The organism is Streptomyces sp. NPDC002958 (genome assembly GCF_055563255.1).
Genome location: NZ_JBVHDS010000008.1, coordinates 159,723 through 217,393, shown reverse-complemented (window position 1 = coordinate 217,393; position 57,671 = coordinate 159,723). Strand labels below are relative to the sequence as shown.

Below are 57,671 nucleotides of genomic sequence, written 5' to 3'. Positions count from 1 at the left end.
GGGGGCGGTCAGCGACCGTTGAAGGCGTCCTTCAGACGGGAGAACAGCCCCTGCTGACCGGGCTGGAACTGGCCGGTGGGCCGCTCCTCACCGCGCATCTTCGCCAGGTCGCGCAGCAGTCGCTCCTGCTCCGGGTCCATCTTCGTCGGGGTCATCACCTCGACGTGCACAATCAGATCGCCGCGTCCGCCACCCCGCAGATGCGTGATGCCGCGTCCGTGCAGCGGGACCGACTGGCCTGACTGGGTACCCGGCCGGATGTCGACCTCCTCCGGGCCGTCGAGCGTCTCCAGCGGCACCTTGGTGCCGAGCGCGCCCGCCGTCATCGGGATGGTGACCGTGCAGTGCAGATCGTCGCCGCGGCGCTGGAACACCGAATGCGGCAGCTCATGGATCTCCACATACAGATCACCGGCCGGTCCACCACCGGGGCCGACCTCGCCCTCGCCCGCGAGCTGGATGCGGGTGCCGTTGTCGACACCGGCGGGGATCTTCACGGTGAGCGTGCGCCTCGACCGGATACGCCCGTCGCCGGCGCACTCCGGGCACGGGGTCGGCACGACCGTACCGAAGCCCTGGCACTGCGGGCAGGGCCGCGAGGTCATGACCTGGCCCAGGAAGGACCGGGTGACCTGCGAGACCTCGCCGCGGCCGCGGCACATGTCACAGGTCTGGGCGGAGGTGCCGGGTGCGGCGCCCTCGCCGCTACAGGTCGTACAGACGACGGCCGTGTCGACCTGGATGTCCTTGGTGGTGCCGAACGCGGCCTCGGCGAGATCGATCTCCAGACGAATCATCGCGTCCTGGCCGCGCCGCGTGCGCGAACGGGGTCCGCGCTGCGACGACGTACCGAAGAACGCGTCCATGATGTCGGAGAAGTTACCGAAGCCACCCTGTCCGAACCCGCCCGCACCACCGCCGCCGCCGGAGGCGGACAGCGGGTCGCCGCCGAGGTCGTAGACCTGCTTCTTCTGCGGGTCCGAAAGCACCTCGTAGGCGGCGTTGATCTCCTTGAACCGCTCCTGGGTCTTCGGATCGGGGTTCACATCCGGATGCAGCTCGCGAGCGAGCCGCCGGAATGCCTTCTTGATCTCGTCCTGAGATGCGTCGCGGCGCACGCCGAGTACGGCGTAGTAGTCCGTGGCCACTTACGACTCCGCCAGGATCTGTCCGACGTAACGTGCCACTGCGCGTACCGCTCCCATCGTTCCGGGGTAGTCCATGCGGGTCGGTCCGACCACGCCGAGTTTGGCGACTGCCTCGTCGCCCGAACCGTAGCCGACCGCGACGACGGACGTGGAGTTGAGCCCCTCGTGGGCGTTCTCGTGCCCGATACGTACGGTCATGCCCGAGTCCTTGGCCTCGCCGAGCAGCTTCAGCAGCACGACCTGCTCCTCCAACGCCTCCAGCACCGGCCGGATCATCACAGGGAAGTCGTGCCCGAAGCGGGTGAGGTTGGAGGTGCCGCCGATCATCAGCCGCTCCTCCGTCTCCTCGACGAGGGTTTCGAGCAGGGTGGAGAGCACGGTGGACACGGTTCCCCGGTCCTCGCTCTCGAAGGATTCCGGCAGATCCTGCACCAGCTGCGGGACGTCCGCGAAACGGCGTCCGACGACGCGGCTGTTGAGCCGGGCCCGCAGATCGGCGAGAGAGGTCTCACCGAACGGAGCGGGGCAGTCGATCATGCGCTGTTCGACCCGGCCGGTGTCCGTGATCAGCACGAGCATCAGCCGGGCGGCCGCCAGTGACAGCAACTCCACATGCCGCACCGTCGACCGGGTCAGCGAGGGGTACTGCACGATGGCGACCTGCCGGGTCAGCTGCGCGAGCAGCCGTACGGTGCGGCCCACGACATCGTCGAGGTCGACCGCGCCGTCGAGGAAATTGTGAATGGCACGACGTTCCGGCGACGAGAGGGGCTTGACGCCCGCGAGCTTGTCGACGAAAAGTCGATAGCCCTTGTCCGTCGGGATGCGTCCCGCGCTGGTGTGGGGCTGGGCGATGAAGCCCTCGTCCTCCAGCACCGCCATGTCGTTGCGGACGGTGGCCGGGGAGACCCCCAGCTTGTGCCGCTCTGTGAGCGCCTTGGAGCCCACGGGTTCCTCGGTGCCGACGTAGTCCTGGACGATGGCGCGCAGCACTTCGAGTCTGCGTTCGCTGAGCATCGCGCACACCTCCAGCTGTTTCCTCGGTGGTTCTCGGGCCGTTCCTGTTTCATTCCCAGGAATCCTCCTGGCACTCTGTCATCACGAGTGCCAGCAATCCTCCGGCCAGTGTACGGCGATCGAGTGGGGGCCTAGCAAGGGCGACCGGTCACGCTACCGCGAGACTGCGCAGGTCGTTGCCGATAGCGTCGCGGTATGGACGCCTCTTGGGAAGAGTTCGGCTGGGAGCGACTCGGTCACGGAGTGGGCCGACGGCGCCTCCCCGGATGGGATGCGACAGTCGCACTGGTGGTCGGAGCGCAGGGAGTGCTGCTCTACGACACCGGATCAACGCTCCGCGAAGGTGCAGAAATACGGGCCCAGGCACAGGCCCTGCTCGGCCGGAGGGTGACGCATATCGCACTCAGCCACCCCCACTTCGACCATGTGCTGGGCACCGCAGCGTTCTCCGGCGCCCAGGTGTACGGAGCGGTCGGCATGGCCGGGCTGCTGAAGCACGGGGCGAACGATCTGTACGCCTCCGCCGTGCGCCACGGAGTGTCCGAACACGATGCGGCGGAGGCCACCGATGCGCTGGTGGCGCCGCACCACGAGGTGTGCGGCGAGTGGACGCTCGATCTGGGCGGCGGCCGTCAGGTGCTCCTGGCGAATGTGGGCCCCGCCCACAGCGGCCACGATCTCGCGGCGCTCGTCCCCGGCTCCCCCACGGTGGTGCTCTGCGGCGACCTGGTCGAGGAATCGGGCGAACCACAGGCGGGCCCGGACGCGGTCCCGTCCCGCTGGCCGGCCGCGCTGGACCGGCTGCTGGCGCTGGGCGGCGAGGACGCGGTGTACGTACCGGGGCACGGGGCGATGGTGGATGCGGCGTTCGTCAGGAACCAGCGCGACCGACTGGCCGTCCTCCCCCATGGCCCTGAAGGCATGGGAGGTGCCCCCTCCGGAGTGTCCTGACCTGTTCGTGTCGTGACGTGTTGTCGTCCTATCGTCATCCGATGCGCAGCTACCAGCCGGACCTGACCCCGCCGTGGAAGAAGTCCGCCCCCGTTCCCGAGGTCCCCGCCGAACCCGACCTGGTCGTGGAGGAGGTCTCCACCGGATTCTGCGGTGCGGTGATCCGCTGCGAGAAGACGGCCCAGGGGCCGACGGTGACCTTGGAGGACCGCTTCGGCAAGCACCGGGTGTTCCCGATGGAGCCGCGCGGCTTCTTGCTGGAGGGCCGGGTGGTCACGCTCGTACGCCCGTCGGCGGCCGCTCCCGTACGCCCCGTGCGTACGGCCTCGGGTTCGGTCGCGGTCCCCGGGGCTCGCGCCCGGGTCGCGAGGGCGGGCCGGATCTATGTGGAGGGCCGGCACGACGCGGAGCTGGTCGAGCGGGTCTGGGGCGACGATCTGCGGATCGAGGGTGTGGTCGTCGAGTATCTGGAGGGCATCGACGACCTCCCGGCCATCGTGCGCGAATTCTCCCCCGGCCCGGACGCCAGGCTGGGCGTTTTGGTCGACCACCTGGTCCCGGGCTCCAAGGAGTCCCGGATCGCGGCCCAGGTCTCGGACGCGAACGTGCTGGTGGTCGGCCACCCCTACATCGACGTGTGGGAGACGGTGAAGCCGTCATCGGTGGGCATCGCCGACTGGCCGGTGGTGCCGCGCGGCCAGGACTGGAAGACGGGTGTGTGCCGCTCGCTGGGCTGGCCGGAGAACACGGGCGCGGCGTGGCAGCGAATCCTGTCCACCGTGCGCTCGTACCGGGACCTGGAGCCGGCGTTGCTGGGCTCCGTGGAACACCTGATCGACTTCGTGACGGCGCCGCCTCAGTAGCCCATCCTGCCGCGGACCTCCCGGCCTTCCGCCCCACCCGGCCCCTCCGGCGCTTGAGGAGCGGGGTCCGGTCGGGGGCGGAGCGCGGTCACCGGAAGGGGAGCACGGGAAGGTGGGCCCGGGAAGGGGCGGGCAGGGGAAGGGGCGGGCAGGGGAACGAGCCCGCCGCAGACGCCCCGCACCCCAGCCGGCCCCACACCGCCCCTCAGTCCACCAGGTCCCGCACCACCGCGTCCGCCAACAACCGCCCCCGCAGCGTGAGCACCGCCCGTCCCTCCCCGTACGGCGCGCGCTCCAGCAGCCCGTCCTTCACCGCCTGCCCCGCCGCGGCCAGCCCCGCCGGTGCCAGCAGCGACAACGGACAGCCGTCCGCGAGCCGCAGCTCCAGCAGGATCCGCTCGACCCGCCGGTCCTCCGCGGAGAGGATCTCGCGCCCGGCCCCCGGCGACCGTCCCTCGGCCAGAGCCTGCGCGTACGCCCCCGGATGCTTCACGTTCCACCAGCGCACCCCGCCGACATGGCTGTGCGCCCCCGGCCCGGCGCCCCACCAGTCGGCGCCGCGCCAGTACAGCTCGTTGTGCAGGCACCGGCCCTCGGGAGTACGGGCCCAGTTCGACACCTCGTACCAGGAGAAGCCCGCCGCCGCCATCGCCTCGTCCGCGATCAGATACCGGTCGGCATGGGCGTCGTCATCGGTCATCGGGATCTCGCCACGCCGGATCCGCCGGGCCAGCTGGGTGCCCTCCTCGACGATCAGCGCGTACGCCGACACATGGTCGGGCCCCGCCCCGATCGCCGCGTCCAGGGAGGCCCGCCAGTCGTCGTCGGACTCCCCGGGCGTGCCGTAGATCAGATCGAGGTTGACGTGCTCGAAGCCCGCTTCCCGCGCCTCACCGACACACGCCTCGGGCCGCCCCGGCGTATGCGTACGGTCCAGAATCCTCAGCACGTGCTGCCGCGCGCTCTGCATCCCGAACGAGATCCGGTTGAAGCCGCCCTCCCGAAGCTCGGCCAGATACGCCGGATCGACGGACTCCGGGTTGGCCTCGGTGGTGATCTCGGCATCGTCCGCGAGCCCGAACTCGTCGCGGATCGCCCCCAGCATCCGCACCAGGTCCGCGGCGGCCAGCAGGGTCGGTGTACCGCCGCCGACGAAGACCGTACGGACCGGACGGGGATCGTCGCCGAGGACCTTGCGGGCTTGGCGGACCTCGCCGATCAGATGGGCGGCGTAGTTGTCCCGGGAGGCCAGGGCGCCGCCGGAACCGCGCAGCTCGGTGGCGGTGTAGGTGTTGAAGTCGCAGTATCCGCAGCGGGTCGCGCAGTAGGGCACATGCAGGTAGAAGCCGAGCGGCCGGTCGGCGGCGCCTTCCAGGGCATGGCGGGGCAGCGCCCCGTCGTCGGGTACGGGTTCACCATCGGGCAGTACGGAAGGCATACCGTCCATTGTCACTCGCCGCCCGGAACGTCCGAGCCACGCACGTGATCACGGGAGGCCACGCGCCCCCGGCCGCACCGCCCCGCCCACCCCGCCGCGAACGCCTCCCGCGAACGCCTCCCATTCCCGGCCGCACCGCCCCACCCCCGCCGTCACCCCGCCTGCAGCACCAGCAGCGCCAGATCGTCGTCCGGCGGCCGCTCGGCGAATTCGTGCACGGCCCGCTTGATCCGGTCCGCGATCCCGTCCGCCGACATCCCGGCACAGCCCGCCAGTGCCAGGGCCAGACCGTCCCCGTCGTCGAACATCAGCGGCCCGGAGCGCCGCTCCGTCACACCGTCCGTAACACACAGCAGGCTGTCGCCGGGCGCCAGCTCGAAGCTCTGGCTCTCGTACGCGACGTCGTCCATGATCCCGAGCAGCATCTGCGGCTCGGCGGCCGGGCGCACCTCGCCGTCGGGCCGCAGCAGCAGCGGCAGCGGGTGGCCGGCGCTGGCGAGGGTGCAGCGCACGCCGCCGCCGGGCAGCGGTACGAGTTCCCCGTACAGCAGGGACAGAAAGCGGGACTGCCCGGTGTCCGCCGTTTGCTGGCCGCCCGCCGCGGCCACCATGAGCGCGGCTGCCTCGGCGGCCTCCATCGCGTCGTCGAGAAGCAGGCGGTTGAGCCGGTCCAGCACCTCACCCACGCCGAATCCCTCTCGGGCCAGCAGCCGCAGCCAGGGCCGGGCGAGGCCGGTGACGACGGCGGCTTCGGGGCCACTGCCCTGTACATCGCCGAGGACGAAGCACCAGCGGTCGCCGGGGCACGGGAAGATGTCGTAGAAGTCACCGCCTACGACCCCGTCGTCGCTGGGTTCGTACACCAGCGAGCTGGTGACGCCGGGTATGTCGGCGACCTTGCTGGGCAGCAGTGCGCGTTGCAGGATGCGGCTGATGGTGGCCTGCCGGGTGTAGGCGCGGGCGGCACCGACGGCGAGGCCGACACGGCGTACGAAGTCCTCGATCAGGGCGGTGACCTCGTCGGGGACGCGAGCTGTGCCCTCCCTGCCGAGGAGTACGGCGCCGAGTGTCCGGCCGCCCGATGTGATCCGGTAGGCGAGAGCGGACCCGGCCCGTACGTCGGATTCCCCGCCGTCCTCCTCGCCCCCGGGCCACGGCATGGAGACGGGCCCGGTGCCCACCCGCTCGGGCAGCCGGATCGGGTGGGCGTCCAGCACCGTACGCAGCTGCCCCGTCTCGGCCTCGTCCCGGTGCCAGACGCTGGCAAGCCGGGGGACGGCAACGGGGCCGCCGTTCTCGGGCTCCAGCCAGATCGCGCACCAGTCGGCAAGTCTGGGCACCAGTAACTGTGCGGCAAGCGCCGCCACGATGTCCTCGTCGAGCTGACCGGCGAGCAGGTCCGAGGCCTCGGCGAGGAACGAGAGCGCGCCGCGCCCGGCCCAGTCCGCGTTGTCGCGCAGGGCCCGCCGGGCGGTGGGGGCGAGCAGTTCGGCCGCGCGCAGCCCCTGCTGGAATCCGGGCTCGGCCGACGGTTCGGGGAACGGGTTCCAGTCGTCGACGGGGAGCCGGGCCCAGACGGTCTTGAGTCCGGTGCGGTAGGTGATGCCCCAGCGCTCGGCGAGGGTGCCGACGAGCTGGAGCCCGCGTCCGTACTCGGCGGGCTCGACGGAGCCGGTGGGGGCCTCGCTCTTCGCCGTGTCCGCCGCGCTGCCGATGTCCGATCGTTCGCTGCGCACGGCACGGGCCGGGTGGTGGTCGGAGACCTCCAGCACCAGGGCCGCGACCTCGTCCTCGGTGGCCTCCTCCAGCCGGCAGAGCAGCTCGACATGGGTCCCGGCGTGCACGACCGCGTTGGTGACCAGCTCGCTGACGACGACCGCCGCATCATCGGCCAGACGTTCGCTGAAGCCCACGGCCGCCGGCAGCCCGAGCCCGGTCCACTCGGTGAGCGCGGCCCGGACGAACCGGCGGGCGGCGGAGGGCGCGAGGAGGTTTCCGGGCAGGGACGTACGGGCGACCGGCCTCGCATCCGCATGGCCGACAGTGATACCGGGACGCTGAACGATGTCCCGCTGCAAGGGAATGGGCCCCACGGTGCAGCTCCTGACCTGTTCTCGCTCTTCTGTCTGTTCTCGTTCTGTTCTCTTGAGCGCCGCTGACGACACCGACACAGGCTGACGACACCGACAGAGTGACAGATGGACCCTGCCCATAAGCGATGAGTTGCCGAAGTGAGCAGAGAAAGTGAGCGGAGAACAACGGAAGCAGCCGCACCGTGCGACCGGTCCGGAAGGACCTGTATTACGCCTCTCGGGCTCCTTCGTACATGTCGTCGATGAGGCCCTTGTACTCGCGCTCGACGACCGGCCGCTTCAGCTTGAGACTGGGCGTCAGCTCGCCGTGCTCGATGTCGAGATCGCGGGGCAGCAGCCGGAACTTCTTGATGGTCTGCCAGCGCTGCAGCCCCTCGTTGAGCCGCTTCACATAGCCCTCGATGAGCTTGACTGCCTGCGGGGAGCCCACCACTTCGGCGTACGACTTCCCGCCCAGGCCGTTCTCGGCGGCCCAGCCGAGGATGGCCGGCTCGTCGAGCGCGATCAGGGCGGTGCAGAAATTACGGTCCGCGCCGTGCACCAGGATGTTGGAGACGAACGGGCAGATCGCCTTGAACTGCCCCTCGACCTCCGCCGGGGCGATGTACTTGCCGCTGGACGTCTTGATCAGGTCCTTCTTGCGGTCGGTGATCCGGAGATAGCCGTCCACGGACAGCTCGCCGATGTCGCCGGTGTGGAACCAGCCATCCGCTTCCAGCACCTCGGTGGTCTTCTCCGGCAGCCCCTGGTAGCCCTGCATCAGGCCGGGGCCGCGCAGCAGGATCTCGCCGTCGTCGGCGATCCGTACCTCGGTGCCGGGGAGCGGCTTGCCGACCGTGCCGGTGCGGTAGGCCTCGCCCGGGTTGACGAAGGAGGCGGCGCTGGTCTCGGTGAGGCCGTAACCCTCCAGGATGTGGATCCCGGCGCCCGCGAAGAAGTAGCCGATGTCGGGGGCGAGCGCCGCGGATCCGGAGATGCAGGCGCGCAGCCGGCCGCCGAAGGCCTCACGGATCTTGGCGAAGACGAGGGCGTCGGCGACCTTGTGCTTGGCACCGAGCCCGAAGGGTACGGAAGCCGTGCCGGTGCGCCGGAAGTTGTCCTGCGAGACCGTCGCGTACTCACGGGCGACCCCGGCCGCCCACTGGAAGATCTTGTACTTGGCCCCGCCACCGGCCCGCGCCTTGGCGGCGACACCGTTGTAGACCTTTTCGAAGATACGGGGAACGGCTGCCATGTACGTCGGCTGGACCACCGGCAGATTCTCGATGATCTTGTCGACCCGGCCGTCGATGGCGGTGACGTGGCCGACCTCGATCTGGCCGGAGGTGAGGACCTTGCCGAAGACGTGCGCGAGCGGCAGCCACAGGTACTGGACGTCGTCCTTGGTGATCAGACCGGTCGCCACGGTGGCCTTGGCCATGTACGACCAGTTGTCGTGCGGCAGGCGTACGCCCTTGGGGCGGCCGGTGGTGCCCGAGGTGTAGATCAGGGTGGCCAACTGGTCGGACGTGATGGCCGCGATCCGCTCCTTGACCGTGCCGGGGTTCTTCGCCAGGTGCTCGGCGCCGCGGGTCTCCAGATCGGCCAGGGTGAGCACCCAGCCGTCGGGGTCGCCCTCGACGGGCTCGGCGCCTTCGGGGTCGATGACGACGACATGGGCGAGTTTCGGCAGCTCGGCGCGGCGCTCGCGGGCCTTGGCCAGCTGGCCGGCGTCCTCGGCGATCAGCACCCGGCTCTCGGAGTCGGAGAGGATGAACGCCGACTCCTCGGCGTTGGTCGACGGGTAGATCGTGGTGGTGGCGGCGCCCGCGCACATCACACCGAGGTCGACAAGAATCCATTCCACCCGGGTACTGGCGGCAAGCGCGACCCGCTCCTCCGGCCGCACACCCAGACCGATGAGCCCTGCCGCGATGGCGTACACCCGCTCGGCGGCCTGTGCCCAGCTCAGCGACTTCCAATTATCGGGCCCCTCGCCGGTGGCCGCAGGGACCGGGTAGCGGTAGGCCTCCCCGTCCGGCGTGGCCGCCACGCGGTCGATGAAGAGGTTCGCCACGGAGGGCGGTCGGTTCTCGATCAAGGTCTGTGTGTCGCTCACGACATCCTCCGGGCCTGCGGCAGTGCTTCACGACCGGCTGCTGGATACTGCTTGTTCCTGTTGTTCCTGCGCGTGTCCTGCGTACGTCTGTGTGCTTGGTCCTGCGGTGCTTGTCCTGCGGTACTCGATCCCGCTTGTTTAACCGGCGAGTAACTACGAAGCCGTGATCAGGGTAGAGCGCCCGCGTCCGCCGCGTAAGGGGCAGTGGGCCGCCGCTTCATAACAAACGGGCCCTTGTGTCGCAGTGCACTGCGACACAAGGGCCCGTTGGGCTACCACCGGGTGGGGCCGGGCGGCGGCCGGGCCGGGGACCGCTTCTCGACCCTGCGACGGGAGCTGCTTCCCGGCCTTGCGGCGGAGCTACTTCTTGGCCTTGCTGTCCCCGCCCGACTCGTCCGTCGACAGCACGGCGATGAAGGCCTCCTGCGGAACCTCCACATTGCCGACCATCTTCATCCGCTTCTTGCCTTCCTTCTGCTTCTCCAGCAGCTTCCGCTTACGGGAGATGTCACCGCCATAGCACTTGGCGAGGACGTCCTTGCGGATGGCGCGGACGGTCTCACGGGCGATGACCCGGGAGCCGATGGCGGCCTGGATCGGCACCTCGAAGTTCTGCCGCGGGATCAGTTCGCGCAGCTTGGCGACGAGCCGCACGCCGTACGCGTACGCCTTGTCCTTGTGCGTGACTGCGGAGAACGCGTCGACCTTGTCGCCGTGCAGCAGGATGTCGACCTTGACGAGCTGGGCGGACTGCTCGCCGGTGGGCTCGTAGTCGAGGGAGGCGTAACCACGCGTCTTGGACTTCAGCTGGTCGAAGAAGTCGAAGACGATCTCGGCGAGCGGCAGGGTGTAGCGGATCTCGACCCGGTCCTCGGAGAGGTAATCCATGCCGAGCAAGGTGCCGCGCCGGTTCTGGCAGAGCTCCATGATCGCGCCGATGAACTCGCTGGGGGCCAGGACCGTGGCGCGCACGACGGGCTCGTGCACCTTGTCGATCTTGCCCTCGGGGAATTCGCTCGGGTTGGTGACGGTGTGCTCGGTGCCGTCCTCCATCTCTACGCGGTAGACCACGTTGGGCGCGGTGGCGATGAGTTCGAGACCGAACTCGCGCTCCAGCCGCTCACGGATCACATCGAGGTGGAGCAGGCCGAGGAAGCCGACGCGGAAGCCGAAGCCGAGCGCGGCGGAGGTCTCCGGCTCGTACACCAGGGCGGCGTCGTTGAGCTGAAGCTTGTCGAGCGCCTCGCGCAGGTCCGGGTAGTCCGAGCCGTCCAGCGGGTACAGGCCCGAGAACACCATCGGCTTGGGGTCCTTGTAGCCGCCCAGCGCCTCGGTCGCGCCCTTGCTCAGGGAGGTGATGGTGTCACCGACCTTGGACTGCCGGACGTCCTTCACGCCGGTGATGATGTAGCCCACCTCGCCCACACCGAGGCCGTCGGCCGGGGTCATCTCCGGGGAGGAGACCCCGATCTCCAGCAGCTCGTGGGTGGCGCCGGTGGACATCATCCTGATGCGCTCGCGCTTGTTGAGCTGACCGTCGACGACACGGACGTACGTGACGACGCCTCGGTACGAGTCGTAGACCGAGTCGAAGATCATCGCGCGGGCGGGGGCGTCGGCCTGGCCGATCGGGGCCGGGACGTCCTTGACCACCCGGTCGAGCAGCACGTCCACGCCGACACCGGTCTTCGCGGAGACCTTGAGTACGTCCTCCGGCTGGCAGCCGATGAGATTGGCCAGCTCCTCGGAGAACTTCTCCGGCTGCGCGGCCGGCAGGTCGATCTTGTTGAGCACCGGGACGATGGTGAGGTCGTTCTCCATCGCCAGGTAGAGGTTGGCCAGCGTCTGGGCCTCGATGCCCTGCGCGGCGTCGACCAGCAGGATCGTGCCCTCGCAGGCGGCGAGCGAGCGGGAGACCTCGTAGGTGAAGTCCACGTGGCCCGGGGTGTCGATCATGTTGAGGACATGGGTGCGGCCCTGGTCCTCACCCGTGTTGGGCGCCCAGGGCAGACGTACCGCCTGGGACTTGATGGTGATGCCGCGCTCGCGCTCGATGTCCATCCGGTCGAGGTACTGAGCGCGCATCTGCCGCTGGTCGACCACACCCGTCAGCTGAAGCATCCGGTCGGCAAGGGTCGACTTGCCGTGGTCGATGTGCGCGATGATGCAGAAGTTGCGGATCAGCGCCGGGTCGGTACGGCTCGGCTCGGGCACGTGGGTAGGAGTCGCGGGCACGCAGGGTCCTGATTCTTGAGACGCCGAACGCCGTGTCTCGGGTCGATGTCGGTTCGGTCGGATCGATACGTAGCCTCCATCGTCCCATGGTTGCGGGGCGGGGACCGGTTTGGGCCGGTCGGAGCGGGGCTGGTACCGTTGACAGCTGTGCCTCGCGACTCTCTCGGGCCGTGGGGCGCACATCGAAGATCCAACGAACCTGAAAAGGCTCTTTCGTGGCGAACATCAAGTCCCAGATCAAGCGGAACAAGACGAACGAGAAGGCGCGCCTGCGCAACAAGGCCGTCAAGTCCTCGCTCAAGACCGCTATCCGCAAGGCCCGTGAGGCTGCCGTCACCGGTGACGTCGAGAAGGCCACCACGGCCGCTCGCGACGCCTCCCGCGCGCTCGACAAGGCCGTCTCGAAGGGTGTCATCCACAAGAACGCCGCCGCCAACAAGAAGTCGGCGCTGGCCTCCAAGGTTGCCTCCCTCCAGGGCTGAGCCTTCTGATGTAACCGCCGGAACGGACCAGCGGGCCCTCTCTCCCGCCCCTGCCCGGCCCCCGCGCCGCACACCGAACCTGCGTTCGCCACGCGGGTGCGGCGCACGAAGCGTGAACCGAAGGCCCCGGACCCTGCTCTCCCCAGAGCGAGGCCCGGGGCCTTCGGTGTACCCGCTTCGAGCCCGTCCGGTTTTGAGTTCGAGCCCGTCCGGTTTTGAGCTCGTCCGGCGCTCGAGGGCAGAGCAGCCGCCGGACGAGCCCGGTGCCTCGCCCCGCCCGGCTCCGTCCCGACCGCCCCGCCCGGCTACCGCCTCGACCGCGCCGCCCGCGCCACCGCGACCACGGCCTTCTCCAGCGCGTACTCCGGATCGTCGCCGCCCCCCTTGACGCCCGCGTCCGCATCCGCGACCGCCCGCAGCGCCACCGCCACGCCGTCCGGCGTCCACCCACGCATCTGCTGGCGCACCCGGTCGATCTTCCACGGCGGCATGCCCAGCTCACGGGCGAGGTCCGCGGGCCGTCCCCCACGCGCCGAGGACAGCTTTCCGATCGCCCGTACGCCCTGCGCCAGCGCACTGGTGATCAGCACAGGCGCCACCCCGGTGGACAGCGACCAGCGCAACGCCTCAAGCGCCTCAGCAGCCCGCCCCTCCACTGCGCGGTCGGCAACCGTGAAACTCGATGCCTCTGCGCGGCCCGTGTAGTAACGGGCGACGACCGCCTCGTCGATCGCGCCCTCGACATCCGCGACGAGCTGCGAAACCGCACTCGCCAACTCCCGCAGATCGCTGCCGATGGAGTCGACCAGCGCCTGGCACGCCTCGGGAGTCGCCGAGCGCCCCAGCGCCCGGAACTCCGACCGCACGAACGAGAGCCGCTCGGCCGGCTTGGTCGTCTTCGGACACGCGACCTCCCGCGCCCCGGCCTTGCGCGCCGCGTCCAGCAGCCCCTTGCCCTTGGCGCCGCCCGCGTGCAGCAGAACGAGGGTGATCTCCTCGACCGGATCGCCGAGGTACGCCTTGACGTCCTTGATCGTGTCGGCGGAGAGATCCTGCGCATTGCGCACGATCACCACCTTGCGCTCGGCGAAGAGCGACGGGCTCGTCAGCTCGGCAAGGGTGCCGGGCTGGAGCTGGTCGGAGGTGAGATCGCGGACATCCGTGTCGGGGTCGGAGGCACGGGCCGCCGCCACCACCTGCTGCACAGCGCGGTCGAGGAGCAGGTCCTCCTGGCCCACGGCGAGCGTGAGGGGGGCGAGCGGATCGTCGGTGGAATTCCTTCTGGTGGCCATCGCCGTCCAGCATCCCACGCGCCACTGACAGCCCGCCGGACTCCCTGCCCGCCTCGCGCGGGAGCCGCCTTGTGCGGACGCCTGGGGGCTCGGACGACTGGGGCCCGGACGCCTGGCGGCGCCGACCGGACCGCACCTCTTACCCGGTACGGGAGAATGGGCAGGTGAGCGATGTAAGACATGTGCTGGTTCTGCCCGATCGCGATGCCGCGGAGGAGGTGGCCGCGGAACTCGGCAACCGCTTCGGGGTCACCGAGGAGCCCCAGCTCGTACGTGATGCGCTGGCCGGCGAGGACGACGCCGAGGACGCCCAGTGGCTGGTGGTCGTGGAGGACCCGTCGGGGCGGCTGGGTTCCTCGGCGCTCGATGCGTTCGCCGCGGAGTACGAGGGGTGGCTCGAAGCGCCTTAGAGGAGCGCCAGGGGCACCTTCGGGCTCAGCTCTTGGGGACGATCTGGATGTCCATGTCGATGGAGATGCTGGAGCCGATGGCAGCGATGCCGCGGGCCAGCATGGTCTGCCAGGTGAGGGTGAAGTCCTCGCGGTGCAGTTCCGTGGTGGCCCGGCAGGCGGCGCGGGTCTCGCCCTCCAAGCCGTTGCCCAGACCGAGGTACTGGGTGTCCAGCGTGACGGTACGGCTGACGCCGTGCAGTGTGAGCGCGCCGGTCACACCCCAGCGGGTGCCGCCGCGGTGGACGAAGCGGTCGCTGTAGAACTCCAGCGTCGGGTAGCGCCCGACGTCGAGGAAGTCGCCGGAGCGCAGATGGTCGTCACGCATCTGGACGTTCGTGTCGATCGACGCGGCATCGATGATCACGTGCATGGCCGAGTCCTCCATGCGGTCGGCGATCCGGACGGCACCGGCGAAGGTGTTGAACCGGCCATGGATGCGCGCCATGCCAATGTGCCGGGCCGTGAAGCCGATCTGCGAGTGCATCGGCTCGACCTCCCACTCGCCCGGGTCGGGCAACTGCGGAGGCGCGGACAGCTGCAGGGTCACATCGCCGAGGCTCGCGTGGCCGCTCTCGACGACCGTGGCCGCGCCGTGGAAGGGGGTGAAGCCCTCAGCCGTGACGGCCAACCGGTATTCGCCGGCCGGGACGGTGGCAAGCACGTTGCCGTACGGGTCCGTCTCACCGCCGAAGACCTTGCGGCCGACGCTGTCCATGACCACGAACTCGGCCTGCTGCACAACTTCATTGACGGGGTCGAGTACACGGCAACTGAGCACTCCGGCGGTGCGTGGCACCTCGAGCCCGGTGAGGGCGTTGCCACGCGCGGCCTCCTTCGCTCCCCTGTTTCCCAGCCAACGGCCGAACATCTTCTACCTACCCCCTGGGGCGATTCACCTTGGGGCCTGACGGCTGGACATCCTCGTCGGAGCAGCGGCCCACCGACGATCATCCATTCGATCACTATTGTGGTGTTCGAGGCAAACAGAGCAGCTCGCAGGGGCTTGGGTAGGGGTGTTACCGAAGGTCCGGATTGGTCGTTCCACTTGTACGCATCACTCATTCGACGCGCCCGCTATCGTGCGGAGCGTGAAGAATCCGGAGCCGGCACGCAGCCGGGAGCAGCGCAAGCAGGATGTGCTCGACCGCCTGGAGAAGGACCACGACGCCTGGGTGGCGACCGCTTCGGCCGACGGGGAACCGAGTTTGGTGCCGCTGTCGTTCGTGTGGGACGCCGGAACACTGCTGATGGCTACGCGCCGTACCAACCCCACCGCGGTCAATGTGACGCCGACCGGGCAGGCCAGGATCAGTCTCGGTCACACCCGTGATGTGGTGCTCATCGAGGCGACGGCCGAGGTCGTCGAGGGTGCGGACCTCTCCGCGGAATCGGGCGACGCCTTCGCGACAAAACTGAACTGGGACCTGCGGGGCCGCACCGCGTGGGTGTATCTCCGCTTCACTCCGTATGCGGTCAGGGCATGGCGAGAAGAGAACGAGTTGGCCGGGCGGGAGCTGATGGCCGAAGGCGCCTGGCTGGACTGAGGCGAGGCGGCTGTACGGATGCGCGGCCGTACGGGCGGCCGTCGACGGGGCGGGGCTCATGACCGACCCACCGCCCGCAGCCCCCGCCCGGCACCCGTCACGACGATCGCGCCGTCGGTGTCCGTCCGCAGCACCATCGCGCCACCGGCCCTGAGCGCGTCGACGGTGCGCGCGGCCGGGTGACCGTACGGGTTGTCCCGGCCCACGCTCATCAGGGCGAGTCTCGGGTGCACGCTGCGCAGCAGAGCGAGGTCCTGATGGGCAGAGCCGTGATGGGCGACCTTGAGAACGTCCACCCGTGGCAGTGCGGGATACGTGCGCAACAGCCCCTGCTGGGCCGGTGGTTCGAGGTCGCCCAGGAGCAGCAGAGTCAACCCGCCGGTCCGGACGTACAGGGTGACGCTGGCATCATTCGGCTCCTGCGGTACGGACCCTGCCCATGGAAGCGCCGATGCACCGTCGGCCCCCGTGCCGCCCGCCGGCCAGAGGACCCGCCAGTCGAGCGGCCCGATCCGGCGGCGTTCACCGGGGGCGGCCCGCACTAGGGGGACGCCAGACACGGCAGCCGTTCTCCGGACGAACGCGACCTGGTCCGGCGGTTCGTCCAGGCTCGTCGTCTGGACCGCCCCCACCGCTCTGCCCCGCAGCACACCGGGCAGCCCCCGCACATGGTCCGCGTGGAAGTGCGTGAGGACCAGGAGCGGCACCTCGGTGATGCCCAGGTCGCGCAGGCACCGGTCGGCGAGCCGGGGATCGGGACCGGTGTCGACGACCACACCCGTGCCGTCCCCCGCGGCCAGCACCAGGGCGTCACCCTGCCCCACGTCGCACATCGCGAACGCCCAGTCCGGCGGCGGCCATCCGGTGAGCACCCGGGTGATCGGCACCGGGCGCAGCACCGCAATGATCAGCAGCAGCACGGCGGCCGAACAGACCCAGGGGTGGCGCACGACACGACGGGCCAGCAGCACCAGCAGAGCTGTCAGCGCGGCCAGCAGCAGCGCGCCCTTCCCGCCGTCGGGCCAGTCGATCTCCGCTCCGGGCAGGGCCGCCCCGGTGCGGGCCACCGAGGCGATCCACCCGGTCGGCCACCCCGCGATCCGGGCGAGCAGTTCTGCCACCGGCATGGCCACCGGCGCCAGGGCAAGCGCGGCGAACCCGAGGACCGTGGCCGGCGCCACCGCGAATTCGGCCAGCAGATTGCACGGGATCGCCACCAGACTGACCCGGGAGGCGAGCAGCACGACGACAGGCGCACACACCGCCTGCGCCGCGGCGGCCGCGGCCAACGCCTCGGCGAGCCGGGGTGGAACTTGGCGCCGTTGCAACGCGTCGCTCCACTTCGGGGCGATGGTGAGCAGGGCGCCGGTGGCCAGGACGGAGAGGACGAAGCCGTAACTGCGCGCCATCCACGGGTCGTACAGCACCAGCAGCAGGACCGCAGCTGCCAGCGCGGGGATCAGGGACCTGCGGCGCCCCGTGCCGATGGCGAGCAGGGTGATCAGTCCGCAGGCCGCAGCACGTAGCACGCTCGGCTCGGGGCGGCAGACGATGACGAAGGCGAGTGTGAGGCCGCCGCCGAGCAAAGCCGTCATCCGCAGCGTGATTCCCAACCGGGGTGCCAGACCGCGGCGTTCGACGCGCAACGCCGTGCCCGGCGGTCCGATCAGGAGGACGAGCAGGATTGCCAGGTTGGCACCGGAGACCGCCATCAAGTGGGTGAGGTCGGCCGCCTGGAAGGCATCGTGCAGTTCGGGGGTGACCCGTGAGGTGTCGCCGACGACCAGGCCCGGAAGAAGCGCCCGCGCATCGGGATCGAGCCGCTCGGTCGCCTGCCGCAGACCGCCACGCAGAGCACCCGCCATGCGCTGGACAAAGGTGGGAGGCCCGGTGATGCGGGGCGGGCCCTTGCCCTCCGGCCGCAGTACGGCGGCATTGCGCTCCCCGTCGTGCATCGATGGAGCCAGTCGGCCGCCGATGTGCAGTTGCGTGGAAGGGAGCAACTTCTGCCACCGCGCCATCGATCCGCCGGGCGAGACGATCAGCAACACTGGCGTACGCAGCCGGGTGACCGCACCGTCGCGCCCGGTCAGCCGTGTGATCTCGGCGTCCATGAGGAGCGAGGCGGGCGTGCTGTGGTCGCCTCGCACCCGGGGCCGGGTCTGCCGTGCGTCGGACGTCACCGTCACCTCTGCGTCGACCCTCGCGAACCGCTGGGCCAGCCCCTGGATCGGCCCCTGCCGTACGTCCGCGGCATGCAACCCGGCCGACGCGGCCCCGGCTGCCGCACAGAGCAGCGCGGCAGCGGTGGCGGTCGCGGTTGTGGTGGTGTGCGGCCGTCGCCGGTTGCGTACCGGACTTTCCTCGCCTGCCGCGCCTCCCCCGATGTCGGCCGACAGCCTGCGCATCGCACGGGTTGCCGATGCTCCCGACATCGCCAGAAGCACCATGGCTGCGCCGATGCAGAGCATCACGCCCACCGTCGTCCACCGCCCCGGCGCACTCAGAGCAAGCGCCGCTCCGGCCCAGGCCGCCATGGCCGGCGGGACCAGCCGAAGGTCGACCGGGCCCTCCTGCCGCGGATCGGAGACACCCAGCCGTCGGCCCGACGCCGCATGGACGTCCAGGTGTTTCATGGCCCCACCAATGGTTGGAGGTCGGCGAACCGGCGGTCGCCGATCCCGTTGACCTCGCGGAGCTCATCGACGGAACGGAAACCGCCGTGCTGTGCGCGGTAGTCGATGATGTGCTGGGCGAGAACCGGGCCGACACCGGGCAGGGTGTCGAGTTGTTCGACGGTTGCGCGGTTGAGGCTGACCGGTCCGGTCGTGGCACTGCCGCTGCCGCCCGTAGCGGCTCCTCCCGCACCACTGGCGGCAGGCGGGCCGGATGGGGCACCCACCACGATCTGTTCCCCGTCCATGAGCACCCGCGCCCGGTTGAGCCCGGTGAGGTCGACACCTGGCCGGACTCCGCCCGCCGCACGCAGCGCATCGGCGACCCTCGCACCGGACGGCAGTTGATGAATCCCCGGCCTTCGCACCTTCCCGCCCACATCGACGACGACGTGCCCGCCCGGCCCTGTCGTGGGTGGCGGCCCCGGTGACGGCTCGGGCACTGCGGCGTCATCCGGCGCCGGGACCGAAGTCCGGGCCTGCGCGACCTCATTGACCGGTTCAGGAGCGCGTACGGAGTGGGGGCGCGCGGACCAGAAATGCACCGCGGCGAAGGCTGCGGCCGCGATCAGGACAACGGCCAGCGCGGCGAGGGTCCTTGACTCCAGACCGCATCTGAGCTGCAGCCACACCGGAATCCGCTCCCTCAGCGCGGGAACCACCCGCTCCCACCGCCCCGGCACTCCGGCACCGTCCGGCGCCGGAGCCGAGGTCGACATCGAGGCCGGCGCAGGAGCCGAGGTCGCCGTCGAGGCCGTAGCGGGACTTGGCGTCGAGGGCGGGCTCGGGGCCGACACCGGAGCGGAAGCCGGAGCCGCGACCACCCCCAGCACAGGCCTCGCGACCCGTCCCGCGTACGCACCTCCCATGAGGGCGTCCGCCCGACGGCGCGAAGCCGCCGCCACGGGGTCCGCACGCTCACGCGAAGGCCGTCGCCGTCCGGGGCCGAAGCCGGGACCGCCACGGGCGCGCCCGTCCGAGGCCGGGGCACGACCAGGGCCACTGCCGCCTCCGCTGCCGGGGCCACTGCCGCTACTGCTACCGCTGATTGCACGATGTGATCGGGGAGCCATGCCTCACGACGGTAGGCACATCCTCCCGAACCCGCTGCGCACACCTGATTCCGGTGGACAACCGACCAGTTGTGGATATCTCGACCACCCCGAGGAGTGAGGCCCAGGAAACGAATTGCGAGGCACGAAGCCCAAGAAGCAAGATCAAGAAACAGGATCAAGAAGCAAGGTCGGCGAACCGGCTTCAGCGCGGCGACACCACTGCCCCGAGCAGACCGGGTCCGGTGTGCGCACCGATCACCGCGCCCACCTCGCTGACATGCAGATCGACCAGACCCGGCACCCGCTCGCGCAGCCGCTCGGCGAGCCGCTCAGCCCGCTCGGGTGCCGCGAGGTGATGCACGGCGATGTCCACCCGGCCGCTGCCCGCCCGTTCCGCGACGATCTCCTCCAGGCGCGCGATCGCCTTCGAGGCCGTCCGTACCTTCTCCAGCAGTTCGATACGGCCGTCGTCCAGCTGGAGCAGCGGCTTCACGGCGAGTGCCGATCCCAGCAGTGCCTGTGCTGCGCCGATACGACCGCCACGGCGCAGATAGTCCAGTGTGTCCACGTAGAAGTACGCGGAGGTGCCCGCGGCCCGCTTCTCCGCGGCTGCGACGGCCTCGTCCAGGCTTCCGCCCGCCTCCGCCGTCTCCGCCGCCGCCAGGGCGCAGAATCCCAGAGCCATGGCGACCATCCCGGTGTCCACCACCCGTACCGGAACCTGTGCGTCCTTCGCCGCGAGCAGAGCGGCATCGTACGTGCCCGAGATCTCGGCCGAGAGGTGCAGCGAGACGACGCTGGTGGCTCCGGCCCCGGCAGCCGCCCGGTATGCGGCGGCGAACACCTCCGGGCTGGGCCGGGAAGTCGTCACGGGGCGACGTTTCTGGAGCGCCACCGCGAGGGAACGGGCCGAGATCTCGGTGCCGTCCTCCAGAGCCTGATCACCGAGGACTACGGTCAGCGGCACCGCGGTGATGGCATGCCGCTCCATCGTCTCTGGCGGCAGGTAGGCCGTGGAATCGGTGACGATCGCGACATGGCGGGACATGAGCGGGAGGTTACCTGGCGCGTCCACGGCTCGGCAGTCCGACCCCGACCGAATGATCGCTCGTGATCGCTTCGGACCGCATCCTGTCACCGCCGGTCATCGAACGTCTCAGTTCGTCGTTTCGGGCCGAGCTGCCTTCTGCCACGGGTATTCGGTCTGCCGTCGCGGGTCCGGAGCCGTGATCGCCTGCGCCACGTCGTCGGCCTGCCCACGCCCCTGCTCCTGCCCTTGTCGACCGCCCTGTCCTTGTCCCTTGTCGCACCCATCGCCCTGCGGTTGTTCGTGCTCCTGCCCGCGAACCGACTGGTCCGGCTCCACCGTCCAGTGCCGCAGCGCCCCCGCCTCCATGTCGATCTGCTCATTCAGCACTGTCAAATCGTCATCGGTGAACTGCCGTGCCCGGTCACGCGCGGCCCAGCGCAGCGAATCCGCAGAGTGCGTGATCCGCTCCGTACGCTGCTTCAGGCCCGGCAGCAGCGAGGCGACCGTCGCCCGGTCGGGCTCGCGCTCCAGTCTCTTCAGCTCCTCGTCCAGCTCGCGCCCGTGCACACTCAGCCGCTGAAAGAGGCCCAGTGTCTCCGAGAGCGAGGCGTCTTCGACGACTCCCGTCTCCAATGCCTCCTGCGTGGCCCGCATGGATGTGCGCAGCGCGAGCCGCAACTGTGCCAGCTCTCCGCCCACGCCCGCCTGGCCATAGCGCTTCGCCCGCAGCGCGGTGTCCTCGACGGTGCGGCGTGCCTGGGTGATCGTGCGGTCCACACCGCGCTTCGCCACGCCGATGGCTTTGACGCCGGCGTACACGCCCAGGGCGATGAACGCGAAAAAGAGCAACCCCAGAATCAGGATCACGGCTTCCATGAGCGCCCCTCGGATGTCGTTTCGTCTGCCGGGTGCCGGCCCCTCCACCGTAAACGGAAAGGGCAGGCCGAGGGTTCCTTCGAAACCCCCAACCTGCCCGTAGGGGAACACCCCCACATTTCCGCACAGCAACCGGCGGCTGCGCGACGACCGTCACGCCGGGACGATGAGCGCCCTCACGCACACCCTCACGCGAGGACGGTCGGCACCGTCACGCCGGGACGATGTTGACCAGCTTCGGCGCCCGCACGATCACCTTGCGGATCCCCGCACCGTCCAGCGCCGCGACCACGGCCGGGTCGGCCAGGGCCAGCGCTTCCAGTTCCTCGTCCGCGATCGACGGGGAGATCTCCAGGCGTGCCTTGACCTTGCCCTTGACCTGCACGACGCAGGTCACGGTCTCGTCCACGACGTACGCCGGGTCGGCGACCGGGAAGTCCTGGTGCACGACCGACTCGGTGTGGCCCAGTCGGCGCCACAGCTCCTCGGCGATGTGCGGCGCCAGCGGCGCCATCAGCAGCACCAGTGACTCGGCGACACTCCGGGACAGCGGGCCGCCCGCTTTGGTCAGGTGGTTGTTCAGCTCGGTGACCTTGGCGATGGCTGTGTTGAAGCGCATCCCGGCCATGTCCTGGCCGACCCCGTCGATCGCCTTGTGCAGTGCCCGCAGCGTCTCCTCGTCCGGTTCCGTGTCCACAACGGTGACCTCACCGGTCTCCTCGTCCACGACGTTGCGCCACAGCCGCTGCAGCAGCCGGTACTGACCGACGACGGCACGCGTGTCCCACGGCCGCGACACGTCCAGGGGGCCCATCGCCATCTCGTACAGGCGCAGCGTGTCGGCACCGTATTCGGCGCAGATCTCGTCCGGCGTGACAGCGTTCTTCAGGGACTTGCCCATCTTGCCCAGGACGCGGCTGACCTTCTCGCCCTGGTAGTAGAACTTTCCGTCCCGCTCCTCGACCTCGGCCGCCGGGACCGCGATGCCGCGGCTGTCCCGGTAGACGAACGCCTGGATCATGCCCTGGTTGTACAGCTTGTGGAACGGCTCGGCGGACGAGATGTGCCCCAGGTCGTGCAGCACCTTGGACCAGAAGCGGGCGTACAGCAGATGCAGTACGGCGTGCTCGGCGCCGCCGACGTACAGGTCGACACCACCGGTCGGCTGCCCCTCGCGCGGGCCCATCCAGTACTGCTCGATCGCCGGGTCGACCAGCTGCCGGTCGTTGTTCGGGTCCAGGTAGCGCAGCTCGTACCAGCAGGAGCCCGCCCAGTTGGGCATGGTGTTGGTCTCGCGGCGGTACTTCTTCGGGCCGTTGCCGTCGCCCAGGTCCAGGGTGACGTTGACCCAGTCGGCGTTCCGGGACAGCGGGGTCTCGGGCTGGGTGTCGGCGTCCTCCGGGTCGAAGGTGCGCGGCGAGTAGTCGTCGACCTCCGGCAGCTCCAGGGGCAGCATCGACTCGGGCAGCGGGTGGGCGATGCCGTCCTCGTCGTAGACGATCGGGAAGGGCTCGCCCCAGTAGCGCTGGCGGCTGAACAGCCAGTCGCGCAGCCGGAAGTTGACGGTGCCCTCACCGACGCCGTGCGCCTTCAGCCACTCGGTGATCTTCGCCTTGGCGTCGACGACGCCCAGACCGTCCAGCGAGACCTCGTCATTGGCGGAGTTGACCAGCTTCGCTTCGTACGAGGCGAAGGCGTCGTCCCATGTCGAGGGATCCGTGCCGCGGTCGTCCGACGGCTGGACGACACAGCGCATCGGCAGCTCGAAGGCGCGCGCGAAAGCGAAGTCGCGCGCGTCGTGCGCCGGTACGGCCATGATCGCGCCGGTGCCGTAGCCCATCAGGACGTAGTCGGCGATGAAGACGGGCACCTTCTCGCCACTGACCGGGTTGGTCGCGTACGCACCGGTGAAGACACCGGTCTTGTCCTTGGCCTCGGCCTGCCGCTCCACGTCGGACTTGGCGGCGGCCAGCTTGCGGTATGCGGTGACGGCCTCGGCCGGGGACGCGTGTCCGCCGGTCCACACCGGGTGGGTGCCCTCGGGCCAGGCGGACGGAATGATCCGCTCGACCAGCTCGTGCTCGGGCGCCAGCACCATGTAGGTGGCACCGAACAGGGTGTCCTGGCGGGTGGTGAAGACGGTGATGTCGCCTGCCCCGTCGACCGGGAAGTCGACGCGCGCGCCTTCGGAACGCCCGATCCAGTTGCGCTGCTGCAGCTTGATGGCCTCGGGCCAGTCCAGCCCGTCCAGGTCGTTCAGCAGCCGGTCGGCGTAGGCGGTGATGCGCATGTTCCACTGGCGCAGCTTGGCCTTGAAGACGGGGAAGTTGCCGCGCTCGGAGCGGCCGTCGGCCGTCACCTCCTCATTGGCCAGTACGGTGCCCAGGCCCGGCGACCAGTTGACGGGCGCGTCGGAGGCGTACGCCAGGCGGTACTCACCCAGGACGTCAGCGCGCTCGGCCGCGGCCAGCTCACCCCAGGGGCGGCCGTCCGGGGTGGGGCGCGAACCGCTCTCGAACTGTGCGACCAGCTCGGCGATCGGGCGGGCCCGGTCGGCCTCGGTGTCGTACCAGGAGTTGAAGATCTGCAGGAAGATCCACTGGGTCCACTTGTAGTACTCCGACTCGATCGTGGCGAACGAGCGGCGCTTGTCGTGGCCCAGGCCCAGCCGGCGCAGCTGAGCGGTCATGTTCTCGATGTTGGCTTCGGTGGAGACCCGCGGGTGCGTACCGGTCTGCACGGCGTACTGCTCCGCGGGCAGGCCGAAGGCGTCGAAGCCCAGGGTGTGCAGCACGTTGTGCCCGGTCATCCGCTGGTGGCGGGCGAAGACATCGGTGGCGATGTAGCCGAGCGGGTGACCGACGTGCAGGCCCGCACCCGAGGGGTACGGGAACATGTCCATGATGAACTTCTTCGGCTTGGCGGCCTGTTCCGGATTGTCCGCCAGGTCACCGGTCGGATTCGGCGCCTCGTACGTGCCCTCGGCGTCCCAGAAGTCCTGCCAGCGTGCCTCGATGTCGGCGGCCATCGCCGCCGTGTAGCGGTGCGGCGCAGCCGTCTCGGCTGCGGAATTCGTCTCGCTCATGATCCTCAAAGCTCCATCGATCGTCATCTGCCGGCGCCCACGTCTACGGACACACGTTCACGGAAACGAAAAATCCCCTCGCACAGGAGGGGACGCCGCGCCGATTCCGACCAGGCATTCTCACCGGTCGGGACTGATCAGCGCGGCTCGCTAAGCAGAAGGCGTACGGCACGCATGGCGTCAGGGTACCGCACAGCTCCGGAGCCGGGCCGGGCACGGCCGATCCATGGACAGGACGGCGGGAGCGACCCTCACGGCAGCGGCTGCCCGGTCAGGGCGTCCACCGGGCCTCTGCCGCCGCCTCACTCGGCTTCCTGCTGCTCCACGTCGCCATGAAGGTCGCGCTCGGGCATGTGGTGCCGATCGGCGCGCGACGCTCTTTCCGCCGAACCGGACCCGGTGGTACGTGCGGCATCGCTTCCTGGACGGCGCGCTCCTGGCCGCCGAGGCGCTGGGCGCCCGTACGTTGATCGTCGCCGCCACCCGTAACTCCACGGAGGCCCCCGTGCGCGCCGCCCTGGCCGCGCGTGGCCTGTCCGAACGGCGGGGCCGGCAGTTGTGCGCCCGGGGTGGTGCGCGCCCCTGAGCGGATGGCCTCCGGCGATGCCTCGGCAGCCATCCGGGCGGCGGGCGGCGGCCCCGCGCTGCCGCCCGGCCGTCGAGAGTGCGCCGCCGAGTCGGGGGCTCGGGCGCACCGACCCCGCTGTCGAACGCGGAGACGTACGCACAGCTCGCCCTCGCCGCCCGGATCGGGGCCCGTCGCTACGGGCACACCGGACCGAGGAGGAGGCGGGACGCCCCGCGGCGCCCTCCGCACATCGGCCGGAAGGCTCTTGGCAGTGGTCGCGATTGACGTACACACACGAGAAGCGGGTCACCCTGTGAGGATGACTCGCTTCTCATTTCTTCACTGTGGAGCTAAGGAGAATTGAACTCCTGACCTCCTGCATGCCATGCAGGCGCTCTACCAACTGAGCTATAGCCCCGTGCTGTGTGCCGCCTGGTTTCCCGCGGCGACATCGAGAACATTACCGGTGACCCCACCACTCCACCAAATCGTTTCCCATCCGATCCGCTTTGACCGATTTTGCGACAGCTTGGTCGAGTGGCGACACGGGGATTCACGCAGTGGCGAAGGAGTAGAAACGCTTGAGCGTGCAGTGCTCCTCCAGCAGCCGCCCGTAGATCGGCTCCCCCTCAAGTTCCCGGTAGGTCTCGATCGGGTCGCCCTTTATGACCAGCGCCCGCGCACACTCCTCGCACCAGTACTGGTAGTCCGGATTGATCGGATCCATGTCCCTGACGATGGGCGTACCACTGCCGCACCAGTCGCACTTCCGCCTGTGTACACCCATGGGTCAGCTCCGGCTTTGGCCGCGGGCGGTGCACGCACTGGAGACTCCGCCGTTCTCGCCGAGCACTTGGGCCGCACGGGACGGACCACCAGCAGGACGACGGGCGCGGCGTTCGGGGACAAGGGGCAGGTCCGGGACCTCGTGGCGGCTCGCAGGCATCGCGCGCTCCCTCCCGTTCGGTCCGTCGCCCCCTCCGGCAATCCGATTCTGCCATGACCCCGCAAGGGGGTCAGCCCGCCGGATATCCGGCCGGTCACCGACGCCGTACGAGATCCGCCGACGCGCCCGCAATCGCCGCCACCGAGAGCCCGAGAGCGCATACCCACAGCGCATGCCCAAACCCCTGAACCCCTGACGTATCAAGGTGGTTGAGGCAGAGCGTGCCGAATGCCGCGACACCGGTCAGCTGACCGAGCTGGGTGACGGTCACCAGTACACCGCTCGCATCAGCCACGTCCTCAGGACGTACATTCGCCAACGCACTTGTAAGGGTGGGATTGAAGCCCAACACCATGCCGCTGCCCATGGCCACGAAGGCCACATACAGCCAGGGTCCGCCGCCGCCGTCACGCATCAACAGCCCGACGGCCACGGAGGCAACAGTCATCAGGACGAACCCGCCCGGAACCAGGGCCCCTTGAATCCGCGCGAACCACCGGCGCCAAATCAGCCCGATCACACCGAATACCAGCGCGGTCGGTGCGAACATCAGCCCCACGCGCAGCGCCGAGTAGCCCAACCGCGCGGTAGGACCGAGCGCCCGGATCCGCGCCTCGTCGGCGAAGTGGCGCTGGACGAGGCTGAGCACCTGCGGAATCATCACCGCCGCACCCGCTCCCTGGATCAGCCGCAAGGCAATCAACTGCCCGGCTTCCGCCGCGAGTCCGCAGGTCGGCGAAGCAGCGGTGAAGACGGCGAGTGCGACCGGATGGGCCCGGCCGTGTCCGAGCAGACCGCCCAGCCCGGCGTCGGTGATTGAGCCCGCTGATGCGGCACTGACAGCACCTGGTAACTCCCGTGCGGGGCAACGACGATGGGGGCGTGACAACGGTGACGACACATCAGCAGGACGGGCACCTGAGGCATCCGGAGCTCGCGGCCTTTCTGCGCAACCGCCGGGCGCGGGTGAATCCCGCCGATGTAGGCATGGCGCCCGGACTGCGCTGCCGCACCCCGGGCCTGCGCCACGAGGAGGTCGCACAGCTCTCCGGCGCCGGTATCACCTGATACAGCTGACTGGAACAGGGGCGTCCGATCAACGCGTCGCCGCAGGTCCTGGAGGCCGTGGCGCGCACCCTCCGGCTGGACTTCCGCCCTGTCCCGTTGCCCATTGGGCCCAGGAGCTGCCGGTCATGGTGGCGGCGCTGCGGCGGCGCCGAGAGGCGTAACCGGAGGAACGGTCAGGGCGATCGGACGGCCAGGAGCAAGCACGGCGCCCAGGGGGAACGCAAAGATCCCGTCCCCTGGCGGGAACGGGATCTTGATTGTGGAGCTAAGGAGAATTGAACTCCTGACCTCCTGCATGCCATGCAGGCGCTCTACCAACTGAGCTATAGCCCCGCTGTTCGCTATGTTTCCCTGCGTTTCCGCGCTGCGAACAAGAAGAACTTTAGCCTGTGACCAGCCAGAAAGTGAAATCCGGCCGACGCCCCCCGAAGATCGTCTCCGAGCGCCGTCCAGGGCTGGCCCCCATGGGCAGGTCCCGGCATTCCTAGGTGTCGTCGCCGAGTACCGGCTCGGGCAGTGTGCCGGCGTTGTGCTCCAGCAGGCGCCAGCCGCGCGCGCCCTCGCCCAGCACTGACCAGCAGCAATTGGAGAGCCCACCGAGACCTTCCCAGTGGTGCGACTCCAGACCCAGCAGCCGACCGATGGTGGTGCGGATGGTGCCGCCGTGACTGACCACGACGAGCGTGCCGCTGTCGGGCAGCTTGTCGGCGTGTCCGAGTACGACGGGGGCGGCCCGGTCGGCGACCTCGGTCTCCAGCTCACCGCCGCCGCGGCGCACGGGCTCGCCGCGCTTCCATGCGGCGTACTGCTCGCCGTACTGCCCGACGATCTCCTCGTGGGTGAGGCCCTGCCAGGCGCCCGCGTAGGTCTCGCGCAGCCCCGCGTCGTGTGCGACTTCGAGGCCGGTGACCGCAGCGAGCTCAGCGGCCGTGGCCGCCGCCCGCTGCAGATCGGAGGCGACGATGGCATGCGGCTTCAACGAGGCGAGCAGCCGGGCGGCCCGCCGGGCCTGCCCGACTCCGGCGTCGGTGAGCGTGATGTCCGTGGAGCCCTGGAACCGGCGCTCCAGATTCCATGCCGTCTGGCCGTGTCGCCAGAGAACGATCCTGCGGCCCCTGCCGCTTCCGCTGCCTTTCAGCTCTGCTCACCTTCCGTACTGCCGGTGAGCTGGGCGTGCTCCTCGGCCTTGCCTCGGGTCTTGACGGCGTCCTCGGGAAGCGCGATCTCGGGGCAGTCCTTCCAGAGGCGCTCCAGCGCGTAGAAGACCCGCTCCTCGCTGTGCTGGACGTGGATGACGATGTCGACGTAGTCGAGGAGGATCCAGCGGGCGTCGCGGTCGCCCTCGCGGCGCACCGGCTTGGCGCCGAGCTCCTTCTGGAGCCGCTCCTCGATCTCGTCGACGATCGACTTGACCTGGCGGTCGTTGGGGGCCGAGGCCAGCAGGAAGGCGTCTGTGATCGACAGCACGTCGCTGACGTCGTACGCGATGACGTCGTGCGCGAGGCGGTCGGCGGCCGCCTGAGCGGCGGCGTTGATGAGCTCGATGGAGCGGTCCGTGGCGGTCACAAGCAGGCTTTCGTCGGCGGTCAGATCAACCTCTAGGGTCTCACGGACCGCCGACAGCCCACGCAGCGAACGTTCGAAGATCGAATCGACATCATCCGGGCGGTGCGGTCCCGGTCATTCGACCTCGTAGTTCTGGCCGAGCACGACGGACACATCCGCGTTCGCGGCGGGCTTGCCCTGCTTCACCGCGCTCGTCGGCAGGCCCAGCGTCTTGGCGACCTGCGTCGCCTTCTCCTTGTCCGCCGCGGTCTTGTAGACGACCTCGGACATCGCCACGGTCTCGGCCGTTCCGCCTCCGACGAAGGCATAGCCGCCGTTGACCAGCTTGATCCGAGCGGATTCCGCGCCGTCCTTGCCGCCAGTGGCGTTCTTGACTCCGACCCGCACCGCCGCGTCAGCCTCCGGAGCCTTCACCGTGCCGCCCAGAATGTCCTTGACGACGCTCTCGGTGGCCGCTTCGGTGAGTGTGCCGTCGGCCTGCACCGGCAGAAGCGCCGTCTTGTAGTCGCCTACCTTGGCATGCTGGGCGAGCTTCGCCAGAGAGGCGCCGAGGTCCTTCTCGGGGAGCGACGGATCGAGGATCTGCGCCAGCGTCTGCACGGTGACCGTGGCGGCCTTCGGGTCGTCCGAGATCTTCCGCAGAACGCCCCGCAGCACCTCCCCGAACCTCATGAGCTGCTTGGTCTCGGCCTCACCGGGCGCCCGGTAGGTGGCGTACGCGACGGCCATCTGACCGCTCAGGGTCTGCGCCTCGCCCTTCTTCACCAGAGGGGGAGCACTCTTCTTCGTGTCGGGCACATCGGTGTCGGTGTCGACCTCGATGTTGCCGACCAGATCGACGAGGGTCTCCAGATACGGGGTGTCGAGCCGCCACGTACCGCCGATTCTGGTGCCGAGCAGTGTGTCGATGGACTCGCGGGTGCCGGTGGTTCCGTCGTCCTCGACGGACTTGCCGAGGGTGGTCGTGACGCCATCGTCGTCGGAGACCGCGAGCGAGTTGGGGAGCAGGACCGTGGTCCCCTGCTTCGTCGTCACGTTGTCGACGAGCAGTGCCGTGGAGGTGCCGCCCTTCTTGGTGTCGTGCAGATGGACCACGATGACGTCCCGCTGCTGCGGGCCCGTCGATGCCGTGTTGTCCTTCTCCGAGTCGGAGAGGCCGGGGATCTTTCCGGCGGACCAGAGGTAACCGACGCCGCCGACCACCACCAGGACCACCACGACTATCAGGGCGATCATGCGGTTGTGGCCGCGACGCCGTGCCTCCTCGCGCCGCTCGCTGCGGCTCTCGGTGAACTTCAGCCAGTCGATGACATCTTCGGAGTCCTCGTCGGGCTCCTCGATGAAGGCGAACTGCTCGGTGCCGTAGTCGCGGTCGGCGCGGCGCTGTCCGGGGACGGCCGGTTCCGGCCCGGCCTCGAAGCCGGGCTCGGCCCCGGATGCCTGCGGGGACGGCGCGGGTGCAGGCGGGGACGGCTGCGCGGCGGCCTGCTGCGGGATGTTCCACTGCTGGGTGGTGTCGACCGCGGCGGGCTGTCGGCCGGTGTCGTAGCCATAGCCGTCGTAGCCGCCGTACGCCTGCTGCTGGGGCTGTTGCGGCTGCTGAGACTGGGGCTGTTGAGGCTGAGGCTGTGCGTACGGGTCGTACGGCTGCGGCTGCACGGGCTGTTGAGGCTGAGGCTGGGCATACGGGTCGTACGGCTGCGGCTGCGGCTGCGGCTGCGGCTGCGGCTGCGGCTGCTGCTGCTGGGCGTACGGGTCGTATCCGTACCCCTGGTCGGTCTGATGCGGCTGCTGCTGAGGCGCATACGGGTCGTATGTCTGTTGCCCGGGCTGCTGGTACACCGGCTGCCCGTAATCGTCGTAGCCGATGATCTGCGGCTGCTGGTAATACGGGTCGTACGGGTTCTGTCGGTCGTTCACCGGTGCCCCTCTGCGTGGCTCATTCGCCGCGGTACAGCTGGCGCTTGTCGATGTAGCGGACCACACCGTCCGGCACCAAATACCAGACCGGCTCCCCCTGCGCGACCCTCTCACGGCAGTCTGTGGACGAGATCGCCAGCGCGGGCACCTCCACGAGGGAGACCCCGCCCTCCGGCAGTCCGGCGTCCGTGAGCACATGCCCCGGCCGCGTCACACCGATGAAGTGGGAGAGCGAGAACAGTTCGTCGGCGTCCCGCCAGGTGAGGATCTGGGAAAGCGCGTCGGCGCCGGTGATGAAGAAGAGGTCCGCGTCGCCGTGAATCGCGCGCAGGTCCCGCAGCGTATCGATGGTGTACGTCGGCCCGCTGCGGTCGATGTCGCTCCGACTGACCGAGAACTGCGGGTTGGACGCCGTCGCGATGACCGTCATCAGATAGCGGTCCTCGGCCGGGGAGACGTGCTTGTGGCTCTTCTGCCACGGCTGCCCGGTCGGAACGAAGATCACCTCGTCGAGGTGGAACTGGGCGGCCACTTCGCTGGCCGCCACCAGGTGTCCATGATGAATCGGGTCAAACGTCCCGCCCATCACGCCGATTCGGCGCTTTCTGCGGCCGGTAGGCACTTCCTGCTCTCCCATGCGTGCAGAGCCTACTGGCACAGCTGTACGCCTTCGGCTCAGCGGTCGCGGTTGAAGCGAGTGGTGATCCAGAGCAGGAGCAGCAGAGCAACGAACGCACCACCCCCGGTGAGATACGGGCTGAGGCTTTCGTGGTTGCCACCGTGCTCGCCGCCCTCGGAGGCGAGAGTGGCCAGCTGGTGCGCGGTGCTCGTGAGGCTCATCTTCGGCAGGACCTATCGATCGGGAGTCGGAAGGAAGACGTCGCGCACATCGTATGCGGGCGCCCCGGGCACGCTCACGACGACTCAGTCGTTGTTGTCGTCGTTGCGGTATCCGCGGAGGAGGAACCAGGCCAGGAGGACGGCTCCGACGAGCGAGGCGAGCAGCACGATGCGGAGCGTGTTGCCGGGCCCTTGATCCTCGGATGCGGCGGCGAGCAGAGCAACGGTATGCGGCATGTCGGGCGTCTCCTCAGTTATCCACAGCCCCCCGCACACCGTAGCCCCAGCACCTACGCTGGGATTTGTCAGGGGGCGAGCGACGTCTCGTACGAACAGGGGGCCCATTCATGACCGAACACAGCCACGAGAGCCACGAGAGCGTGCCGAGCAGGCAGCGCAGGCGTTTCGCAGGGATCTCGTCCCGGGCCTACGAACACCCGGCGGACCGCTCGGCCCTGGTGGCCCTGCGCAAGCTGAGCGGTTTCGACACCGTGTTCAAGACGCTGAGCGGTCTGCTGCCCGAGCGCAGCCTGCGACTGCTCTTCCTCTCCGACTCCGTCCGGGTGAGCGACGCGCAGTTCGTCCATCTCAACGACATGCTGCGGGACGCCTGTTACATCTTGGACCTGGAGAAGGTCCCGCCGATGTACGTCAGCCAGGACCCGCAGCCCAATGCCATGTGCATCGGTCTCGACGAGCCGATCATCGTGGTGACGACGGGACTGGTGGAGCTGCTCGACGAGGAGGAGATGCGGGCCGTCATCGGCCACGAGGTGGGACACGCCCTCTCCGGCCACGCCGTGTACCGCACGATCCTGCTTTTCCTCACCAATATTGCGCTGAAGGTGGCCTGGATCCCGCTCGGCAATGTCGCAATCATGGCGATCGTTACGGCACTGCGCGAGTGGTTCCGCAAGTCGGAGCTGTCGGCCGACCGGGCGGGGATGCTCGTCGGCCAGGATCTACAGGCGTCGATGCGCGGCCTGATGAAGATCGCGGGCGGCAATCATCTGCACGAGATGAATGTGGACGCCTTCCTCGCCCAGGCCGACGAGTACGAGAAGGACGGCGATCTGCGCGACTCGGTGCTCAAGATCCTCAATCTGCTGCCCCGCTCGCACCCCTTCACCGCGGTGCGCGCGGCCGAGCTGAAGAAGTGGTCCGAGACCCGCGACTACCAGCGGATCATGGACGGCCACTACCCGCGGCGCGACGAGGACAAGGAAACCTCGGTGACGGACTCCTTCCGGGAGTCCGCGGCGCACTACGCGGACACGGTGCGCACCAGCAAGGATCCGCTGATGAAGCTGGTCGGCGACATAGCCGGGGGCGCCGGAGACCTGGGCGGCAAGCTCCGTGACAAGTTCACCGGCCAGGGCGGGGGCGCAGCCGGCAAGGGCGACGCTACGGATGGTTCCGCAGGCTCTGCGCGGCAGGAGGAGCCTCGGACTCCTGATGGGCCGGGGACGTCGGGGAACTGAGCGTCAGCGTCCCGCAGAGCGCCGCCGTGGGCCGGCCCGTGGCGTACGGGTCGGTGGCCGCCGGGCCTCGGGAAGCGGCGCGCTGCCCGGCGAGCAGCGGCCTCAGCGCGCCGGTGGTGTCCGCCGAGCACGCCTGCGGTCCGGCCTGGACATAGCTGGTGCGCAGCTCCAGCCGGTGCAGCCGCAGGTCTTCCCGGTCGAAGCGGAAGTGCAGCTCGCGCCGTACGGTGAAGAGCGAGGCTCCGTCTGTCTGTTGGGGCCCCGAGACGGCCGGGCTGAGCGTGTAGGTGAAGGTGTGGTCCGACACCACCTCCAGAGTGTCGGCCCCCGCCTCGCTGTAGCTCAGGGTGCCCCGGACCCGTATGTCCGGACCTGCCAGTGCCACCTTCGCCGGGTCGAACCGCACGAGCCAGCCGCTCGCGGCATGCTGTCCGTCGTCATCCGGACGGTTCATGCTGCGGTCGAACTGGGCCATCTGGTCCGGGTCGAGCAGCAGTTCCACCGGCCGCACCGCATCGCCGGTGAGAACGTCGGGATCGAGCGAGGACGCCACCAGGTAGTCCTTGACCGTGGTCAGGGCCGTCGCCACCTGACTGTCCGAGAAGTTGTCCGTCCGCCGGATCACCGGCAGATTGATGCCCTCGGCACCTTTTCCGAACTGTGCGGCGGGGCTCTTCGCAAGGAGGTCGGCGGCGTTTCCGCCGGGTACGGCCCCCTGGGGGGCCAGGGGTACGACGGTCGACCTCAGAGGTTCGACCCTTCTGGCGGTGGGCGCCTGGTACGGGTGACGGAAACCCATGTACACGGCCGTCGCGAAGGCCAGGGCGATCAGGAGGACCAGGGCGACGGCGGCCTTGGAACCGGCTCGGAAGCCCCGGGGCGGGAGACTGCGTACGGCACGGGCGTGGTCCCCCATGCGCTCCTGGGCGGAGAATTCCTTCAGCCGGGCAGCACGCACGAACGACTCGTCGAAGACGAGTGACCGGTACTCGTCCTCACCGCCGCCTGGCGCGCTCTCGGGCGGACCTTCTGGTGGTTCTCCGCGGTCTGACATGACTTCTCCCGACTCCACGTCACCGACCGAGGTCGAAACGCTCCGCTCTGCTTCGGCCGGATGGCTTCGGACAGGGCCTGCCCGTCATGGGTTTGCATGACGTCGCATGACCACGCATGTACGGACGAGTGAGAAGCCCCCTCGGAGAGAGGGATCACACCTTCAGGGTAGGTCGATTACGACCGGGGTAAACGCCCAGCCGCGAGGGAACCGTCCGAGAGTTACCCCTCGGAGCCGGGCGAACTCCCTCAGGACGGGCACGGGAGGGCATGGGGCGCGAAGGGCCGTCGGCGCATGCAGACAAGGGCGGGCACGGGATGCAGGACGCGGCGTACGCCGGACAGGACGGACGAGGGACGCGGAGACCGTCGGCGCATGCATGACCGGGAACATGACAAGCGCCGGCATGACAAGCACAGTTACCCCTGCGGGAGCGGCCCTCTCAGCGCGTGTGGGGGACCGCTGAGACTGTGGGGCGGGGAAAGTCGGCCGAGGCCGACGGGATGGTGCTGGGGGGCGGGGCCGGGGGCGCTGTCCACGCCGGTGGTGGCGGGCGGCGGGGTGGGGTCCTGGCGGTTGCCCGAGGTGTTGCGGTACACGGCGCTGAAAGCCAGCGCGACCATTCCGATCCCCATCAGCACGGCGAGCAGCCAGGCCACCGGCCGGTGCCAGCGCGCCGCACCTCGGTAGGGGCGCAGAGCGCCGCCATGGCTCCCGTAGGGGCCGCTGCCGTACGCGTCGTCGTCATCGGGGGCGAGCGGGTCGCCGTAGGCGCTCCTGCGGCCGTATCCGCCACCCGGCCCGTATCCCTCGTCATAGAGCTCGTCGTCCGGCGGACCGCCGCCCGCCCGCGCCCGGGATGCCTCGGCCTCGGCGCGCTCCTGCGCAGCCGCCAGGAGCCGCTCCACGGCGGTGGGTTCATGGATCTCGGCGGCCCGTACGAAGTCCTCGTCGAACACCACGGTGGCGAAGTCCTCGTCCGCGCCCCCGCGGTCGTCGTCGGGCTCCCAGCCGTCCGGGAACGGCCTGCCCCCCACGTCGTCCGGCACGGCTTCAGACTAGCCCCGCCGGGTCGTTCTGGGCAGGGAGCCCGCAACATTCACCGAACCCGGACGGTCACCGCACGTGGCCGTCGCCCGTGACGATGTACTTCGTCGAGGTGAGCTCCGGCAGGCCCATCGGGCCCCTGGCGTGCAGCTTCTGTGTGGAGATGCCGATCTCGGCACCGAAGCCGAACTGACCGCCGTCGGTGAAGCGCGTCGACGCGTTCACGGCCACCGTCGTGGAGTCCACCAACTGGGTGAAGCGGCGGGCAGCCGCCTGGGAGGTGGTCACGATCGCCTCGGTGTGACCGGAGGACCAGAGCCGGATGTGCGCGACGGCCGCGTCCAGCGACTCCACGACGGCCGCGGCGATGTCGTACGAGAGGTACTCGGTCTCCCAGTCCTCCGGCGTCGCCGCCACCACGGTAGCCTTGGACCCCTCGGCGTATTCGAGGACCCGCTCGTCGCCGTGCACGGTCACCCCGACGTCAGCCAGCGCGTCCAGGGCGCGCGGCAGGAACTGCGCGGCGACGTCCTTGTGGACCAGGAGCGTCTCGGCGGCGTTGCAGACGCTCGGGCGCTGCGCCTTGGAGTTGATCAGGATGTCGACGGCCATGTCGAGGTCGGTCTGCGCGTCCACGTACACATGGCAGTTGCCGGTGCCCGTCTCGATCACCGGAACGGTAGATTCCTCAACCACCGTACGGATCAGCGAGGCGCCGCCGCGTGGAATGAGGACGTCGACGAGGCCGCGGGCCCGCATCAGCTCCCGTACCGAGTCACGGTTCTCGCCCGGCACCAGTTGCACCGCGTCCGCCGGGAGGCCGGAGCCCCCGACCGCGTCGCGCACCACCTGTACCAGCGCGACATTGGAGGCGTACGCGGAGGACGAACCGCGCAGCAGGACGGCGTTGCCCGACTTCAGGCAGAGGGCCGCGGCGTCGACCGTCACATTGGGCCGGGCCTCGTAGATGATCCCGACCACGCCGAGCGGCACCCGGACCTGACGCAGGTCGATGCCGTTGGGCAGGGTCGATCCGCGGACGACCTCGCCGACCGGGTCGGGCAGCGCCGCCACGTCCCGTACGTCGGCAGCGATGGCGCGGATCCGCTCCGGGGTGAGCGTGAGCCGGTCGACGATCGACTCGCTGGTCCCGGCCTCGCGGGCGCGGGCGACATCCTCAGCATTGGCCGCGACGATCTCGCTCGTCCGCATCTCCAGCGCGTCCGCGATCGCCAGTAGCGCGTCGTCCTTCGCCGCGCGCGGCAGCGGCGCGATGTCGGCGGCGGCGGATCGTGCCCGGTAGGCGGCCTGGGCGACCGGGGACATCTTGTCGTACGGCGAGAGCGTGGTCATGCCCGCAGAGTAATGCGCACACTGCGGGCATCCGTCATGTATCCCGTGATGCGAGACAACTGCCCCGGAGACCGCCGCCGCGCTCAGTACGGATGCACGCCGACCGGGGCGGCCGGGGGCGGCCCGTATCCCTCGGCCACGCGCTGGTGGTACGTCTCGCGGTCGACGACTTCCAGGCCGACGATCTCCCAGGGTGGGAGCCGGGCGGTGGAGCGGTGCTCTCCCCACAGCCGCAGCGCGACGGCCGCCGCATCGTGCAGATCCCGTGCCTCTTCCCAGTAGCGGATCTCCGCGTGGTCATCGGCGTACCGGCTGGTCAGCAGGAAGGGGTGGTCGTGAGCGAGCTGTTCGAGACCGCGTCTGACCTCCTTCAGCGGAATGGCGGCGCCCGAGACACTGAGCGTGATGTGCCACAGTCTCGACGGGGTGCGCTCCTCCTTCACCACCGTCGGCTCGGACTTCACCACCGTCGGCTCGGACCCGGTGGTCCGGTCGTCCCCGCGGTCCAAGGACCTGCTCTCGTCGAAGCCGACACCTGCTCCGATGCTGGTCAGGGCCCGGCCACCCGTTCCTCGGGGCGGCGCCCCCGGGCGCGCTCGTCTCACCGGCGGCCTCCTGTGAATGCGTTGCTGTGCTGTACCCCGCTGTGTCCCCGTTACAAAGTTGACCAGTCCGCGGCCGACGATGGGGCGCTTTTCGTGAAGGTCTCGGCCCCGAGGCTGGACTTTCAGCCGTTTCAGGGGGTCTGTCAGGGGTGCAGGACGACGAGATCGTCCCTGTGTACGACCTCGCGCTCATACGCGGGACCGAGTTCCCGCGCCAGGTCGCGGGTGGATCGGCCGAGCAGCTGCGGAATCTCCTTGGCGTCGAAGTTGACGAGTCCACGGGCCACGGAACGGCCTTCGAGGTCACGCAGTTCCACCGGGTCGCCCGCGGTGAACTCGCCCTCGACCGAGGCGATTCCGGCGGGCAGCAACGAGCTGTGCCGCTCGACGACCGCCTGTACGGCCCCGTCGTCGAGGGTCAGCGAGCCCTGCGGGGTGGAGGCGTGGGCGAGCCAGAGCAGCCGGTCCGCCGAGCGGCGTCCGGTGCGGTGGAAGTACGTACCGGTGTCGCGTCCCGCCAGGGCGTCGGCGGCCCGGCTCGCCGAGGTGAGGACGACCGGGACTCCGGCGGCCGTGGCGATCCGGGCGGCCTCGACCTTGGTGACCATGCCGCCGGTGCCGACGCCCGCCTTCCCCGCGCTGCCGATCGTGACACCCACGAGATCCTCGGGGCCGGCCACCTCGGCGACCCGTGAGGTGCCCGGGGCGCTGGGGTCGCCGTCGTAGAGCCCGTCCACGTCGGAGAGGAGCACCAGCAGATCGGCGCGGACGAGATGAGCGACGAGCGCGGCGAGCCGGTCGTTGTCGCCGAACCGGATCTCGTCGGTGGCGACGGTGTCGTTCTCGTTGACGATCGGGAGCGCGCCCATGTCCAGGAGCTGGCCGAGGGTGCGGTAGGCGTTGCGGTAGTGGGCGCGGCGGCTGGTGTCGTCGCTGGTGAGCAGCACCTGGCCGACACGTACGCCGTAGCGCGCGAAGGAGGCGGTGTAGCGGGCGACGAGTAGTCCCTGGCCGACGCTGGCCGCGGCCTGCTGTCTGGCCAGGTCCTTGGGCCGACGGTGCAGCCCGAGCGGGGCGAGCCCGGCCGCAATGGCACCGCTGGAGACCAGCACGATTTCGCGCTCCCCTCCGCTTCTCACCTTGGCGAGTACGTCGACGAGCGCGTCGACGCGGTCCGCGTCGAGGCCGCCCGACGCGGTGGTGAGGGATGAGGAACCGACCTTGACCACGATCCTGCGGGCCTCTGTGACGCCCTGCCTTGCCCCTGACACGTACATCCCCAATGATTCGACCTCGCTCAGCCCCCGCAATCTACGCGAGCGGCGAAAACGGCGCCCGTGCTTTCCGGCACGTGGACGTATGAGCGGCTCCATGGCCCGTGTCCCTCGAAACCTGTGCCTCCGGATCTGCGCACCCGGCCGGATCTGCGCACTGGGCTCATTTGCGCACCCGGCTCATTTGCGCACTCAGCTCATTTGCGCGGTCGCGCGATCTCATTGAACCCCCTCGCCAAGACCCGCCTCCACCCGATCGACGGAGAAAACGTCGAACCCGCCCTGCCCGCCGGACTCACCGCATAGCCTGAAAAAGGATTGCCGAGTGGCCGTCGATACACCACTCCAGCGAGCGTGACCGTGCAGACCCCGCACCCGTCGTCGGCCAGAAGGACTTCTATCAGACATGGGACAGCAGAGATGTCAGTCAAAGTAAGTGTCGTCATTCCTGTTTACAACCCGGGCAAGTACATCGATCCCTGCATCGACTCACTTCTGCGGCAGACCCTCCCTGCAGGAAAGTTCGAAGTTCTCTTCGTCAACGATGGCTCGACGGACGACACTCGTGAACGGCTCGAGAAGCTGGCCGTGGAGCACCCGCATTTCCGCGTCATCACCATCCCGAATTCCGGCTGGCCCGGGAAGCCCCGCAACATCGGTGTGGGCGAAGCGAAGGGCGAGTACGTCCAGTTCGTCGACCAGGACGACCGCCTCGCCTCCGGCGCCCTGCAGCGTCTGTACGAGATGGGCCACCGCAACGGGTCGGACATCGTCATCGGCAAGGTGGCCAGCGACTTCCGCGGCGTCCCGCGTGGCGTGTTCAAGAAGAACCGCGAGAAGTGCACCCTGCGCGACGCACCCCTGTACGACAGCCTCACACCGCACAAGATGTTCCGTACGGAGTTCCTCCGCGAGAACGGCATCGCCTACCCCGAGGGCAAGCGCCGGCTCGAGGACCAGCTCTACATGATGCAGGCGTACTTCCCCGCCAAGGTCGTCTCGATCCTCAGCAGCTACACCTGCTACTACTACTCCAGGCGGGACGACGGACAGAACGCCGGGTCCGCGAAGATCATCCCGTCCGGCTACTACGGCAACCTCCGCGAGGTCCTCGACGTCGTCGTGGACAACACCGAGCCCGGCAAGTTCCGGGACATGCTGCTGCGCCGCTTCTACCGCGTCGAGATGCTCGGCCGCCTCAGCGAGCCCGCGATCCTCACATACGAGCCGGACTACCTCGACGAGATGTGCGACGCCGTCCAGGGCCTGGCCAAGGACTTCATGAACGACGGTGTGCACGACGGGCTCGGCCCCCTGCTCCGGCTGCGCTCCACACTGCTGCGCAACAACGACCGCCAGGGCCTCGTCCGGATCTCCCGCTTCGCCGCGTCAGTCAAGGCGGCGGGCCGCCTGGAGGACTTTGCCTGGCAGCCGGACGGCAAGATCGCACTCACCATCAGCGGCCGGTTGGTCCACGGCGACGACCGGGCCCCGCTGACCCTGCTGCGCCGGGACGGCCGCTACTTCCTGCACCCGGACATCACCGAGGGTCTGCTGCCGGACGGCGAGCTCCTGGACGTCACCGACGACATGGCCGGGTTCTCCGCCGAACTGTCACTGCGCAACCGCGAGACGGCCGTCGAGTGGCCGTGCCCCGCGACCTTCACCACTCGCATCGAGGAGCTCGGCGACGACATCTGCGAGGTCGTCCTGCACGGCAGTGGCCAGATCTCCTCCGAGGCGGTCAAGGGCCGCGACCGCGTATCGCGCGGCTTCTGGGACGTCTGGGTGCCGCTGCGTGGCCTCGGCCTCGTCCGCAAGGCCCGGCTCGGCGCCGACCGGGCCGCCGGGGTGGACGCCGCCTGTGTGCCCGCCTCGCTGGGCTCCCCAGCGCGTGCCGTCATCCCGTACTTCACCAACCCGCACGGCAACCTCACCCTCGATGTCGCCCGCCGCAGCAAGAGACTGGCCGACTACCTCGAAGGCCGTCCGCTCCAGCGGACCTCCGACGGCCGCACCGAGCTCCGGCTGGACATCTTCACCACCGCCGCCACCGACCCCTCCACGACCACGCTGGTTCTGAGCCCGGCGGACAAGGCCGGCGGGTCCCCGCACAAGCTCCGCACCGTGCTGTACCCCACCGAGGGCCGGGCCCATCTCACCGTGCCCGACCGCGCGCCCGGCGTCGCACCCGGTACCTGGAAGCTCGCGGTCCGGCTCGACGGCGACAAGAATCCCGCGTTTCACCTCTGCGACGTCACCGTCGGCAAAGGCGGCCGGATCCGCGTCCCCTCGAACCTGCCTGCCGTCGATGCCGGGATCATGCTCGGGATCAGCGCCAAGCGCAGGAAGGCGAAGCTGCGCCGTGCGCTGCGCACCGTCGGCGGCCCGATCATGCGCAGGCTCCCGGCCAAGAGCCGCAAGCGGGCACGTCGCCTCGCCGCCCGGTTCACCGGCTGACCCGTCCGCGTACCGCCGTACGCTTCCCACCAGCACACACCAGCCGAGAACACCGGCTACAAGAAACCGAACAAGGACGTGATCGCATGCGGCAGCTCTCCATCGCAGGGGCCTGGGTGCACGAGCCCAAGGTCTTCCCGGACAGCCGCGGCAGCTTCCACGAGTGGTTCAAGGCGTCGGAGCTCAGCGAGGCCGCCGGACACACGTTGCAGCTCGCGCAGGCCAACTTCTCCATCTCCAGCCGGGGAACACTGCGCGGTGTCCACTTCGCGGACGTGCCGCCGAGCCAGGCGAAGTACGTCAAATGCGTACGCGGCGCGGTGCTCGACGTCATCGTCGACATCCGGGTCGGCTCGCCCACGTACAAGCAGTGGGAAGCCGTCCGGCTCGACGACGCGGACCATCACGCCGTCTATCTCTCCGAGGGGCTCGGCCACGCCTTCATGGCCCTGACGGACGACGCGGCGGTCGTCTACCTGTGCTCCGAGGGCTACGCGCCCGGCCGCGAGCACGGCATCAACCCGCTCGACCCCGAGCTGGGCATCGAGTGGCCCGAGGGGATCATCCCGCTGCTGTCCGACAAGGACGCCGCGGCCCCCTCACTGGCCGAGGCCGAGGAGCAGGGCCTGCTGCCGTCGTACGAGGCATGCCAGGCGTACTACGCACAGCTGCGCGCCCGCGGCTGAGGCCAGCGGGAACGCCGAAGCCCCCCGTGGTCCGTACGGATCACGGGGGGGGCTTCGTACTGTCCGGGACCGGGACCGGTCAGCCCGTCACGGCCTCGATGCGCCCGCGCAAGGGGGCGAACGCCGAGCGGGGGCGACGCAGGTTGCGGGCGCGGGCCAGGGCCGGCCAGAAGTCGGCGCCGAGCAGCGCCTCGGGCAGGACGGCGCTCTTCCGCACCAGCACCTCCTCGGGCACGTCCTGCGGGTCGGGTACGACGTACTCCTCGATGATCTCCTCGTACGCGTTCTTCAGGACGTCGCTCTCCGGGTTGGCGCCGAACACCGCGACCACACCGGTCGGCGCCGTGTCCACCTCGACGACCACCAGGTCGGGACGGTAGCGGCGCAGCACCTGCACCACCTTGTACACATCACCGGTCCAGAACTTGGTGTGCCGGTCGCGGGCCGCCTCGTCGACATCGCGCGGCAGCATGTCGTCCAGCACGATCACGCTCGACCAGCGGGCGTGCTTCTCGACGTTCATGAAGTCGCGCAGGGCGTACTCGAAGAGGTGCATACCGTCGATGAAGGCGAGCTCCAGCTTCGGATCCCCGCCGAGCACATTGAGGGGATCGCGGCGGGCGAGGGCTCGGAACGGGTTACGGCCGTTGCGCAGGTGCAGCAGCGGGTCCTTGCGGGCGAAGAAGGCGTCGCTCGTCGCCTTGACCAGGTGGACGTCACAGCTGATGTCCGTCACCACCCGAAAGGCGGGGTCGACGGCGACGGAGGGCACTCGCGAGAGAGCCAGGCTCCTGCCGTCGTTGACCCCGATCTCCAAATAGTTCCGAGGCCGGTAGACACGATGCAATTGACGCAGAAAGTCATGGCGGTTCACGTGGAGCAGCCCTTCGGAGAAAATCAACTGGTCCGGTCCCCGGCGAAGTTACCTCATGACCGCACCGTGATGTAAGCGTTCTCCCTTATGTAAACCTTTGTTGTTCACATCATTTAAATTCGACGGGATTTGACCACCGAATACGATCATTTGACGATCACGACCGCTCTGCTGCGAGAAGTGCCGGAAATGCCTCTCCCAGCGCCGCCCGCCAGTCCCGGATCGGTTCGATCCCGGTCGTCGCCCAGCGGTCGTGTCCCAGCACGCTGAAAGCGGGCCGGGGAGCCGGCCGTACAAAGGCCTCGCTGGTCGTGGGGCGGACGCGCGCCGGGTCGGTGCCGAGCAACCGGAAGATCTCCCGGGTGAAGCCGAACCATGTCGTCTCGCCGCCGCTGGTGCCGTGGTAGACGCCCGCGGGGGCGGTGCCCGCAAGGGCGGCCTGTCCGAGCCGGACCAGCCGGTCGGCCAGATCGACGGTCCAGGTGGGCTGTCCGCGCTGGTCGTCCACCACGTCGAGGGTGTCCTTGACGCCCTCCAGCTTGATCATCGTACGGACGAAGTTTCCGCCGCCCGCGCCGTAAAGCCAGGCGGTACGGACCACGTAGCCGGTGTCCGGCAGGGCGTCGAGCACGGCCTGCTCGCCGACCAGTTTGGTGCGGCCGTAGGCGCTGCGCGGTCCGGTGGGGTCGTCCTCGGCGTACGGCTTCTCGCCGTCCCCGGCGAAGACGTAGTCGGTGGAGACCTGGAGGAGGACGGCGCCGTGTTCGCGGCAGGCCGCGGCAAGGACCTCGGGGCCCGTGCCGTTGACCCGCAATGCGGCGTCCTCCTGGGACTCGGCGTCGTCGACAGCGGTCCAGGCGGCGCAGTTCACCACGACGGCAGGGCGGTGCGTCTCGAAGCCGGCGCGCACCGATTCGAGGTCCGCGACGTCCATGGCCGCGCGGTCCGCCGCGACCGCGGTGACATCCTCACCGGCGAGCCGGGCCAGGACGTCTTGACCCAGCATCCCGGCGGCTCCGGTGACCAGCCAGACGGCGCTCACAGTGCGGCCCTGTCCTTCAGCGGCTCCCACCATGAGCGGTTGTCGCGGTACCACTGCACGGTCTCGGCGAGGCCGGTGCGGAAGTCCTTGCTGGGCTCGTAGCCGAGCTCCTCGCGGATCTTGGTGCAGTCGACCGAGTAGCGGCGGTCGTGGCCCTTGCGGTCCTCGACATAGGTGACGCTGGTGTCCCAGTCGGCGCCGCAGGCGTCCAGCAGCAGGCCGGTGAGCTCCTTGTTGGAGAGTTCGGTGCCGCCGCCGATGTTGTAGACCTCACCGGCCCGGCCCTTCGTACGGACCAGCTCGATGCCCTGGACGTGGTCGTCGATGTGCAGCCAGTCGCGGACGTTGGCGCCGTCGCCGTACAGCGGGACCGTCTTGCCGTCCAGCAGGTTGGTGACGAACAGCGGGATGACCTTCTCGGGGAAGTGGTGGTGCCCGTAGTTGTTGGAGCAGCGGGTCACCCGCACGTCGAGGCCGTGGGTGCGGTGGTACGAGAGCGCGATCAGGTCGCTGGACGCCTTGGCCGCGGAGTACGGCGAGTTGGGCGCGAGCGGGTCGGTCTCGGGCCAGGCGCCCTCGTCGATCGAACCGTAGACCTCGTCGGTGGAGATGTGCACGAAGGTCTTGACGCCGGCCTGGTGCGCTGCGTGGATCAGAGTGTGGGTGCCCACGACGTTCGTACGGACGAATTCGGCGCCGCCGTCGATGGAGCGGTCCACATGGGACTCGGCGGCGAAGTGCACCACCTGGTCGTGCTCGGCCATCAGTTTGGAGACCAGCTCGGCGTCGCAGATGTCGCCCTGCACGAACCTGAAACCGGGGTGGTCGCGCACCTCGTCGAGGTTGGCCGGGTTGCCCGCGTAGGTGAGCTTGTCGAGCACGGTGACGGCGATGTCGCCGGGGCCCCCGGGGCCGAGCACCGTACGGACGTAGTGCGAGCCGATGAAGCCGGCGCCGCCGGTCACCAGGATGTTGGTGGTCATGAAGAGATCTGCACCTTGCTGTGGTCGCCGAGCACGAGTCGGTGGGCGGACGGGGAACGGGGCGCGGGAGTCACTTCGACATCACGACCGATGAGCGACGCCTCGACACGGCGTACACCGGCGATGGAGGCGCCCCGCAGAACAATGGAGTACTCGATCTCGCTGTCCTCGATCCGGCAGTCCTCCGAGACCGAGGTGAACGGGCCCACGTACGCGCCGCTGATCACCGACCGGGCGCCGATGATCACGGGCCCGACGATGCGGCTGCCGCTGACCTTGGCGCCCGCCTCGATCCGCACCCGGCCGATGATCTCGCTCTCGTCGTCGACCTCGGCCTCCTCCTGGGACGGCTCGACGGTCTCCAGGACGGTCCGGTTGACCTCCAGCATGTCGGTGACATTGCCGGTGTCCTTCCAGTACCCGCGGATCGTGGTGGAGCGGACGTCGCGCTTCTGGTCGATCAGCCATTGGATGGCGTGCGTGATCTCCAGCTCGCCGCGCCAGGACGGTTCGATCGAGCGGACAGCCTCGTGGATGGCGGGGGTGAAGAGGTAGACGCCGACGAGCGCCAGGTCACTCTTGGGCTCCTTCGGCTTCTCCTCCAGGGCCGCCACCCGGCCTTCGGCGTCGAGCTCCGCGACACCGAAGGAGGTCGGGTCGGGCACCTGGGTCAGCAGGATCTGCGCATCGGGCTTGTCACTACGGAACTCCTCCACCAGACCGGTGATCCCGCCGACGATGAAGTTGTCACCGAGGTACATGACGAAGTCGTCGTCCCCCAGGAAGTCACGGGCGATCAGCACCGCGTGGGCGAGTCCTAGCGGCTCGTCCTGAGGGATGTACGTGACCTCGATGCCGAGCCGGGAACCGTCGCCGACCGCCTCACGGATCTCCTGGGCGGTGTCGCCCACGATGATGCCGACCTCGGTGATACCCGCATCCGCAATGGCTTCCAGGCCGTAGAAGAGCACGGGCTTGTTCGCCACGGGCACCAATTGCTTGGCCGACGTGTGCGTAATGGGACGCAGGCGGGTGCCGGCCCCTCCGGATAGTACGAGAGCCTTCACGTGACCATTCCCCACGGTGAGATGTCGGTCCTGTCGCGGCCGCGACTTTTGGACGATTTTAGACCGACTGGCACATGGAGGGTGGGAGAAGGAGCGGGACTGGGTGCGCGCAAGGCGGAGGAGGGAGGCAACAGGAGGCAACGCGGAGCATTGTTGACGGACGACAACGCCAAAGGGGACCCCTGGCCCTTCAAGGCCTTGGTGGAGCCCGCGACGCTGCCCCCATTCGCCGGTCGGTCCTACTGAGCTTCTCGGCGTGATCTTCAGTGCCGGTTGCGCGGGCCGGATGCGGGACCCGCGCGGGTGGAGCAGCGGCAGCTACCCCGCGGTCAGCCGCGACTTCCAGCGCCGTACGTCTCGGCGCATCCTGCGCGCCACACGCCTGGGCAGCGAGGCCCGGCGGGCGACGACCTTTGGCTGTTCGATACGCTTGCCGTCGTGCCAGTCGGGCACGGTGACTCTGTAATTGGATTCGGCGAGGCCGGCCGACCTGTCACGGAAGTGCGGGTACGCGAGGTAGAGCTTGTCACCCTTGCGCGAGCGGACCACATCCGGAACCGTCTTCGCCCGGAGATACAACAGCACGTCGATCAACAGGTCCATACGGCCCCGTGCCACACAGGCGAGCCGCAGCCGCTCCGCCACCTTGATCAGTTGGGCAACGCGGTCGTTCCAGTACTCGTCCATCAGCGGAGCCGCGAGTTCCATCTTGTGCCGCCGGACGTCCTCGGAATCCTTCAGCACGACGGGACCGAATTGCTGCAGCATCCCGACCGTGAAGGGACGGACCATCAGGAAGTCCCGCTTCGGCCCTGCGGGCTCGATCCGGTGAATGAGGGCCATCATGGCGCGCATCGAATCGAAGCGCCATTCATAGGTACCACTCTTCGTGACGTGCTTCCCGTCGTCACGACCCACCAGGTAATAGCAGACGTAGTTGGAGATCACGGAGACGCCTGCACCGCGCAGATATGCCTCCATGGTGAAAAGCGCATCTTCACCGGTTTTGAGATTCTCATCGAATCTCAAGGAGAGCCGCTCCAGCAATTCGCGCCGGAAGAGCTTCTGCGCACTGAGCGTGTAAATGATCTTGGAGTTGTAGACGTCGACGCGGGCCTTGGTGGCCGTCCACATCGACTGCGGTGCGCCCCTGTTCACACCGACCACCTTGCCGAGCACCACATCGGTGCCCGCACGGTCGGCCATGGCCACCATCCGCTCCAGGGCCTCGTCCCCGAGGTAGTCGTCCGCGTCCAGGAAGAACACATAGCGGCCGCGCGCCATACCGAGGCCCACATTGCGCGGGCCGCTGGGACCGCCGGAGTTCTTCTGTCTGATCACTCGGGTCGGGACCTGGGACCGGGCTGCGAACTCCTCCAGGTACTCCCCTGTGCCGTCGGTGGACCCGTCGTCGACCGCAACGATTTCGATCCGGTCGGTGCCGATGGTCTGCGCCTCCACGGATTCGAGACATCGGACGAGGTAAGGCATCGCCTCATATGCACCGACAACGACAGTCACATCAGGAATTTGAGTCTCGTTCACATAGACAGAAGACAGTCGGACCGATCCGTTGGTTGTCCGACGCCCCGCACCCAAAACGTGACTCTCATCACAAAGGCCCGGCACAACCCTTGGGTTGTGCCGGGCCTTGCTCAATCAGGTAATACGAACTATTGGCTCTCAGCCGCTCACGGGCTCGCCCAGGCTCTTCGCCACTCCGGCGTTCCGCGCCTCGGACTTGGCCGCGAGCGCCTTCACAGCAGCGTCGAACTGCGTGAGGGACGTGGGCTCGTCCGGGCCGAGGAGGTATCGCTTCAGCTCGCGCCGGGCCTCCGCCAACGTGTCCGCAGCGGGGTCCGTCACCGCGTCGAGCAGGGCATCCAGCTCGGCCGCCGAGTTGGAGAGGACCACCGCGGCGCGTACCGCGGTGTTCTGCCGGCGGAACTCGTCCTCGCCCAGCGCGGCCGAGTCCGTGACCGCGTACGGCTTGCCGCTCGCGATGAAGTCGGACACCACGCTGGAGATGTCCGAGACCATGGCGTCCGACTCGTTGAAGCAGTCGTACAGTCGCATCTGGGAACCCGTGATGACCCGGTGCTCCCACCAGCCCTGTGCACGCCAGGAAGCGGCGTTCCACTCGTCCTTGAGCTTCGCGGTCTCGGCCTCGCGCGCCGGGTCGGCCAGCGAGTCCCGGGACAGTTCTGCCTCGTCCCGGGCGGTGCGGCCGCTGCTGGAGAGCTCGGCCAGCCGCGCCTCGATACGGGCCAGCTCGGCCCGGGCCTCGGCCTGCTCGCCCCGCAGCGCGGCCGATTCCTCCGCCCAGCGGGGGTCGGCGGCGCGCTCGGCGGCGGCCTTCTCGATCATCGCGGTGACGCGCAGGTCCACGGCCTTGGCCTTGGCGCTGCGGGTGCCGGTGAAGGGGTGCGGCTTGTACAGCAGCCGGATCGGCTTCTGTGAGTCGAGGAGCCGCTTGACGATGTTCTCGCCGGCCAGCAGCAGAGAGGTGTTGCCCGGGTTGTCGTCCCAGCCCTCCCAGGTGGGGGCGTACAGCACGGTCGGGATCGGGTTCTTCGGCGCACCGGACCACGGCTGGATGGTGGCCAGCTGCGGGCGGCCCACCTCGACGATGTCCTCGTCACGCACCCCGACATCGGCCAGCGCGTAGCGGTCGCGGCCTGCCCGGCCCGCGGTCCACACCTCGTCGTAGACCTTGCTGTACGGGTTGACGCTGGCGAGCTTGTCGCTGTCGCCGTGGCCGATGAACACATGCTTCATCGTCGGCACCCGGAGCAGGTGGATGTTCTTGCCGACGTTGGCCGCGTAGAGGGCGACTCGTACCGACGAGAGGTCCAGATTCATCAGGTGCACACCGCCGGGCACACAGAGCACCGGCACCGACGTCGTGGCGAGCTGCGGGACGATGTTGCGCTCACGCAGGAAGATCAGCGGCCGCCCCCCGAGCTGGGCCATCGTCTCCAGCCACATGTTGACCTGGTAGGCCGAGTCCTTGGAGCCGGAGAAGTACAGCACCACGGTCGGCCGGTACTCGGCGAGCCAGTCGCCCACCGCGTTGAGGACCTTGGTCTCCGGCGGTGCGAGCCGACTCGGCCGGACGTACGGCAGGAGCGCTGCCAGGTAGCCGAGCGCGAGGACGAGCGTGAGACCGAGGCCGACGTAGGCGATGACGTTCTCACCGGTCTCGACCGCGACGAGCACACCCACCATCGAGAAGACGTCCAGATGCAGCATCTTCTCCGCGGGCCGGCTCATCAGGCCCTGCGGCGGGGCATCCCCGATCCTCGCCGACCCGAGGTCGATGTTGCGGGTGACCACCGGAAGCTTGCGGCGCAGCCGGATGAGGGTGACCATCGCGCTCTGCGGCGCCTGGAGTCCGTAGAAGGCCAGCAGGCAGGCGACCGTCACGTAGAAGAGCGTCTGCTCGCCGTATCCCATGCGGGCGAGCAGCAGGATGAGCAGCAGCTGACGGACCAGGAACCGGATCGACAGTCCGGCACGGACGGCAGCGAGCCGGTTTATCAGATAGCTGCCGCAGTGGTGCAGATACCGGTCCGCGAGATATGTGGCCGCGGTCGCTGCGGCGAAGAACCAGAGATTGGGGATTATCGCCGCGAGCATTATGCACGGGAATCCCACAGCCACGAGGAGCGCGGCGGCCAGCTCCGAACCACTGCCCACCCGAGCCAAGCGCATGGCTTTCGAAATCACGAAGTACCGCTCCCGAGGGTGCCGACTGTTTGCCTTACGAGGAAAATGTGAAGGCTGAGCTTCACGAATTCGGACCCCTGCAGTTCGCGCTTGGCGTCTGCAGAGGTCCGATTAGTCGATTGTCAATCAGTATTACACATCGGCCTGTCGGTCCAGGACAGCGGCCAGCGCCTGTTCGAAGCCGGACGCCTCGGAGGCGCCGCGGGTCGGGTCCTGCTGCCGTACGTCGATGACATGGCCGGTCATCTCGGAGAGCAGGACGTCGAGCGAGGTCCGGGCGACCGCCTCGGAGGAGAGCAGCGTGCCCGCGGGCTCGTCACCGAACGCCTTGGTGCGCATCGGGGTGGCCGTGCGCTCGGGGTTCACGCAGTTCACCCGTACTCCGTCGCCCGCCCACTCGTCCGAGAGCGCCTGGGTGAGGTTCACCATGGCGGCCTTGGTCGACGAGTAGAGGCTGTACTCCGCGCGGCCCCGGGTGTAGCTGCTGGAGGTGTAGAGCAGCAACTGCCCCTTGGTCTCGGCGAGGTACTTGTACGAGGCGCGGGCGATCTGCACGGGCGCCAGGTAGTTGACGTTCAGCGCCTCCTGGATGGTCGTGTTGTCCGTCTCGGCCAGCTTGCCGATACGGAGCACGCCCGCGGTGTTGATCACGTAGTCGACGCGGCCGGTGTCCGCGTACGCCTTGGAGAGCGCGTCGTCGACATGCTCCGGGTTCTCCACGTGCGTACCGGTGGTGGAGCGGCCCAGGGCGTAGACGGTGGCACCGTAGGACTCGGCGAGCGTCGCGATGTCCGCGCCGATGCCGTACGAGCCGCCGAAGACGACGAGGGTCTTGCCGGTGAGCAGCTCGCGGTAGGCAGCGTCGTCGGTCGGCTGCGGGACGGCCGTGGAGGCCAGCTGGAAGAGCTTGTCCGCGATGAAGACGTCGACCGGCTGAGTCACCTTCATGTTGTACTCGTCGCCCGCGACGACGTAGATCGGCACGTCCGGGAGGTACTTCAGGACGACCGAGCAGTCGTCGGTGGCCTGGAAGTTCGGGTCGCCCGCGGCAACCTCGTACGCCCGGCGGATCGTGGAGAGCTTGAAGGCCTGCGGCGTCTGGCCGCGGCGCAGCCGGGAGCGGTCGGGCACATCGGTGATGAACTCGCCGTCGCCGCCGTGGGTGCGGGTCACGATGATCGTGTCCGCGGACGGGATGGCGACGTCGACCGCCTGGTATCGGTCCAGGGCGTCGACGCAGTCCTTGATGACGCGCTGCGAGAGCAGGGGGCGCACGGCGTCGTGGAAGAGGACGTTGCGGTCCTCGCCCTCGGCCAGACCCTCGCCGAGGGCCGCGATGGCCCGCTCGGTGGTCTCGTTACGGGTGGAGCCGCCTTCGATCACCTTGGTGACCTTGGTGAGTCCGGCCTTGGCGACGATCTTCTCCACGTCGGGCACATAGCCCGGAGCCATCAGCACGATGATGTCGTCGATGGAGTCGGCCTGCTGGAAGATCGACAGCGTGTGCTCGATGACGGCCTTGCCTGCGATCTTCAGCAGCTGCTTGGGAATGGACAGGCCCACGCGCTGGCCGGTACCGCCGGCGAGCACGACTGCTGTGGTTCGGGCTTTGGCTATGTGCTGAGCAGACACAGACGACCTACCTTGCGAGGGCTGGGAGATACAGCGATGGTTACACTCTCCGTTACCGTCTCGCAAGGTGGACGTCGGCCCCTGCATGCCGTACCGACACCTTGTGTTGCCTTGCGATCAGGGCGAATAGCGGGATTGACGCTTCGCAATTGGGTGACCGACGCCACACGGTTGAGCGGCATGAATCACCCTTGAGCGTGTTGCGGGTCCCCCGATTGCGCGACGCGGAGAGCGCGCCCGAGTGTCGGACGGGCTTGCGGAACAAGCCCGTCCGACGGCCGGTGCGCGGTTCAGTGCCCCTCCCGGCAAGCTCTGTCGCGCCGCCAGGCACGCACGCTCCTTCCGGGCGAACCTTGCCGTTCACGACACTAGAACGGGTTGAACTCGTCGAACTCGCGCTGCACCTCGTCACGTTCGGCCTCACGGTCGCGGCGGCGCTGCGCTGCCGGGCGGGGCGCTTCGAGGCGGTGGTCCTCGCCACGCCGGCCGAGCATCTCCGCGCCCGCAGCCATGGTCGGCTCCCAGTCGAAGACAACCGCGTTGTCCTCGGCGCCGATGGCCACACCGTCACCCGCACGGGCGCCGGCCTTCATCAACTCGTCCTCGACACCGAGCCGGTTGAGCCGGTCCGCCAGGTAGCCGACGGCCTCGTCGTTGTTGAAGTCGGTCTGCCGGACCCAGCGCTCCGGCTTCTCGCCGCGCACCCGGTAGAGGCCGTCCTCTTCCTTCGTGACGGTGAAGCCCGCTTCGTCGACCGCCTTGGGGCGGATGACGATGCGGGTCGCCACCTCCACGGGCTTGGCCGCGCGCGCCTCGGCGATGACGCCCGCGAGCGCGAAGGAGAGCTCCTTCAGGCCGGTACGGGCGACGGCGGACACCTCGAAGACGCGGTAGCCGCGCGCCTCCAGGTCCGGGCGGATCATGTCGGCGAGGTCCTGGCCGTCCGGAATATCGATCTTGTTGAGGACGACGATGCGGGGCCGGTCCTCCAGGCCGCCGTACTGCTTCAACTCCTCCTCGATCATGTCGAGGTCGGAGACCGGATCGCGGTCGGACTCCAGCGTCGCGGTGTCCAGTACATGCACGAGCACCGAGCAGCGCTCCACGTGCCGCAGGAACTCCAGGCCGAGGCCGCGGCCCTGACTGGCACCGGGAATCAGGCCGGGGACATCGGCGATGGTGTAGACGGTGCTGCCCGCGGTGACCACGCCGAGGTTCGGAACGAGGGTCGTGAAGGGGTAGTCGGCGATCTTCGGCTTGGCCGCCGACAGAACGGAGATCAGCGAGGACTTTCCGGCACTCGGGTAGCCCACCAGCGCGACATCGGCGACGGTCTTGAGCTCCAGGACGATATCCCGGTCCTCACCGGGCTCGCCGAGCAGCGCGAAGCCGGGGGCCTTGCGCCGGGCCGAGGCCAGCGCGGCGTTGCCGAGGCCGCCGCGACCGCCCTGTCCGGCGACGAACGTGGTGCCCTGGCCGACCAGGTCCGCCAGCACGTTGCCGTTCCTGTCGAGCGCGACCGTGCCGTCGGGCACCGGCAGGACCAGGTCCTGCCCGTCCTTGCCGGAACGGTGGTCGCCCGCGCCCGGCTGCCCGTTGGTGGCCTTGCGGTGGGGGCTGTGGTGATAGTCGAGGAGCGTGGTGACGGACTGGTCGACGACCAGAGTCACATCGCCGCCACGGCCGCCGTTGCCACCGTCCGGACCGCCGAGCGGTTTGAACTTCTCACGGTGAACGGAGGCGCAGCCGTGGCCTCCGTTACCCGCGGCGACATGCAGCTCGACGCGGTCCACGAAGGTGGTCATGGTTGAAACCTCCAGTTACATACGTGCAGAAATGTCTCACTCGTGCTGTCCCGCATAGGAGAAAGCCGTCTCTCTCATGGAGAAACACGCGAAAGGCGGACCCGCTTCCCGTACGGGAAGTGAGGTCCGCCTCCGCAGAAACCGCTCGACGAGCGCCGAAAATCAGCCGGCGATCGGAACGATGTTCACGACCTTGCGGCCACGGTGCGTGCCGAACTCGACCGCACCGGCGGCGAGTGCGAACAGCGTGTCGTCGCCACCACGGCCGACGCCCGTGCCCGGGTGGAAGTGGGTGCCACGCTGGCGGACCAGGATCTCACCGGCGTTGACGGCCTGACCGCCGAAGCGCTTCACGCCGAGCCGCTGAGCATTGGAATCGCGCCCGTTCCGGGTGGACGATGCGCCCTTCTTGTGTGCCATGTCTCCTCAGTCCCTTACTTCGCAGCCGCGGGGATACCGGTGACCTTGATCGCCGTGTACTGCTGGCGGTGACCCTGGCGACGGCGGTAGCCGGTCTTGTTCTTGTAGCGAAGGATGTCGATCTTCGCGCCCTTGTGGTGGTCCACAACCTCGGCCTGGACCTTGATCCCGGCCAGCACCCACGGGTCGCTGGTCACGGCGTCGCCGTCGACCACGAGCAGGGTCGAGAGCTCGACCGTGTCGCCAACCTGGGCAGTGGAAATCTTGTCAACCTCAACGATGTCACCGACAGCAACCTTGTGCTGGCGGCCACCGCTGCGCACGATGGCGTACACGCGGATCTCTCTCTCGCTCGGAACGGAGCCCCTGATGCCAGCCGCTCACACAGGCCGGGGCCCGTAGTGATCCGAATGGACGAGCGGCCTCTCACCGGTGAAGGGAGGGGGTTGCTCAGGGACAGGCGCATACGGAAACACGCCGAAAGGCAAGGGTACGGGCCGCCCTCCGGAGGGTCAAACCGGGCCCTCTGTCCTTCCCCACCACTCCCCCACTTACTCCTCCCCGGGCCCACTCCCGGATGCTGACGGTCGTTGATGGACCGCAGACGGCCTTCTGACCGACGAGCGCGGCCGTGGGGGGCGGGTGGGCCCGTACACCGGCCGTACACCGGCAGGCGGACCTTCGGGCGGCTCCTTCGGCGGCACCGGGGCGACCTTGCGACGGCCGGTGGGCCGCACCCCCGTCGACCCCGTCGAGGTGCGGCCCACCGGCCGTCGTGCCGTGCCGTACGGCTGCGGAGGAGGCCTCCGCAGCCGTACGCCCCCGCTGCTGCCTACGCCTCGGTGCCGGCCGAGATGGAGGACTTCGGCGTCTGCTCCGCGGCGACCGTCTTCTTGGCCGTCGTCTTCTTGGCAGCCGTCTTCTTCGCGGCGGTCTTCTTGGCAGCCGTCTTCTTGGCAGCCGTCTTCTTGGTGGCCGCCTTCTTGGTGGCCGCCTTCTTGGCGGTGGCCTTCTTCGCGGTCTTGCGGGCCGTCTTCTTGGCCGGGGCCTCCGCTTCCGGGGCTTCGACCATCTCGGTCGGCTCGGTGTCGGGCTTCGGCTCGGTGTCGGGCTTCGGCTCGGTGGAGCCAGTCACCACGACGACCTCTGCCGCGTCCGCACCTGCGGGCGAGCCCGCGGGGGCGGTGACCTTGCGCGTCACCCGGCGACGGGCACGCGGCGGGGCGGCTTCGGGTGCCACCTCTTCGGGTACTGCCTCGGGCCGCGGGGCCTCGACGACCGCTGCCTCGGCAACGGGGGCCTTGACGACAGGAATCGTCACTGCCACCGGTTCCTCGACCGGCTCGGCCTGCTCGGCCGGGGCCGGCGAGCCCGCAGGAGCGGTCGCCTTCCGGGTCGCCCGACGGCGCGTACGACCCTGGGGGGCCTCGGCCGCGGGGGCCTCGGCGACCACCGGGGTCTCGACGGCCGGCTCGGGCTCCATGGCCACGACCGGCTCCGGCGCCACGGGCTCCGGCTCGACGACCGGGGCGGGTGCTGTCGCGGCCTTCGGGGCGCCGGCCGGGGCCGTTGCCTTACGGGTCGCACGGCGCCGACCGCGACCGCGCGAGGCGGCTGCCTCGGCCTCGGCCGGGCTGCTGTACAGCTCCTCGTCCGGGACGAACTCCGGCTCGGGCAGCGCCACCGGGGCGGCCACCTCGGCAGCCAGCTCGGCCTCGGTCTCGACCTCGGACACGGCCTCGGCCACGTGCTCGTGGTCCACGCCGCCCCGGCCGCGCTTCTTGGCACGCTTGCCGTTGCCGCCGACCGAGGTCGGCTGCTCCATGTGCACAATCACGCCGCGCCCGTTGCAGTGGACGCAGGTCTCGGAGAAGGACTCCAGCAGCCCCTGGCCCACCCGCTTACGGGTCATCTGGACCAGGCCCAGCGAGGTGACCTCGGCGACCTGGTGCTTCGTACGGTCGCGTCCCAGGCACTCCAGCAGACGCCGCAGCACCAGATCCCGGTTGGACTCCAGCACCATGTCGATGAAGTCGACGACGACGATGCCACCGAGGTCGCGCAGCCGCAGCTGCCGCACGATCTCCTCGGCCGCCTCCAGGTTGTTCTTGGTGACGGTCTCTTCGAGGTTGCCGCCCTGACCGGTGAACTTACCGGTGTTGACGTCGACGACGACCATCGCCTCGGTCTTGTCGATCACCAGCGAGCCACCGCTCGGCAGATAGACCTTCCGGTCCAGCGCCTTCATCAGCTGCTCGTCGATCCGGTACGTCGCGAAGATGTCGACCTCGGAGGTCCACCGCGACAGGCGGTCCGTCAGGTCGGGCGCCACCTGCGAGACGTAACCGTGGATGGTCCCCCACGCGTCGTCGCCGCTGACGATGACCTTGGAGAAGTCCTCGTTGAAGATGTCGCGGACGACCCGGACGGTCATGTCCGGCTCGCCGTAGAGCAGCGTCGGCGCGTTGGAGCTGCCGGTGCTCTTCGACTTCTTCTGGATGTCCTCCCACTGCTGCTGCAGCCGCTCGACATCGCGGCGCAGCTCGTCCTCGCTCGCGCCCTCCGCCGCGGTACGGACGATGACGCCCGCGTCCTCGGGAACGATCTTCTTGAGGATGGTCTTCAGCCGGGCCCGCTCGGTGTCGGGCAGCTTGCGGCTGATGCCGGTCATCGAGCCCTCGGGCACGTACACGAGATAGCGGCCGGGCAGCGAGACCTGGCTGGTCAGGCGGGCGCCCTTGTGACCGATCGGATCTTTGGTCACCTGGACGAGGACGGACTGGCCGGACTTGAGCGCGGTCTCGATACGGCGCGGTCCGTGGGCCATGCCGAGCGCCTCGAAGTTCACCTCACCGGCGTACAGGACGGCGTTGCGTCCCTTGCCGATGTCGACGAAGGCCGCCTCCATGGACGGCAGTACGTTCTGCACCTTGCCCAGGTAGACGTTGCCGACGTAGCTGGTGGCCTGCTCCTTGTTGACGTAGTGCTCGACGAGCACGTTGTCCTCGAGGACGCCGATCTGGGTGCGCTCGCCGTTCTGGCGGACGACCATGACCCGCTCGACGGCCTCACGGCGGGCCAGGAACTCGGCCTCGGTGATGATCGGGACACGGCGGCGGCCCTGCTCGCGGCCTTCGCGGCGGCGCTGCTTCTTCGCCTCCATACGGGTCGAGCCCTTGATGGACTGGACCTCGTCGAAACCGGTGCCGGGCTCCCGCTCTTCCTTCTTACGGGGCTCGCGGACCTTGACGACCGTACGCTCCGGGTCGTCCGTGCCGTTGTCGGCGTCGGACGGAACGTCACCACTGCGGCGACGACGGCGACGACGGCGGCGGCTGCTGCTGGATCCGGCGGCGGACGCCTCGTGGTCCTCGTCCTCCCCCTCTTCGGACTCCTGAGCGCGCTCCTGCTCGTCCTCGGCGTGCTCGGCAGCGGCCTCGTCGCCGTGCTGCTCCGCGACCTCGTCACCCTCGTTGGCCTCACCACGACGGCGGCGACGGCCTCCGCGACGGCGACGGCGCGAAGGCCGGTCCCCGTACTCGTCCGTCTCCTCGCCCTCGTGCTCGGCTTCGCCCTCGCTCTCCGGCTCGGGCTCCTCCTCGGCGTGCTCCTCCACCTCGGGCACCGCGACCGGCTCGGGCTCGGCGGCATCACCGCGACGGCGGCGACGGCGGCGCGAAACACCCTGCGGCGCGGCCTCGGCGGCCGGGGCCTGGGCGGTGGTGGTCGGCTCCTCGACCGTCTCGGGCTCTTCCTCGACCTCGTCGTGACGCGAAGCGGCAGCGGCGGCAGCGGCGGTCTCCGGGGTTTGGAACATCGGCTCGGCGAAGACGGGCGCCTGGAACACGGCCACAGCGGGGCGCGTCGCGCGACGGCTCTTGCGTACGGGCTCCTCGACCTTGCCGGTGAACTCGGGCCGGCCTGCGGCGGCAGTGGCCCGGCGGCGCTGACGGCCGCGTGGTGCGGCGTCCTCGGCCTCGGCGGCCGACTCCTCGACAACGGTCTCGGGCTGGCTCACGCCGGTGGCCTCTGCGGCCGCAGTGGTTTCGGTGACCTTCGGCGCACCGGCCGGAGCCGTCGCCTTGCGGGACACCCGGCGACGTCCGCGCGGGGCCTCGGCAACCTCGGCGGTCTCGGTGACGTCTTCTTCCGCGGGCGCGGCAGGAGCGGCGGACTCCGCGGGCGCGGCCGTTGCCTCGGCGGGCTGCGGCGCACCGGCCGGAGCCGATGCCCTGCGCCGGGTGCGACCGCGCGGCGCGGCGGCTGCGGGTTCAACGGCTGCGGAGGCCGGCTCGGGCTCGGCACTCACCACGGCCGTTGCTTCCTCGACGATCTCTACGGCCTCGGCGGCCTGCGGCGCACCCGCCGGAGCAGTCGCCTTACGGACCGCACGACGACGCGCACGCACGGGCGCCGCCTCCACGACCTCGACGTCGACCTCCGGCTCGACGGCCTCGACAGTCGCAGCAGGCTCCACGATCTCTACAGCCTCGGCGACCTGCGGCGCACCCGCCGGAGCAGTCGCCTTGCGCACGGCACGACGACGGGTACGCGCGGGCGGCGCGGCTTCTGCCGCCGGAACGCTCTCGGCGTCGGCCTCCGGCTCGGTGGCCTCGGCAGTCGCAGCAGGCTCCACGATCTCTACAGCCTCGGCGACCTGCGGCGCACCCGCCGGAGCAGTCGCCTTACGGACCGCACGACGACGCGCACGCACGGGCGCCGCCTCCACGACCTCGACCTCGACCTCCGGCTCGACGGCCTCGACAGTCGCAGCGGTCGCAGCGGTCGCAGCAGGCTCCACGATCTCTACAGCCTCGACGGCCTGCGGCGCACCCGCCGGAGCAGTCGCCTTACGGACCGCACGACGACGCGCACGCACGGGCGCCGCCTCCACGACCTCGACCTCGACCTCCGGCT

Annotated in this window: 45 protein-coding genes, 2 tRNA genes and 2 pseudogenes; 10 read left to right on the top strand and 39 right to left on the bottom strand. The window is 69.2% G+C overall.

Features of this window, described 5'->3' with window-relative positions:
- Positions 1–8: 8 nt before the first annotated feature.
- Complete coding sequence (gene dnaJ, locus ACZ3IC_RS17250; protein WP_467417036.1) at positions 9–1,148, bottom strand: molecular chaperone DnaJ; 1,140 nt, start codon at positions 1,146–1,148, stop codon at positions 9–11.
- Positions 1,149–2,165, bottom strand: a complete 1,017-nt coding sequence (gene hrcA, locus ACZ3IC_RS17245) for a heat-inducible transcriptional repressor HrcA (RefSeq protein ID WP_072483581.1) — start codon at positions 2,163–2,165, stop codon at positions 1,149–1,151. It abuts the gene before it with no gap.
- Positions 2,166–2,360: 195 nt separating this feature from the next.
- On the opposite strand from hrcA, the gene ACZ3IC_RS17240 reads away from it, so the two are divergent.
- A complete protein-coding gene (locus tag ACZ3IC_RS17240; RefSeq protein ID WP_467417033.1) occupies positions 2,361–3,116 on the top strand; it encodes an MBL fold metallo-hydrolase in 756 nt (251 codons plus the stop codon).
- Positions 3,117–3,157: 41 nt separating this feature from the next.
- Complete coding sequence (locus ACZ3IC_RS17235; RefSeq protein ID WP_467417031.1) at positions 3,158–3,979, top strand: DUF3097 domain-containing protein; 822 nt, start codon at positions 3,158–3,160, stop codon at positions 3,977–3,979.
- 205 nt (positions 3,980–4,184) lie between these two features.
- Here the strand turns inward: ACZ3IC_RS17235 and hemW are convergent, their stop codons facing one another.
- From hemW to lepA, 4 genes are all read right to left on the bottom strand, one after another.
- Entirely contained in the window at positions 4,185–5,426 is a 1,242-nt protein-coding gene (gene hemW, locus ACZ3IC_RS17230) for a radical SAM family heme chaperone HemW (protein ID WP_467417030.1), read from the bottom strand.
- A 143-nt stretch (positions 5,427–5,569) separates the two neighbouring features.
- The gene (locus ACZ3IC_RS17225; protein ID WP_467417207.1) at positions 5,570–7,495 is read right to left on the bottom strand and encodes a SpoIIE family protein phosphatase; all 1,926 of its coding nucleotides are present in this window, start codon (positions 7,493–7,495) and stop codon (positions 5,570–5,572) included.
- 223 nt (positions 7,496–7,718) lie between these two features.
- The gene (locus ACZ3IC_RS17220; protein ID WP_467417027.1) at positions 7,719–9,608 is read right to left on the bottom strand and encodes an AMP-dependent synthetase/ligase; all 1,890 of its coding nucleotides are present in this window, start codon (positions 9,606–9,608) and stop codon (positions 7,719–7,721) included.
- Positions 9,609–9,968: 360 nt separating this feature from the next.
- Entirely contained in the window at positions 9,969–11,843 is a 1,875-nt protein-coding gene (gene lepA, locus ACZ3IC_RS17215) for a translation elongation factor 4 (protein ID WP_467417025.1), read from the bottom strand.
- Positions 11,844–12,058: 215 nt separating this feature from the next.
- Here lepA and rpsT point away from each other — a divergent pair, with 215 nt between their 5' ends.
- Positions 12,059–12,325: a 30S ribosomal protein S20 gene (gene rpsT / locus ACZ3IC_RS17210; RefSeq protein WP_467417022.1), complete on the top strand. Its 267-nt coding sequence runs from the start codon at positions 12,059–12,061 to the stop codon at positions 12,323–12,325.
- 305 nt (positions 12,326–12,630) lie between these two features.
- On the opposite strand, the gene holA is transcribed toward rpsT, so the two are convergent.
- On the bottom strand, positions 12,631–13,617 hold the full coding sequence (gene holA, locus ACZ3IC_RS17205) for a DNA polymerase III subunit delta (RefSeq protein WP_467417021.1): 987 nt from the start codon (positions 13,615–13,617) through the stop codon (positions 12,631–12,633).
- 164 nt (positions 13,618–13,781) lie between these two features.
- On the opposite strand from holA, the gene ACZ3IC_RS17200 reads away from it, so the two are divergent.
- A complete protein-coding gene (locus ACZ3IC_RS17200; protein ID WP_467417019.1) occupies positions 13,782–14,027 on the top strand; it encodes a hypothetical protein in 246 nt (81 codons plus the stop codon).
- 25 nt (positions 14,028–14,052) lie between these two features.
- Here ACZ3IC_RS17200 and ACZ3IC_RS17195 read toward each other — a convergent pair whose 3' ends face one another.
- The gene (locus ACZ3IC_RS17195) at positions 14,053–14,937 is read right to left on the bottom strand and encodes a YceI family protein (RefSeq protein ID WP_467417016.1); all 885 of its coding nucleotides are present in this window, start codon (positions 14,935–14,937) and stop codon (positions 14,053–14,055) included.
- A 220-nt stretch (positions 14,938–15,157) separates the two neighbouring features.
- Here ACZ3IC_RS17195 and ACZ3IC_RS17190 point away from each other — a divergent pair, with 220 nt between their 5' ends.
- Positions 15,158–15,613 (top strand): pyridoxamine 5'-phosphate oxidase family protein, encoded by a 456-nt coding sequence (locus ACZ3IC_RS17190; protein ID WP_467417015.1) that lies wholly within the window; start codon positions 15,158–15,160, stop codon positions 15,611–15,613.
- A 56-nt stretch (positions 15,614–15,669) separates the two neighbouring features.
- Here ACZ3IC_RS17190 and ACZ3IC_RS17185 read toward each other — a convergent pair whose 3' ends face one another.
- From ACZ3IC_RS17185 to leuS, 5 genes are all read right to left on the bottom strand, one after another.
- The gene (locus tag ACZ3IC_RS17185) at positions 15,670–18,249 is read right to left on the bottom strand and encodes a ComEC/Rec2 family competence protein (RefSeq protein WP_467417014.1); all 2,580 of its coding nucleotides are present in this window, start codon (positions 18,247–18,249) and stop codon (positions 15,670–15,672) included.
- Complete coding sequence (locus ACZ3IC_RS17180; RefSeq protein WP_467417011.1) at positions 18,246–19,007, bottom strand: ComEA family DNA-binding protein; 762 nt, start codon at positions 19,005–19,007, stop codon at positions 18,246–18,248. The genes ACZ3IC_RS17185 and ACZ3IC_RS17180 overlap by 4 nt, the downstream gene beginning before the upstream one ends.
- A gap of 538 nt (positions 19,008–19,545) precedes the next feature.
- On the bottom strand, positions 19,546–20,391 hold the full coding sequence (locus tag ACZ3IC_RS17175; RefSeq protein WP_467417008.1) for a DegV family protein: 846 nt from the start codon (positions 20,389–20,391) through the stop codon (positions 19,546–19,548).
- 108 nt (positions 20,392–20,499) lie between these two features.
- Entirely contained in the window at positions 20,500–21,249 is a 750-nt protein-coding gene (locus ACZ3IC_RS17170) for a hypothetical protein (RefSeq protein ID WP_467417206.1), read from the bottom strand.
- A gap of 211 nt (positions 21,250–21,460) precedes the next feature.
- Entirely contained in the window at positions 21,461–24,334 is a 2,874-nt protein-coding gene (gene leuS, locus ACZ3IC_RS17165) for a leucine--tRNA ligase (RefSeq protein ID WP_467417005.1), read from the bottom strand.
- Positions 24,335–24,746: 412 nt separating this feature from the next.
- On the opposite strand from leuS, the pseudogene ACZ3IC_RS17160 reads away from it, so the two are divergent.
- Positions 24,747–25,112 (top strand): annotated as a pseudogene (locus ACZ3IC_RS17160) (oxidoreductase); the annotation flags it as partial.
- Positions 25,113–25,247: 135 nt separating this feature from the next.
- On the opposite strand, the gene ACZ3IC_RS17155 reads toward ACZ3IC_RS17160, so the two are convergent.
- The 3 genes from ACZ3IC_RS17155 to ACZ3IC_RS17145 form a co-directional block, all read right to left on the bottom strand.
- Positions 25,248–25,320, bottom strand: a tRNA-Ala gene (locus tag ACZ3IC_RS17155).
- Positions 25,321–25,455: 135 nt separating this feature from the next.
- Positions 25,456–25,689: a hypothetical protein gene (locus tag ACZ3IC_RS17150; RefSeq protein WP_467417003.1), complete on the bottom strand. Its 234-nt coding sequence runs from the start codon at positions 25,687–25,689 to the stop codon at positions 25,456–25,458.
- 253 nt (positions 25,690–25,942) lie between these two features.
- The gene (locus ACZ3IC_RS17145) at positions 25,943–26,512 is read right to left on the bottom strand and encodes an MFS transporter (RefSeq protein ID WP_467417001.1); all 570 of its coding nucleotides are present in this window, start codon (positions 26,510–26,512) and stop codon (positions 25,943–25,945) included.
- Positions 26,513–26,730: 218 nt separating this feature from the next.
- Here ACZ3IC_RS17145 and ACZ3IC_RS17140 point away from each other — a divergent pair.
- Positions 26,731–26,997 (top strand): annotated as a pseudogene (locus ACZ3IC_RS17140) (helix-turn-helix domain-containing protein); the annotation flags it as partial.
- Positions 26,998–27,176: 179 nt separating this feature from the next.
- Here the strand turns inward: ACZ3IC_RS17140 and ACZ3IC_RS17135 are convergent.
- The 7 genes from ACZ3IC_RS17135 to ACZ3IC_RS17105 all read right to left on the bottom strand — a co-directional run bounded on the left by ACZ3IC_RS17135 (position 27,177) and on the right by ACZ3IC_RS17105 (position 31,479).
- A tRNA-Ala gene (locus ACZ3IC_RS17135) sits at positions 27,177–27,249 on the bottom strand.
- 151 nt (positions 27,250–27,400) lie between these two features.
- Positions 27,401–28,054: a histidine phosphatase family protein gene (locus ACZ3IC_RS17130; RefSeq protein ID WP_467417204.1), complete on the bottom strand. Its 654-nt coding sequence runs from the start codon at positions 28,052–28,054 to the stop codon at positions 27,401–27,403.
- Complete coding sequence (gene rsfS, locus ACZ3IC_RS17125) at positions 28,051–28,482, bottom strand: ribosome silencing factor (RefSeq protein WP_467416999.1); 432 nt, start codon at positions 28,480–28,482, stop codon at positions 28,051–28,053. Before rsfS ends, ACZ3IC_RS17130 begins: the two co-directional genes overlap by 4 nt.
- Positions 28,483–28,596: 114 nt before the next feature.
- On the bottom strand, positions 28,597–30,402 hold the full coding sequence (locus tag ACZ3IC_RS17120; RefSeq protein WP_467416997.1) for an LCP family protein: 1,806 nt from the start codon (positions 30,400–30,402) through the stop codon (positions 28,597–28,599).
- Between the two features lie 19 nt (positions 30,403–30,421).
- Positions 30,422–31,039, bottom strand: coding sequence for a nicotinate-nucleotide adenylyltransferase (gene nadD / locus ACZ3IC_RS17115; protein WP_467416994.1), 618 nt, complete (start codon positions 31,037–31,039; stop codon positions 30,422–30,424).
- Positions 31,040–31,077: 38 nt separating this feature from the next.
- Entirely contained in the window at positions 31,078–31,242 is a 165-nt protein-coding gene (locus tag ACZ3IC_RS17110; RefSeq protein WP_467416992.1) for a hypothetical protein, read from the bottom strand.
- An 84-nt stretch (positions 31,243–31,326) separates the two neighbouring features.
- Positions 31,327–31,479, bottom strand: a complete 153-nt coding sequence (locus ACZ3IC_RS17105) for a hypothetical protein (protein ID WP_467416990.1) — start codon at positions 31,477–31,479, stop codon at positions 31,327–31,329.
- Positions 31,480–31,589: 110 nt separating this feature from the next.
- Here ACZ3IC_RS17105 and ACZ3IC_RS17100 point away from each other — a divergent pair, with 110 nt between their 5' ends.
- Complete coding sequence (locus ACZ3IC_RS17100; RefSeq protein WP_467416988.1) at positions 31,590–32,723, top strand: M48 family metallopeptidase; 1,134 nt, start codon at positions 31,590–31,592, stop codon at positions 32,721–32,723.
- Here the strand turns inward: ACZ3IC_RS17100 and ACZ3IC_RS17095 are convergent.
- From ACZ3IC_RS17095 to proB, 5 genes are all read right to left on the bottom strand, one after another.
- Positions 32,647–33,777, bottom strand: a complete 1,131-nt coding sequence (locus ACZ3IC_RS17095; RefSeq protein WP_467416986.1) for an SCO2583 family membrane protein — start codon at positions 33,775–33,777, stop codon at positions 32,647–32,649. The two genes, ACZ3IC_RS17100 and ACZ3IC_RS17095, sit on opposite strands and share 77 nt — an antisense overlap.
- A gap of 419 nt (positions 33,778–34,196) precedes the next feature.
- On the bottom strand, positions 34,197–34,826 hold the full coding sequence (locus ACZ3IC_RS17090) for an SCO2584 family spore wall biosynthesis protein (RefSeq protein WP_467416983.1): 630 nt from the start codon (positions 34,824–34,826) through the stop codon (positions 34,197–34,199).
- A gap of 67 nt (positions 34,827–34,893) precedes the next feature.
- Positions 34,894–36,177, bottom strand: coding sequence for a glutamate-5-semialdehyde dehydrogenase (locus tag ACZ3IC_RS17085; RefSeq protein ID WP_467416981.1), 1,284 nt, complete (start codon positions 36,175–36,177; stop codon positions 34,894–34,896).
- 83 nt (positions 36,178–36,260) lie between these two features.
- Entirely contained in the window at positions 36,261–36,782 is a 522-nt protein-coding gene (locus ACZ3IC_RS17080) for a hypothetical protein (protein WP_467416979.1), read from the bottom strand.
- A gap of 143 nt (positions 36,783–36,925) precedes the next feature.
- A complete protein-coding gene (gene proB, locus ACZ3IC_RS17075) occupies positions 36,926–38,011 on the bottom strand; it encodes a glutamate 5-kinase (protein ID WP_467417202.1) in 1,086 nt (361 codons plus the stop codon).
- 465 nt (positions 38,012–38,476) lie between these two features.
- Here proB and ACZ3IC_RS17070 point away from each other — a divergent pair, with 465 nt between their 5' ends.
- Both ACZ3IC_RS17070 and rfbC read left to right on the top strand, forming a co-directional pair.
- The gene (locus tag ACZ3IC_RS17070; RefSeq protein WP_467416977.1) at positions 38,477–40,516 is read left to right on the top strand and encodes a glycosyltransferase family 2 protein; all 2,040 of its coding nucleotides are present in this window, start codon (positions 38,477–38,479) and stop codon (positions 40,514–40,516) included.
- Positions 40,517–40,602: 86 nt separating this feature from the next.
- Positions 40,603–41,202, top strand: a complete 600-nt coding sequence (gene rfbC / locus ACZ3IC_RS17065; RefSeq protein WP_467416975.1) for a dTDP-4-dehydrorhamnose 3,5-epimerase — start codon at positions 40,603–40,605, stop codon at positions 41,200–41,202.
- A 79-nt stretch (positions 41,203–41,281) separates the two neighbouring features.
- Here rfbC and ACZ3IC_RS17060 read toward each other — a convergent pair whose 3' ends face one another.
- From ACZ3IC_RS17060 to ACZ3IC_RS17010, 11 genes are all read right to left on the bottom strand, one after another.
- On the bottom strand, positions 41,282–42,076 hold the full coding sequence (locus tag ACZ3IC_RS17060; protein WP_467416973.1) for an O-methyltransferase: 795 nt from the start codon (positions 42,074–42,076) through the stop codon (positions 41,282–41,284).
- 157 nt (positions 42,077–42,233) lie between these two features.
- Positions 42,234–43,151, bottom strand: a complete 918-nt coding sequence (gene rfbD / locus ACZ3IC_RS17055; protein ID WP_467416970.1) for a dTDP-4-dehydrorhamnose reductase — start codon at positions 43,149–43,151, stop codon at positions 42,234–42,236.
- Positions 43,115–44,101, bottom strand: coding sequence for a dTDP-glucose 4,6-dehydratase (gene rfbB / locus ACZ3IC_RS17050; RefSeq protein WP_467416968.1), 987 nt, complete (start codon positions 44,099–44,101; stop codon positions 43,115–43,117). The genes rfbD and rfbB overlap by 37 nt, the downstream gene beginning before the upstream one ends.
- Positions 44,098–45,168, bottom strand: coding sequence for a glucose-1-phosphate thymidylyltransferase (locus ACZ3IC_RS17045; protein ID WP_467416967.1), 1,071 nt, complete (start codon positions 45,166–45,168; stop codon positions 44,098–44,100). Before ACZ3IC_RS17045 ends, rfbB begins: the two co-directional genes overlap by 4 nt.
- 318 nt (positions 45,169–45,486) lie before the next feature.
- Entirely contained in the window at positions 45,487–46,698 is a 1,212-nt protein-coding gene (locus tag ACZ3IC_RS17040) for a glycosyltransferase family 2 protein (protein ID WP_467417201.1), read from the bottom strand.
- 153 nt (positions 46,699–46,851) lie between these two features.
- Positions 46,852–48,897, bottom strand: coding sequence for a hypothetical protein (locus tag ACZ3IC_RS17035; protein WP_467416965.1), 2,046 nt, complete (start codon positions 48,895–48,897; stop codon positions 46,852–46,854).
- A 132-nt stretch (positions 48,898–49,029) separates the two neighbouring features.
- Positions 49,030–50,529, bottom strand: coding sequence for a D-ribitol-5-phosphate cytidylyltransferase (locus ACZ3IC_RS17030; protein WP_467416963.1), 1,500 nt, complete (start codon positions 50,527–50,529; stop codon positions 49,030–49,032).
- 368 nt (positions 50,530–50,897) lie between these two features.
- On the bottom strand, positions 50,898–52,334 hold the full coding sequence (gene obgE, locus ACZ3IC_RS17025; protein WP_467416962.1) for a GTPase ObgE: 1,437 nt from the start codon (positions 52,332–52,334) through the stop codon (positions 50,898–50,900).
- Positions 52,335–52,496: 162 nt separating this feature from the next.
- The gene (rpmA, locus tag ACZ3IC_RS17020) at positions 52,497–52,754 is read right to left on the bottom strand and encodes a 50S ribosomal protein L27 (protein WP_018103204.1); all 258 of its coding nucleotides are present in this window, start codon (positions 52,752–52,754) and stop codon (positions 52,497–52,499) included.
- Between the two features lie 14 nt (positions 52,755–52,768).
- Entirely contained in the window at positions 52,769–53,089 is a 321-nt protein-coding gene (gene rplU / locus ACZ3IC_RS17015) for a 50S ribosomal protein L21 (RefSeq protein WP_030921216.1), read from the bottom strand.
- A 497-nt stretch (positions 53,090–53,586) separates the two neighbouring features.
- The gene (locus ACZ3IC_RS17010; RefSeq protein WP_467417199.1) at positions 53,587–57,648 is read right to left on the bottom strand and encodes an Rne/Rng family ribonuclease; all 4,062 of its coding nucleotides are present in this window, start codon (positions 57,646–57,648) and stop codon (positions 53,587–53,589) included.
- Positions 57,649–57,671: the final 23 nt, after the last annotated feature.

Excerpts from the sequence above, each read along its gene's own strand:
- hrcA (WP_072483581.1), bottom strand. The coding sequence starts at position 2,165 with ATGCTCAGCGAACGCAGACTCGAAGTGCTGCGCGCCATCGTCCAGGAC.
- ACZ3IC_RS17240 (WP_467417033.1), top strand. The coding sequence starts at position 2,361 with ATGGACGCCTCTTGGGAAGAGTTCGGCTGGGAGCGACTCGGTCACGGA.
- ACZ3IC_RS17235 (WP_467417031.1), top strand. The coding sequence starts at position 3,158 with ATGCGCAGCTACCAGCCGGACCTGACCCCGCCGTGGAAGAAGTCCGCC.
- hemW (WP_467417030.1), bottom strand. The coding sequence starts at position 5,426 with ATGGACGGTATGCCTTCCGTACTGCCCGATGGTGAACCCGTACCCGAC.
- holA (WP_467417021.1), bottom strand. The coding sequence starts at position 13,617 with ATGGCCACCAGAAGGAATTCCACCGACGATCCGCTCGCCCCCCTCACG.
- ACZ3IC_RS17195 (WP_467417016.1), bottom strand. The coding sequence starts at position 14,937 with ATGTTCGGCCGTTGGCTGGGAAACAGGGGAGCGAAGGAGGCCGCGCGT.
- ACZ3IC_RS17185 (WP_467417014.1), bottom strand. The coding sequence starts at position 18,249 with ATGAAACACCTGGACGTCCATGCGGCGTCGGGCCGACGGCTGGGTGTC.
- ACZ3IC_RS17180 (WP_467417011.1), bottom strand. The coding sequence starts at position 19,007 with ATGTCGACCTCGGCTCCGGCGCCGGACGGTGCCGGAGTGCCGGGGCGG.
- ACZ3IC_RS17175 (WP_467417008.1), bottom strand. The coding sequence starts at position 20,391 with ATGTCCCGCCATGTCGCGATCGTCACCGATTCCACGGCCTACCTGCCG.
- ACZ3IC_RS17170 (WP_467417206.1), bottom strand. The coding sequence starts at position 21,249 with ATGGAAGCCGTGATCCTGATTCTGGGGTTGCTCTTTTTCGCGTTCATC.
- leuS (WP_467417005.1), bottom strand. The coding sequence starts at position 24,334 with ATGAGCGAGACGAATTCCGCAGCCGAGACGGCTGCGCCGCACCGCTAC.
- ACZ3IC_RS17150 (WP_467417003.1), bottom strand. The coding sequence starts at position 25,689 with ATGGGTGTACACAGGCGGAAGTGCGACTGGTGCGGCAGTGGTACGCCC.
- nadD (WP_467416994.1), bottom strand. The coding sequence starts at position 31,039 with ATGGGAGAGCAGGAAGTGCCTACCGGCCGCAGAAAGCGCCGAATCGGC.
- ACZ3IC_RS17110 (WP_467416992.1), bottom strand. The coding sequence starts at position 31,242 with ATGAGCCTCACGAGCACCGCGCACCAGCTGGCCACTCTCGCCTCCGAG.
- ACZ3IC_RS17105 (WP_467416990.1), bottom strand. The coding sequence starts at position 31,479 with ATGCCGCATACCGTTGCTCTGCTCGCCGCCGCATCCGAGGATCAAGGG.
- ACZ3IC_RS17100 (WP_467416988.1), top strand. The coding sequence starts at position 31,590 with ATGACCGAACACAGCCACGAGAGCCACGAGAGCGTGCCGAGCAGGCAG.
- ACZ3IC_RS17095 (WP_467416986.1), bottom strand. The coding sequence starts at position 33,777 with ATGTCAGACCGCGGAGAACCACCAGAAGGTCCGCCCGAGAGCGCGCCA.
- ACZ3IC_RS17085 (WP_467416981.1), bottom strand. The coding sequence starts at position 36,177 with ATGACCACGCTCTCGCCGTACGACAAGATGTCCCCGGTCGCCCAGGCC.
- ACZ3IC_RS17070 (WP_467416977.1), top strand. The coding sequence starts at position 38,477 with ATGTCAGTCAAAGTAAGTGTCGTCATTCCTGTTTACAACCCGGGCAAG.
- rfbC (WP_467416975.1), top strand. The coding sequence starts at position 40,603 with ATGCGGCAGCTCTCCATCGCAGGGGCCTGGGTGCACGAGCCCAAGGTC.
- rfbD (WP_467416970.1), bottom strand. The coding sequence starts at position 43,151 with ATGGTGGGAGCCGCTGAAGGACAGGGCCGCACTGTGAGCGCCGTCTGG.
- rfbB (WP_467416968.1), bottom strand. The coding sequence starts at position 44,101 with ATGACCACCAACATCCTGGTGACCGGCGGCGCCGGCTTCATCGGCTCG.
- obgE (WP_467416962.1), bottom strand. The coding sequence starts at position 52,334 with ATGACCACCTTCGTGGACCGCGTCGAGCTGCATGTCGCCGCGGGTAAC.
- rpmA (WP_018103204.1), bottom strand. The coding sequence starts at position 52,754 with ATGGCACACAAGAAGGGCGCATCGTCCACCCGGAACGGGCGCGATTCC.